The sequence below is a fragment of the Mesorhizobium sp. B2-3-2 genome (assembly GCF_006442295.1).
GTDB lineage: Bacteria > Pseudomonadota > Alphaproteobacteria > Rhizobiales > Rhizobiaceae > Mesorhizobium.
On the sequence record NZ_VFWA01000026.1, the window covers coordinates 1 to 41,658 of the forward strand.

The window sequence follows — 41,658 nt, forward strand, 5'->3', positions numbered from 1 at the left end:
AGTCCCTCCGGGCCCACCAGTCGCCTTGTTTTCCAAGGCTTCCAGCATAGGTTAGACAACCCGGTTAGACAATCGGTTAGACAAACCGTTTGAGCAGCTTCGACATCCCGTCCACAGCAAGTCGCTCCTGCTCCGCGTCCTTGCTGTACAATTCCACATGGTCCAAGTCGTCGTGACCTAGAATGCCGGCCGACTGCTTCGACGTGGCGCCTTCCTCCGCCAGGTATTTGCCGAGCGTCTTCCGTAGGCCATGCAGCGTGCAGCCGGGGCCCATCTCGGCCATGTTCGTCCAGTGCGCCATCATGCCCGTAAGCGATTTCTCCGAGAATGAATTGCCGTAGGCGTTCGAAATCACGGTGTCCGTTCGCCTTGGCAGATCGATGAGAGCGGCTTTGAGCATTGGCAGCATGAGCAGGCGCAACACCTTGCCAGTCTTCGCCTGGCGAACCGTGATGCGATCCTTCACGAAGTCAACATCCGACCATAACTGTGCCGCCACGTCGCCGCGCCGGTTCCCGGTCCAAAGCGCCAGCGCGTAGGTTGCCCTCGGCATTGTGCCGTTCGGCCATCGCGCCTCGAACTGCGCCCGCTCCTCTTCCGTCCATGCCCGCCAGCCGGTATATTCCGGCCTCCAGCCAATTTTCAGCGACGGATCGTATTCGATCCAGTCTTGATCCAAGGCCTCGGTGATCAGCCGGCGTACCGCTGTGAGGATGTGTTTGGCCTTGTGCGGCGTATCGCCATGCTCTTTCAGGATCAGCTTGACGTGGCGGCGACGAAGGTCGGAAACCGGGATCTTCGCCCAAGTCGTCGGGTCGCCCTCGGCAACTTTCGAGTTGAGAAATTCCTTGGTCAGGCGCTCGTTCTTGTATTTCGTCGCCTCGTCCAGCTTGCGCCACTCGATTCCCTTCTGGACAAGCCTCCAGGCGTCGGCGAAGCTTTTGGGGATGATCGCCTTCGGATGGACGACGATCTCCGCCTGACGGGGCTCTCTGCCCTCCAGGGCGGCTGAATAGGCTTCCTCGAACGCCGGGTGGCCAGGAACTTCCGGCAGATAGATGGATTTTCCCGCCCGCCGAAAGCGATATCGGGTTGTGCCGTGCCTGTCCTTGAACGGCGAGACATAGGGGTATCCATCCATCATCGCATCTAAGCCGCACGATTGCGCCCCGACAAGATGCGATCGATCTTGTTACCGTCATCCCCAGGCAGATCGGTAAAGAAGGCGTCGAGCTGGATCCTGTCCCAAAGGGTGCGGCTGTTCGCGCGCTTCGGTCTCGGCATCCTGCCATCGGCCACCATCTCATCGAAGAGCGTCGGCCCCACGCCGATATAGCGGGCCGCCTCCTCGCGGTTGAGCCCGCGTGGGGGGTATGCGATGTTGTCGGGCGCCCTGCTCATTCCATACCCTCGTGCTGGGGGCGGGGAGCGGCGCCCTGCTCCTCTGAAGGGGAGAGAGCGCGGGCGGCGCGGCGGAAGTCGCCAGCATGGCAATGGGCTACGAACACGTCTTCGTATTTGACGCCAAGCCATGTGCTGTCGGGCAGCGATGGGTCGATATCGTTGGGGCGCCCGAACGGCTCCAGCGCTTTCCTCAGCCTTTCGATCTCCTCTTGGGAAGAGGCGAGGGCGGATTCTGCCTTTTCGGCGCGGGCCGTAGCGTTGTCGAGTGCGGACACCCATTCTCTGTCGAACAACCCGTCTCGGGCATATTGTGGGTCAAGTTTGCCATTGTCTCGGGTGTAAGTTAGCCAGCCGGCTTCATAAGCTTTCCGCAAGGCATCGTTGCACATGCCAACAGCGTAGGACTTGCGGTTGTCGGCGTAGCGGACCGCCATCCAGTGGATGTCGCGGACGATGCTGCGCGCTTCGTCGCGCTCGGCCTTCAATTTTGCGCTCATTCTGGCTTGCTCCCAGAGGTGAGGGCGAGACGGCCGAGTTCGGTGAGACGAGCAAAGCCTAAAAGGCAGCCGCTATGTGGATTGGTGCGCGAGACAAGCCCCAACACTACTAGCGTGTCGGCAGTACGCGCTTGAACGCCGTCCCAGATCGGCGCGCCCTGACCGCTACCATCGCTGAACGTATAGTCGGCTGCACGCTTCAACATGGTCCTCTGCGCTTCTGTCAGCCTCATGGCAGCGATCCTTGCGGGGCGGACCGAGCTTTGGCGACGGCGCGATATGCATTGTGCCACTCCTTCGGCGTCTCGTTGCCGTAGCCGCGTTCGATAAGCCTGTCTGCCAGATCAAGAGCGGCGAAGGCTTCTTCCGCTCCTGGAGTCACAGGGGGAAGGGTAGTGCGGTCGAGGGCGGAGAGCCGGGCGTTGAACAGATCGGCAAGCAAGCATGCCATCCGACGCGTCCAAATCTTGTCGCCTCGATCTGACAAATCTGGCGGCTCTGTATCCAGAATGATCTTCTCGACCTCATTGACTGTCACCGCCTGTGTGGGGGAAGCGGGCTTTTCGTAGGGGGTCATGGGCCAACCATCCTTTGCTTGACGAAAGTTGGCGGCGACTTCGGAAAATGCTCCATCGTGGGCCAACACCCATTCATAGAGATCGTCGGTTTCGTCCTTGTCGCCGAGCTCGTACTTCACCCGCAACGACTTGATCTCGCGATGGCGCATTTGCAGCCACTGTTCGAAACTGGCAAGATCGCGGACGCTGGTATGCACCTCCCATCTGGCAAGCGGCGTATCGCCGGCCAGAAGCTTCGAAAGCGGGATCATGCCTGCCGCTTCCATGCGCTCATCAAGGCTCGCCTCCACCCCCTCTGTCGCCTCACCATCCCGTAGGGCGCGGCGGTTCCATGCGGCGATGGCGTCGTCCCATTCCTCGCGGGTGGATTTGATGCACCGATGCTCATCAATGCCCAGTCCGCCGCGCTGATCGAGGTTGAACAAAATGTTTGCCATCAGTTTTCCCGCGCGAATTAGCTTCTCGTCCGGCGTCTTCGCATCCTGGGTCATGTACGGGATCCTTGGGCTTTGGCGAGATGAGAAAGCGCCTCGGTCCAGTCGGGGAAGAATTCGCACTGAGGCAGGCAATGGAAGACGTTTTCGCGCCAGCCGATGACGATTGTCCGCTTGCCGAGTGCAAGGGCCATGCCGTGCTCGACATGCCGCCCGCCACGCGTTTTGGTCTCGCGTGGCACTTCGATGAAGGAAATGACCCAATCGGCTTCTAGGAGGTCGGCAAAGTCCTCCTGAGCATAACGAATCCGCTCTGCTTCATGAGCCTCGGTAGACCCTTCCTTGGTCAACTCGTGGCCGCCGTTGATCCAGCGTGACGTGACGACATAGCCAAGCGCTGCCAAGTCCTCCCGGACCTTCTGCATCTCCGGGAAACGGGAATAGCGTGAGGCGAGGTAAATCTTCTCGGGCTTCGGTGCTTCGGTCACTGTGCGCTCCTGACTGCTGAGCGGGCGGCAATTCGATCTGGCGAAACCTTTTCGGCGAGTTCGGACAGGGGATCGATGCGCTCATGCTCGGCTATCGTCATCTTCGGCACGGCGATGGTCAGGCCGTAGCGATCCTCCCATGTGTCGCGCCATGTCGTGTAGTTGTCCTGCGTAACATTTTCAGCCTCGGCGATTGCCGGCGCGAGTTCTGGATGTAGAGCGATGATCACTGGCTGCGCCTCGCGGCTGATGCGTGGGATCTGATGCGTGTACACGCTTTCACCGGTCATCCAGTTGAGAACCTGGTAGACGCCGCCAATCTCACCCATAAGCACCCCGGTGATGGTCGACAGAACGTCTCGTGTCGGGAATTCCTTCGTCGTCATGTCGTTGTCCTCGATGCGTAGATGAGCTTGGGAGCGAGCTGCTGCCTTGCCTCGCGGGGTGGCTTGCTGGATTTGGGGAAGGCCGGCCCGCGAAGCTTGCCGGCAGGGCGGATGGCGCCGCTGGCCTTGTCACGCTGTCTGTCGGCCTTGCGGGTGCGGCGCAGGTCGTCGGCCGACTTGGCGGCATGACAGACCCGGCAAAGCACCTGTGCGTTCGCCAGTACCGGTTCGCCGCCCAAGATATCGGACAGGATGTGGTCGATCTCGCCTTCGCCAGGCTTCAGCGCGGCGGTGCATTTCTCGCACTTGCCGGCTGATCGAGCGATTGCCGCGGCCTTGACCTTGCGGGGGAACTCGCGGCGGGCCATCAGCGCACCGCCGGTCTGGCATCATGTTCGATGCCGTCAAGCAGCCGGCCAGACCGGTGCTTGCCGACCTTGATCATCGCCTTGCCGTCGATGAATTTTTGCTGTTCCTGGATCTTCGGCGGAAGGTCATTCCAAGCCATGCCGATATGATCGAAGTCCGAGAACTCGCCGTTTTGCTTGTGGTGGTACGCCACGCCAGCAGCGGCGCATTGATCACGAAGGCTGCGATACCAGGCAGGATGAGTCGGCCGCGCATTGTGTCCTCCCTGGTCCGTCTCGCCGCCAGTGATCCACCAGCCGATGGCCGGAATCTTGGGCCAACCGTCCGCGCCTATCTTGATCCCGTTCTCCCATCGCTCGCCGTCGGCCGGATGCTGCGTGAGCGGATCGCCATTCATCCAGGGTGACAGATCGCCGAGATCGCCAAGCAATGGCTCGCAACTTGCGAACAAGAACAGCGGCCGAAGCCCAGCGGCGACGACGAGGTGAGGAAGGTTCTGTTTGACACGCTCGCGATCCTCGACCGTCGACCCGAAGGCGATGTTCGGTGGCATGAAGCCAACCGCCTTGACCATCTTCACGATGTTTTGCGGGCGCTTCGTCAGGAGCAGCCAGACGAGGTTCGGGGTGGCGCGGATCAAATCGAATAGGTCGGCTCGCCACTCGGCCGGAACCTGGTTGTCGAACACGTCGGCCAGTGAGGAGCAGAACACGAACGGGCGTGTCCCTGCCTCAGCAGCGCGCTTATTCCAGCGGATCGGTTGATGCCAGTTGCCGGCGGACGTCCGAACGCGCGTGCCGTTTCCTTTGCCTGGCGCGCCCCACTCAACGCGGCCGTAGCGCTTGTCCATCAGCGCCTCGGCATAGCAACCGTCGCACGCCGGCGAGACCTTGGTACATCCAATCCATGGATTGAAGGTGTGATCGCACCATGAAATTGCGGTGATCTCTCCCATCACATAATTCCTTCCAGGTACCGCCGCGCCGCGTCGGCCTGCAACTCACCCTTGACCACCTTGTCGGCGGTCTCGAAGCATGCCTTCACAAAGTCCAGCTTGGCGGGAAGCGCCTCTTTCCATGCGTTCTTGGCGAACTCGACATTGGCCCGGCGCTGCCTGGGGTCTGGCACGGTGGCGTCGGTCGCCAGCGCCATGAACTTGTCGAGGCATTCGGCCATCAAGCTCTTTGTGATGAGATCGGAGGCCGGCGCCGCGGTATCGGGATGATCCGCTTCTGGCTCGCCGGCCTCCTCCGCCGCACTCGCGGGTTCGTTGGCAGCGACGGAACTCTCAACCTCGCCGTCGCTGCCTTCACCGCCGACGCTGGAGTCGCCGGCTGGTTCTTCATTGGTGGTTTGCTGCTCGCCAGCCGCCGCGCCAGACATCGTTGCGGTCTCGCGGATGACATGGGCGCGGTCAAAGCCGCCGTCCTCTGGTGACGCTCCCTGTGCGTTGGCAAGGCGTTCTTCCAGAGACTTGTCGGAATGCTCAGCAAGCTCGGCCGCCATGAGGTCGCGAGCTGCGGCTACCGACTTGAAAGTGTCCTTCAGGGCTTCCATGGTTTTCTGCCGCGACGGCGGCAGGCCCTTCCACCAGTCGGCCAGCGCCTTCGTGCCGAGATTGGCGGCGTTCAGACCGGACAAGCGATCAGCCTTGAATACCGGGTCGATTGCCGTGCCCTTGTCCGACCACATGCGGACGGCGTTGCCACTGGCAATGGTGATCTGCTGCCCTTCCTGAAATCCGCCGCGCAAGTCGTCGGGGCACTTCTGCATGAAAGGAACGTGGGTTCCTTCCTCCAGCATCATGGAAACCGTCATCTCGTAGATGAACGATTTCTCCTGAACTACGACGAAACCCTGGTTGACGATCTCAGTCTTCCCATTTGCGCCCTTTACCTGCGCGACCTTTTCCTTGACCCGGCAGCAGAAGATGAGATGCGCCTTGGTCTGGAGAAGTTCGTTCATCAGTCGCTTGTGGGCGCCTTTCGGCTTCTTCCAGCAGTGCAGACCGGCGCGCTTGGTCGCCTCCTCGATCTCCTCGGCTTGCTCCAGGACACCACCCGTGCCTTCCCATTCGTGGGAAATGCTGTCGATGATGATCGCGGTGTAGCCGGCATCCTGAAAGGCGTTGATCGCTTCGATATACCGGGCCGAGGTGAAAGGTGGGTCCATGTCGATGACGTCGAAACCGCCGCCGACATCGGCATAGAAGCGTGACCGCTTGTTCTCTGTGTCGATGAAACCGATCTTGCCTTCGGGACCGACAAGACCGCGCGCATAGAGGATGGCGCTGTAGGTCTTGCCCGATCCGGACGGGCCGGCAATCGAGGTCAGAGTGAATGTCTTCTCACGAACGGCGCGCTCGATCTTCATGCTGCTTTTCCTTTGAGAGCGGGCAACGTGGGATCGTTTTCGTTCCGATCAGACCACCACTGCGGCGCGGACCATGTCCGCATGTTGTCGAGATAGGTCGGCCAGTCGTTGGCCTTCAGGCACTCGGCGAAGACGTTCAGCGCCCGCCGGTTCTGCCGCATGGCCGTGTGGATATCGCCGTTGTCGAGCGGCTTGATATTGAAGGCGTAGGGATAGCTGGTCTCGACGAACAGCAAGACCGCCTCATTGACCTGACGCTGGCCGACTTCCTCGAGGCAGGTGATCGCCAAAGCCATCTGCTGGAGATAGCCGTAGTTGATGATCGACCGTCCGATCGCGACCTGGGAAGCATCGTTGCACGTCTTGAGGTCCGCGATGATGGTGTCGCGCGGGATGCTGTCGGGCCGCGACTTCACCCAGACGCCGGTTTTAGCGTCCTTGGTAATGATGGAGCGCTCGATGCGGCCGCGCAGCAGGTCGACCGCGACCGGGTTCTTTGACAACCGCTCCGCCATGCCGTGGATGTCGGCGACCTGTGATTTCAGCAGGACGGTCTTGCCTTCGGCGCGGCGCGCGGCGAGCCATTCCTTGCAGGCATTGGCGTTGCCGGACCAAGGCTTCCACTTGCCGGCGTCATCCTCGTAGGTTTCGGGCCGGACCACATAGTCATCGCGAAAGCCGTCTTCGGACAGAAGCAGCGTGTGAACCGCTCGGCCGAAGTCCAGGGACGGCGTCGACGCTTCCTCTTCCGGCCGATCCGGGTTCAGGTAAGACGTCGCGAAATAGTGCAGCGGTGACCGGTTCTCGATCTCGCGCAACCCGCTGGAGGAAATGGATGGGCCGACGGTTAACTGATCATGGTAGGCGTCCATCGGGATCTTGCGATAGATCCCCGGCTCGCTAATCAGCTTGCCATCCCAGTCGCGATCGCCGCGGCGGCCCTGCACAATGTTCGCGGCGATGGCGCCCAGGCTCTCGAACTTGTCTTCCGTGATATCGATGCGGTGGTTCATCTCGGTTGCTCCATTGCTGCGACGACGAGATAGCTGGCGATGAGGATCATCCGTGCGGTTCTGGGGTGGTAGACAAGCCAGTCGACGGCATGGGTGAGGGCGGTTTGCATCAGGCGGCCGCCTTCTGTTCGGCTTCCACCCGGTCGAGCAGCACCATCGCGCTATCGGCATGCGCCTTGGCGAGGATCAGGCTGCTCTCGGTGGGGATGAGGTTGCAGAGGCGATCGGTCTGCCAGTGCTCGATCCAGCCTTTGAGGTCTGTCAGGTGGTCGCGGATCGCTTTGGTGTCGGGGTGGGGCATCACTCATCCTCCGCGTAGTTGTCGAGGAGGTCTTGTTTCGCCTCGGCTTCGGTCCTGCCGTAGCCATAGTGCCCGCGCTCTTCTTCGCCGTCGAAGTAGGCGCACCAGTCGAAATCCCGGATCGGTATTGGCGGGTAGACGTGCGAGGTGACGATCGGGCGTTCCATCACGCAGCCTCCCTGACCCAAAGCTGCCTGCCGAAGCGGCGGAAGTACCTCGCCAGCACCATAGTCTGCTTGGCGCGGCGGAGGTCGCCAGCGCGGTTCTGCTGGCGCCAGTTCGGCATGTTCCGGTAGAAGGCGAGGAAGCGCTTGGCGTCCTCGATAGCCTCGGCGGTGCAAAGGCTCGGCCGGATCGCGGCGAAGAACATTCCCGGCTCAGCCTTCATCTGGTCGACGATGCGCTTGCGCTCGAAGTGACCGGCTCGGGCCTGACGGATGCCGGACTGGCGGATGCGCTCGAACGCTTCGAGCATGGCCGGGCTGTCGCCGAGGTAGCCGGACTGGCGGGCGAGGGTCAGGGCGCTCATGCCGACACCCGTGCGAATGGCTGGTTGGAGCAATCCTCGTCGGACTGGTAGATGACCGCGCTCGGCTTGACCTGCGTGGTGAGGCTGTCAAAGCGCCACCCAGTCATACGGCTGACGACCATCTTGGCTTCGATCTCGCTCTCGGCGTCGATGCGCATGACGAAATCGCGAGTGGCCTCACGGCAGACGGTGAAAATGCGGGTGGCGGCTGCGGCGTTCATCTCGTCTCCTCAATCTCCGGAGGCCGGTGCCTCTTCGGTGTTGGGGAGAGTTGTAACGCGCAACGTGACAGGCAGTCAAGCACTTTGTCACGTCAAGCGTAACAATATTTTGACACGTCACGAATCCCGTGCCAAAAGATAGCCCCGGTCGGAGTGATCCGCCGGGGCGCAGGTCGATGAAATAAGTCACCGCTTATGTATCAAACCGGAAAGGTTGACGCAAGCGGAACATCACCTGCGAGCGGCGACGATGGTGCAATCCCATTGCCGGGTAAGCCGCAAGCGCGGGTGTCGAAAGCTCCTACCGTGCTACCGGAAAGTGAGGGCTGGCTATCCGAGAGGACGTCAATGGGGCTCTGCCTAGGCTCGTCCGAAGTGTGAGAACTCCAGAGCGACACCCAAGCCGTTCGGGCGCAGCCTGTACGGTTAGGGTGTCCTATGGAGATACCCAGGTCTAAACCGAGTGTGAAAACTGAAGAACAGGGCAAAGGAATGGATGAGAGAGAACAGAAGGTAGTACTATAGAAGTTCCTGACCTTTCACGGAATAGAGCTTCTTCCATGGGCGCGATTGCCGCTTTTTGGCCGGCGTTTCAGGCGGTTTTTCCCATCAATTTCCGACAAAGTGAACCCCGACCGCAAGCCATGGACATCCGGTCTGGTTGCCCGCCTGGCTGAGTATGTCGCCAGCCTCAATGCGTCAGACTTCGCGAAGGACGAAACAGCGCGAGCTGTCCATGTCGCCAAAAAATACCGCAAATTAAACCGTGTCCGATCCTTCCTTTTGGGTTGGGAGTGGAGGCAGGTTCGCTATGAGGTGCTTCGTGATCGGGGCGCCCGTTGCGAGCTATGTGGCGCTACCTCTGCCGATTGCAGGATCGAGGTTGACCACATAAAGCCGATCTCGAAACACTGGGATCTTCGCCTCGACAAAGCGAACCTCCAGATTCTGTGCCGTGACTGCAATATGGGCAAAGGCAACCGAAGCGCCGACGATTTCAGATCCTAACCGCCAGATCCCCTGTCAAGAATAGAAATGGCTTCGGTCAGCAATTTCGCAGCGGCCCGCCGGTCGTCGTCGCCTGGTCCAAACGATCGCTCAAGCCTGGCGGCGATTTCCGCATTCATGCTTTGCCCGTTTTCCGCAGCCGTGATCTTGAGCTGCTTGATGAGCGAAGGTGACAGGCGAATATGGATTGTCAGGCGATCTTGCGGCGGCATTCCGCCCTTATGAACGGAATCGAGGCGCCCCGAAATCAGTCCACCGGTGCTACAAATGTCCCATACATGCTATATGTTATCCCCGCTATCCACAGGGCGATTGTTACAGTTGGATACATCCTGTTAACGGCGCTCGAATGGTTCTATTCGTACGGTCCGTACCAAAATGGGACGGAAGCAAATATTAGCAATCTCGTAAACAACAAGAACAAAAGAGGTTAGGGATCAGGAGTGGAGACTGCGGTAAAGGCCAACGGGCCTAGCAGACGGATAGTGATTTCAGGATTATTTGCTACTGCGGCCGCTCCAGCAGCGGCAATGCCAAGCAATGATCTGCACGAGTCGGTACGGCGGGATGCCGAAGCTCTGGCGGCTTCGATGAAGGCGCTGCATGGTGGTCAATGGTCTGTCCGCGTCAATCACGAGATGCAATTGGTCTTGGTTATCTCGGAAGGGTGATCCTCACCCGGTCTGTGCCAGAGCTCGCAACACGCGGACCGCCTGGTCGCGGTTCTGGTCATTGATTAGCCGGAGAAGATCCACGACTTCGCCGTCCTTGGTCGGGTCGACCGTGAGCAGGTCCGTTACGGAGACTTCCAGCGCCTCGGCGATCGCTTCGAGGATATCCTGGCTGTAGGGCTGTTCGTATTTCTCGATCCGCTGGATATTGGCATGCGAGGTGAGCAGCACGCCAGGTTCGGTCTCCATACGCTCGGCAAGGCGCCGCAGCGAAAGGCCACGCTTCTTTCGCCACTCCCGAATGTAGTGCTTGCCGAGCTCTCTCTTTGCCATGGTAAGCATTATACCGCGCCTCTGTAACGTTGTGGTCACGCTAGACGTGACAGAATTATCTTGACGGTTGTCACGGTTGGCGTTACAAGTGCCGTCATGGCTATAGATCATCCCCTCGTCGAATTCTCGAAGCGCACCGGAAAATCCATCACGGCGATAGCCAAGGATGCCGGGTGCAGCCGCATGACGCTGTACCGGGTCATGAGCGGCGACAACACGACGCGCGACCAGCTCCAGCGCATCAGCGCGGCGACAGATGGCGAGGTGAAGGTCACCGACCTGCTTACTGAAGCGCGGGCGGTCCCCGCCCAGGAGAACGCAGTATGATCCGTACCGCATCCGTCGGCGATCATCCGCCAAGCGCTCTTGCAAAGTACGATGCGGCGGTCCGCGCTCTGTCCGAAGCCAAGTCGGTCGATGAGGTGAAAGACCTCCGCGACAAGGCCGAAGCCATGCGCGCCTACGCCCGCCAGGCAAAGAACAAGGATCTGGAGGCAGACGCCGCCGAGATACGCATCCGCGCCGAGCGCCGGCTTGGCGAGCTGATAGCAGCGCAGAAGGCGACGGTTGGCCTCAATCGCGGGATGGCTGGCTCGGTCAGTGGTGCCGCGAAGGAACCACTGAAGGATGTCAGGCCGACACTGGCCGAAGCTGGCATCGACAAGAAGCTTTCCGCCCGCGCCCAGAAAATGGCCGCAGTGCCTGCCGCCGAGTTCGAATCCATGGTCGGCGAGTGGCGCGAGCGCGTCGAGGCCGAGAATGAGCGCGTCACCACGAACCTGCTTGCCGCTGGCGAGAAGAAACTCAGCCGCGATGAAAAGGAAGCCGCGCTCGCTGACAAGATGAAGGCGGCTGCGGAATCGCTCGGGCAGGGGACGTTCGGCGTGATCCTGGCTGACCCGCCGTGGCGCTTCGAACCCTACAGCCGGCAGACCGGCATGGATCGCGCGGCCGATAATCACTATCCGACGATGGACGTCGACGCGATCGCCGCGCTGGAAGTTCCGGCCGCCGCCGACTGCGCGCTGTTCCTCTGGGCAACATCGCCGATGATCCGCGAAGCCCTGTTCGTCATGGCGGCGTGGGGCTTCGAATACAAGTCGCAACTGATCTGGCTGAAGGATCGGATCGGGACCGGCTACTGGGCTCGCAACAAGCACGAAATCCTGCTCATCGGGACGCGCGGCGATATCCCGGCGCCATCCCCCGGCACTCAGCCGGAAAGCGTGATCGCGGCCGCCGTCGGCGCGCACAGCGAAAAGCCTATCGCGTTCCATGAGATCATCGAACGCATTTATCCAAATCTCCCACGCCTCGAGATGTTCGCCCGCGCCACACGGCCAGGCTGGAACGGATGGGGTGCGGAGGCTGAGGCAGGCCGGTTCGACTCCGGCTCGTTGACCGAGATCGCGGTGAAATCGCAGGTTCAAGTCCTGCCCGACGTCGCCTCCGGGGACGTTAAGGGAGGCCCCACCGGTATGGGGCGGTCTGACAGCCGGGAAAGACCGGCACCTGATCCCAATTCGTCCGCCACCTCCTCCCGGCAGGCGAGTAAGCCCGAGACGGCATCTCCTCCCGCCGTCTCGGGCGCCCAATTCAAGCCGAAGCCGCTCCGTCCTCATTGCCTCAATCCAGACCTGTGCGCCGGCTCTGGCCGCGAACATTGCCACGCCTGCAAGAAGGCGATGGCGAGCGAGGCCGCATGAACACGGCAAATCAGCGCGCCGCAGCCCATCAGGACCGCGACCCGATCGCCCTGACCGAGAAATATTCCATTCGCCCATATGCGATGATCGTACCTAACCGGACAGCGCTCGGCACCAGCTTCATGACCGAGAAGGCGCAATACCATCTCGTCTCGCTGCCGATGTTGAGCATCCAGGAGCGAGGCGCATGACCTGGCTCGCCGCCTCACTCTATGCGCTTGGCGTAATCGGCGCGGCTGCGGCCGTAGGGCGGGATGTGCCCGCGGGCCTGCGTGAATGGGTCGTCATCGTTGGCTGGCCGCTGGCGGTTGCCTATGCGGTCGCGTCCGTTCCTGTTTCCAAGTTCCGGGCGAGGTCTCTTCGCCCATGAGAAAAGTTCAAGCTGCGCCTTCGTCCGTCCCTGCAAGTTCGATCGATTGCGCATCTCTCTTCGTCCCTTTTCTGCCGTTCAGCATCGTGCCGTTCGGCTCAGTCGCTCTCTCTGACGGACACAGAGTAGGCGAAAGGAAACCATCATGTCCGACATCAGAGGTGTCGAAAATGACACCAAGAGTGGCGAGTTAAACATGCGTGCGCTTGTTGATACCGAAGGGCTGTCTGTCCCTGAAAAGGCTGAGTTCTGGCTGCACGGCCTGGCTTGGGCAAAGCATCGCGGACGGCACGACACATGGACCGCCGCCCGGGATCGCGCGGCGAAAGAGGCGGGAATCGCCTCGACCATCGCCAAGCGAATTTGGCAGCGGTTCGAGGGAATGAACGACGTCAGTGGCAAGGCGCTGCTGAAATTGATGCTGGCATACGAGGACGCCTGCCAGCGGAACGAAGAAGCCGTCGCCGCCTACCGCGCCGAGCGGCTCAACCTGAAAGCACAACGACATGCGGTGGATAACCAGCGCGCTCGCGAGAGCGTGGGAGAGAGCCGCGCTCGCGATTGAGCGCCTGAGAAGGAGAAGGTGAGCATGACGAAATCCAAGGCGAAGGCAGCGGCGGCCGGCGAGGGCCACAACACGGACCTGGCGGAGAAGGACCGGAAAGTCCTGTTCTTCATCAACCGCAAGGACTGGCTGGAGGCGATGACCGCCAAGAAGGCGGCGGATGCCAAGGTCAAGCAGGTCGGCAAGGCGATCAAGGCGGATCTCGGCAAATACGGCCTCGACCAGATCAAGGCCTATGAGCAGGCGCAGACGCCGGAAGGCCTCGCCGAACTGAAGGCGCGGCGCGATGCCGATCTTCAGGCCATGCGGTTCGCCGGTGTGCCGGTCAACACCCAACTCGACATCTTCCTCGACAGGGCGCCGCTGACAGAGCGGGCTTATACCGAGGGCGAGGAAGCCGGCCTTCGCGGAGACACACTGGCGAATCCCTACAACGAGGCTTCGACCGAGGGGCAGGAGTTTGCCCGCGGCTGGCATGACGGGCAGGGCGCCTTGTTCGCCGGCATCAAGAAGAAGCAGGAGACGGCGGCCGACGAACTCATCAAGGCCGCTGACGGCGATGAAGATCCATTCGACTTCGAAGACGAAGACGGCGAGGAGCAGGCGGCATGAGCGCGATACCCAAAAACCTGGAAGCCCACTTGGCCGAGGCGATCGACGCCGAACTCGCGAAAGGCTTCAGCCCGGAAGATCAGGTAGAGCGGCTGGCAGCTTGCCATCGCGGCATGGTCGCCAAAGGCCAGCAGCGCATCGCCGACACGCGCAAGGCGCTGAAAGCCCGCCTTGCCGGCTATGAGGCCGACATGCGCGCCCTGAAGGCCGACATGCGCGCCCTGAAGGCCGCATATGACCGGGACACGGTGTATCTGGCCGAACTGATCGCCGAGGCCAAGGACAAGGCCGCGCGCGACACCGAAGCGGACAAGCGGATCGTGGCGGCCAGCAAGGCAGCGCTCTTTGCTTTGGCGGAGTAGGGGTTTTGGTCATCCTCGGGTTGGATATTGCCACTGTGACCGGCTTCGCCTGGTACGAGCCGGGCTCCTCGCTGGCCTCTATCAAGACCGGCCTCATCAAGGCGGCCGGCGACAATGCCGAGGAGAAAGCGGCTTCGCTCGCAACACAGATGGTCGCCATGTTCAAGCCGGGCCGGCCTGACTTCGTGGCGATCGAGCAGCCCATGCGCAATGTCGTCTCCTTCAAGAAGAAGCGGCAGGATTTCGGCGGCGAGGTCGAGGAGCAGACCATCAATCCGAATGCGCTCCAGCTTTCCAGCCTTGCCGGCGCGGCGATCGCCATCATCGCGGCCTATCGCATTCCTTGGGAGTGCGTGGCTTCGTCGACATGGCGGAAACACTTCCTCGGCATGGGGCGATCACCCGGCTTCGATCGCGCCATGTGGAAGCGCGCGGCAATCGAACGCTGTCGCCTATTGAAGATCGAGGTGAAGAACGCGGACGCCGCGGAAGCGGTCGGCATAGCGATGGCCGGCGAGGCCTGTCAGCGGTTCAAGATGGCGAGGGCAGCGTGAACCATGTGGCTGTTCGTTCCAAACATCTCGACATCCTCTCCATCTGCACCGGAGGAGGAGGCCTCGATCTCGGCATCGAGCTGGCAATTCCAAGCGCTCGCTCAGTCGTGCTCGTGGAGAGGGAAGCTTTCGCCGTCGCGCAACTGGTTTCAGCGATGGAAGCGGGACTCCTGCATCCGGCTCCTATTTGGAGTGATGCCAAGTCCTTCGACGGCCTCCGCTGGCGTGGATGCGTGGACGGCCTCATTGGCGGCATCCCGTGCCAAGGTCATAGTCTTGCCGGCAAAAAGCGGGGAAGCCTCGACGAGCGCGATCTCTGGTCTCCGGCCCGCCGCATCATCGTCCAGGCCCGCCCTTGGTTCGTCCTCATCGAAAACGTCGGCGGCATGCTCTCGCCGGGGGATGACGACATCGCTGGCGCGGAAAGAGTTCGTCGAGACCTTCTCAAGCTGGGTTTTGCGGTTGAGGGAGGATTGTTCACGGCGGCGGAAGTCGGCGCGAGCCATGAGCGCGAGCGCATCTTCATCCTCGGCGTGGCCGACGCCGGACTCGGGGAACTTCGGGGACGGGCACGACCCAGAAGCATTCTTCGCGAGACGCGAGGAAGTGAAGGCGAAGGGGATCAACGGCAATGGGATGGGGACGCCTCTAGCTGTCGCAGCAGCGGCATTCCAGGCGTCGGCCTGGCCGACGCCTACAGCGAACGACTGGAAGGGCAGCGGACCGACGCTGGAGCGTTCCGACGGGAAGATGCGCGGGGACAGGCTGGACTATGCGACGGAGCAGGTATGGCAGGCGTCGACCTGGTCGACGCCTCGCGCAACGGATGGGGAGAAGGGCGGGCCGAACCAAGCCTTTGGAGCGGGCGGTCAACCACTGCCAGCCCAAGCGTCACAATGGGCGACGCCGCGGTCGAACGAGAGCGGCCAGTGGCAGAACGCGAACCTTCAGCAGACCAAGCAGACCTTGACGCTGACGGGGCAAGCCATGGCTATCTATTCCCCCCTGGCCCGAGTGACAGTGAAAACTGGCAAGCCGCACTTGAAAGAGCGCCGGAGCTTGAACCCGCTTTTCGTCGAGTGGCTGATGGGCTGGCCTCCCGGCTGGACATTGCTCGCGTGGACCGACTTCGCATGCTCGGCAACGGCGTTGTCCCGCTTCAAGCAGCGTATGCGGTTCGCACTCTCGCAACTCGCCTCGCCGACCGCGGCTCCCCCGGCGCAGCTCGCCTTGTTCGGATGATGGAGACCGCATGAACGCGCATCCCCGAGACTTCAAGCAACCGCTGCCCGACGCGATCGAGGCCGAAGCCGCGTTGCTCGGTGCCATCCTGCACACCAATGACGCCTATTGGCGCGTGGCCGGGTTCCTGAAGCCCAACCACTTCAGCGAAAAGCTGCACGGCAGTCTTTACGAGGTCATGGGCACGATGATCGCCGAGGGCCGGCCGGTCAATCCGATCACCATCAAGCCCTACATCCCAGCCGAGGAAATGGTCGGGGAACTGACTATGTTCCAGTATGTGATCCGGCTGTTTTCCGAGGCGGTCACAACGTCAGGCGCCTATGACTACGCCCGCGGCATCATCGAAATGTGGGCAAGGCATCAGCTAATCGCCGCGGCCAACGATCTTGACGCGCTGGCCCGCAATATGCCGGTGGACATGACGCCGGAGAAGATCATCGGCGCCACCGCCGACGAGCTCACCCGCATCGCCAGGGAAGGGAATGAACGCGCCGCCTCGCTGCAGTATGGTGTGATCCTGCCGACCGCCATCACCAAGGCGGCCAAGTCGAGCGGCGACGCTTCATCCCGCATTCCCTGGTTCCTGCCAGAGATCACATCAGCGCTCGGCGATATCCGCCGCGGCAACCTCATTGGGCTGATGTCGGACAGTGGCGGCGGCAAGACTTCCTTCAGCCTCCAGCAATGCCGGTTCGCCGCCTCACAAGGCTTCAAGAGCGCGTTCTTCTCGATCGAGGTGACGGATGAGGAGGCAGCACTCCAAGCCGCAGCACAGCAGGCGCATATCTCGCTCGGTCGGATCGACGCCTACACGCTCAACTCCAAGGAGACCGGCGATCTCGAGAAGGAGATGATGACGTCGGCCGAACTGCCTTTCTACATCGTGGGCTTCGGCGAATGCACCCTCTCGGACATCCGCATCAAGGCCGAAGCCATGGTCAAGAGCCAGGGCCTCGACCTGATCATCATCGACCACGCGAAAATGATCACCTTGCCCAATCCCAAGGATATGTTCGCGGAGCGGGTGAATGCGCTCTATCGCGGGCTCAAGGCGCTGGCCAAGACCCTCAACGTGGCCGTCGTAATCCTCATCCAGAGGAATGATGATTGGAAGCGCCGCTGGCAATCGAGCGGATCGTTCACGGCGTTCCGGCCGGTCATGGGCGACGCCTATGGTGGCGGATCGATCAAGCAGGCTCTGGATGTGTGGTTCTCCCTCTATCGCCCGGAGCCGCTGTTCCGGGAGATGATCCCGACCATGCCGCCAGAGCGCGTCAAAGAGGGCGAACTGACCAAGAAGCAAATTATGGTCCAGAAGATGGATGAATCGCGCGGGAAGGCAGCCATCATCAACCATAAGCGCCGCCGCGGCGAACCAGGCCAATCGCCCCAGATCGGTTTCGAAGCCGAGTTCACGCTGTTCAAATCGCTGATGGAAGAGGCGCCGCCATCGTTCGAGGGATTCGACTGATGGAAATAGTTTGTAACTGCTGTCACCGCGTGACGATCTCTGGCCTGACCCGAACAGAGGAGGCCTTGGTCACGAAGATGTCGAAGGCCGGCAAGCCTATATCCGATGATGAGCTCGTGCGCGGCATCAATACCAGCATCGACTCTCTCCGGACTCGAATTGCCAGCCTTCGCCGCAAGCTGAGGCCGCACGGCGTCACGGTCACGATGAATCAGGGCGGCGCCAAGAAACGCGCGCGCTACGAATTGGAGGAAATCGCATGACGGCCTCGTTCCTCCCCGAGTTCAACGCCGTGCCTGTCCGCGGCGGCTATCGCGGCTCATACCGCTTGTTTGACAGCCAACCGTTCCGGTTCATCCCTGGCTGCGAACCCTTCACAACGGCAGGGCAGGCACTTCAGGCCGCCAAGGACTACGTACGCGAACGCTTGAACCCGCCGATCCGCGGCGAGGTCACGGAAGCCCGCGACGTCCTCGGCATCGCCCAATGGCACGAGCAGCGCGCCGCCAGGCAGGCCGAGCAGCAGGAGCAGGCGCTCGGCGCCATCATCGTTAAGGGCAAGCAGGTCAAGGTCGAGCGGACGAAGGTGAGGGCATGAGCAAGGCAAACCGAAACCCATCCGCCCACACGGACGTCCGCCGCGCTCGTGTCGAAAACCCGTATTTCCAGAAGGACCACAGAGAAGGCGCAACCAACCCGCGCCATATCAATGCGGACCTGAATGTGAAGGAGAGCGCGGTCGAGACGCTGTTCGCCAGACGGTTCCTCGGCTTTTCGCAGAAGCGCGCGGCCGACAAGTTTCGTGAGCTCTGGGAAACAGCCGGAGGCAAAGCCTCGAGCATTGATTACACGCTCGATCGCGTTGATGGCGGCAAGAGCGATGTCGTGGCCACGAGGCTGATCGCCGCCCAGGAAATGAAGCGGTGCAGGGAACTGCTCGGCGTGCGCGGGTTTGAGACCATCCAGAAGGTCTGCGCCGAAGGCCGATCGCTTACAGAGATCACCCCGCACAAGAGAGAGCGACTGACCATGGCGGACAACCTCAGAGCCGATCTCGACGATCTCGCAGCTATGTGGGGAATGCAGACGAAGAAGCGTTGAGCCGCAAGGATCGTATCGGGGCCGTAACATTTTCCTTGACAGCGGGTCACCGGACATGGCAGACAAGCGCCATTCCCGAAAATTGTCAGCAGCAGCACGCCTAATTATATACTTGACGTACCAATGGCAGATTCGATAAAGCAGCCGGGACAGGCCGGCACTGAAAATGAAATCGAAATCACGCCAGAGATGGTTGATGGTGGAGAATTGGCATTGCTGGAATTGATTGATCCACCGCTGCCACCGCGCCTCGCGAGAGAGGTGGCTGTTAGGGTTTATGTCGCAATGAGGCTTCGATCTCCTCGCGGCGCTTGATCATTTTTTCCATCATCTCTCTTTGGTGGCGGCCAGAGGGACCGTCTGGGATCTCGTAATCCAGCGCTCAGTCTTGATATACGGGCGGCCCTTGCGCTGCGGCGACGGCTTGCGCGGTATCTCGCGCTTGCCAATGTATGTTTCGTCGACTTCAACGGTCTTACCTTCGCCACCAAGCGGGCCAGCCGACTTCACGTCTTCCTTCATGGCTTCGCGCAAACGGTGCGCCATGAACCAAGCGGTCTTGTAGGTGACACCAAGCATACGGTGCAGTTGATGCGCGGACATGCCTTTCTTGGACGAGGCATAGAGATGCGAAGCCAGCACCCACTTGTGCAGGCCGATCTTGGAACGCTCAAAGACTGTGCCGACAGTGACAGAGAACGGCAGGCGGCATTCGTTGCACTTGTAGACGCCGGGGCGAGTAGACTTGCCCGCCAGCTTCGTAATGCGCTCAGGATTGGCATTGCCACAATGAGGGCAGAACGGACCATGAGGCCAATGGATAGCTTCCAAATGCTCGCGGGCCTTGTCAGCGTCGTGGTAGATTGCGGCGGTCAGATCGAACATTGCGGTAACTCCTTGGATTCGTTATCGCAAATCGCAGATGGTACGTCAAGTATATAATTAGGGCAGCACGCCCCGCGCGGGCGCTTTGCGTTTCAACGAGGCTCGCATGCCTGTCCTCGATAACCAGCGGCATGAGGCCTTCGCTCAAGCCCTCGCCAAGGGCAAAAGCGCTGATGAGGCGTATGCTGAGGCAGGGTATAAGCCGGATCGTGGCAATGCCTCTCGCCTGACAGCAAATGACAACATCGCGGCGAGGGTGGCCGAACTGCAAGGGATGGCAGCGGATCGTGTGGTCCTGACCCGCGAGTGGATCATCGCCAAATTGGTGGAGAACGCCACGAACACCCAGGAAAGCAACCCGAGCGCAAGCAACAAGGCGCTTGAATTGCTGGGCAAAGAGATCGGCATGTTCATCGACCGCTCCGAGAACGTGAACCACAACTACGAGATATCGGACGAGCCGCTGACCGACGACGAATGGTCGGAGGCGTATGCTGCAACGCATTAAGGTCTGGGCGCCGCAGGTAGGGCCGCAAAAGGCGCTTATCGACTGCCCGGTTGCTGAGGTGTTCTTTGGCGGCGCGCGCGGTGGCGGCAAGACCGACGGCGTTCTCGGCAAGTGGGCAATCAAGGAAAAGCGCTACGGCAAGGCGTTCAACGCCATCATGTTCCGGCGCACGACGGTTTCGTCCGAAGATGCGATCGAGCGCTCCAAGCAGATATTCGGCTCGCTCGGCGGGAAGTACAACGAGAGCAAGCTGATCTGGCGTATGCCCAATGGCGGCAAGGTCAGCTTCGCCTATCTCGATTCCACCTCGGATGCCGAGCAGTACCAGGGCCGCAACGTTACCGATGCCTGGGTGGAGGAAGCCGGGCAATATCCTGACCCGGCGCCGATCGAGCGTCTGTTCGGGGTGCTGCGCTCTGCCCAGGGCGTCCCGGTCCAGTTGATCCTGACCGCCAATCCGGGCGGCTCGGGACAGCAATGGATCAGGGAGCGCTACAACCTGGTGCCGTTCCCCCGCGGGCCGCAGGTCGTCACGCGAACGCTGGAAGACGGATCTGTCCATCACATGGCGGTCATCCCGTCACGCATCACCGACAACCGAATTTTGCTGGAAGGCGATCCCAAGTATCTCTCCCGCCTGCAAATGGTCGGCGGCAAGGCGCTCGTCAAAGCGTGGCTGGATGGCGACTGGTCAGCCATCGAGGGTGCGTTCTTCGATGAGTGGTCCGAAGCGCGGCATGTTATCCCGCCATTCGAGATTCCGGAGCAATGGTTGCGCTTCCGGTCCGGCGACTGGGGCAGCGCCAAGCCGTTCTCTATTGGATGGTGGGCAATAGCCAGCGACGACACGAAGCACCCAACGTCCGGCGTCATCATCCCGCGCGGCGCTATGGTGCGGTATCGCGAATGGTATGGGTGCCAGCCCGGGCGCCCAAACACGGGGCTGAAGTTGACGGCTGAAGAGGTGGGAGAGGGCATCAAGAGCCGAGAGGTCAAGGAAACTGTCCAGTATGGCGTGCTTGATCCCGCAGCGTTCAGCCAAGACGGCGGACCATCAATAGCAAGCCGGATGGCCGGCGTCCTCTTTCGTCCCGCCGACAACAAACGCGTTTCACAGCGTGGGGCAATGGGCGGCTGGGACATGATGAGACAGCGCCTCAAGGGTGATGCCGATGGCAGGGCGATGGCTTTCTGCTTCTCGACTTGTCGGGACAGCATCAGGACCATCCCCATCCTCCAGCACGACGAGAAGCGGCCGGAAGACCTCGACACCGACATGGAAGACCACGCTGCTGACGAGTGGCGCTACGCCATGATGTCGCGACCATGGGTCGCGCCCGCAGCCACTGCCGACAAGACCAGGCCGACCGACTATCGCGCTGCGGCCTCGATACAAGCGGCTGGCGACTGGCAAACTTACTGAGGCATAGATGACCCAGACCGGATATGTTCCAGGCAGCGGGCCGACGCAAGGCGTCACCGCGACCGATCCGGCGCAGCAGCCGGCTTTGACGCATGGCGAGCTGAAAAAGCAGTACCTGACCTATCTCAACCTCAAGAGCGATGAGATCAAGGAACAGCAGGACGCGCGCCGCTACTACCACGGCGTCCAGTGGACCGATAAGCAGATCAAGGCATTCAATCAGCGCAAGCAGCCGGTGGTGACCTACAATCGCATTGGCCGCAAGATCAACGCCGTTGTCGGCTTGCTGGAGAAGCAGCGCACCGATCCGAAAGGCTTCCCGCGCACGCCAAAGCATGAGGATGGTGCCGAGATCGCCACTGCGGTTTTGCGCTATGTCTGCGATGAGCAGGAATGGGCGGCCAAGTCCCCGATCGCCGGGCTCAATGGTGCTGTCGATGGCATTGGCGGCATCGAGATCATCATCGAGGAAGGCGACAGGGGCGACAGGGAGGTCGGCTTCGAGGATGTCGACCCGTCGTCGTTCTTCTACGATCCACGCTCGCTGAAGATGGACTTTTCCGACGCCCGCTACATGGGCGTGTCCAAATGGGCAGACGTCGACCAGGTCATCGAGCTTGCACCTCACAAGGAAGACGAGATCCGCTCCGCCATTGAGGCAGGCAGCGAACTCACCAGCAACCCGGACTATGAGAACAAGTGGTTCTCTTCGTCGGAGGATGGCCGCAAGGTCCGCCTGGTGGACCATTGGTACATGAAAGGCTCCAAGTGGTATTGGTGCCTCTACACCGGCGCCACGATCCTGCTCACCGGCGAAAGCTATCTGCTGGACGAGAAGGAGCGCACCGAGTGCAAATACATCATGTACTCGGCCAATGTGGACCAGGACGGCGACCGTTACGGCTTCGTGCGCAACATGAAGTCGAGCCAGGACGAGATCAATCAGCGCCGCTCCAAGGGTCTGCATCTGCTCAACTCGCGCCGGATTATCATTGCGGACGGCACATATCCAGATGTCGAGAAGCTTCGTGTTGAGGCTGCGCGCCCGGACGGTGTCATCGTCTACCCGCCGAATACGGAGCCGCCCGCCTTCGACGACAGCGCCAAAAACAACGAACTCACCGGGCAACTGAACTTCCTCGCCGACGCCAAGCAGGAAATCGAGAATTACGGCTTCAACCCGGCGTTGATCGGCTCTGGTGTGCAGGACATGTCAGGCCGCGCCATCCAGTTGCAGCAGCAGGCCGGCATTGCCGAGCTTGGCCCCTATCTCCTGGCTTTCAAAGGCTGGAAGCTGCGCGTCTACCGGGCCATCTGGAATGCGGTGCAGCGTCACTGGACGGCGGAGCGCTGGATTCGCGTGACCGATGATCAGCAGGTGGCACAGTTCTTCGCAGTCAACCAGTTGGCGATCGATCCGAGCACGGGCCAGCCCACCATCGTGAACTCTCTCGGCTCCCTTGATGTCGACATCATTATCGATGAAGGCCCCGACACCATCAACATGCAGGCCGACGCCTACGACACGCTGTCCGTGATGGGCCAGAAGGGCCAGCAGGTGCCGCCAGAGGTCATCATCGAGCTTTCGCCGCTCCAGGGTTCGGTGAAGAAGAAGGTGCTCGGCATGATCGAGCAGGCCAAGCAGCAGGCCATGCAGGCCCAACAGCCCGCGATGCAGCTTCAGGCCGCCGATGCCAAGGCCAAGATCGACAACACGCAGGCGGATACCCGTCTGAAGATGGCGAATGCCGCCAAGGCCGGCGCCGATGCCATGCAGGGCCAGCCCGACACCTCCGGCAAGGACAATCTGGACTGGCAGAAAGCGCTTCTGTCCTCGCTCACCTCCATCGAAGTCGCGCGCATCGGCGCCAAGACCGACATGGACAGCCAGCAGATCGCCGCGGGTCTCGAAACCTCGCTGCACCTCTCCGACCAGGCGCATGAGCGCGACATAGCCCAGATCAATGGTGAGCAGCGAGCGCTGCAAGCCGAACAAATCGCCAAACAGCGGGCACAGCAGCCCGCCTAGGCGACAGGTGCCGCCGACCTCAACGGGCGCACGTGTGACGCAACGTCAAAGCGTCAGGAGCCGCCATCCATGAAGGGCGACCGCCGCCGCCGGGCTGACCCGGGCGAACGTGACCTCCCAACGAATTGGAGACTGAAATGACCGGTACGGAACTGGACGACATCCTTGCGGACAATGGCCCGCAGGAGGAGCAAGCGACGACAACCCAGACGACAGACGGCCAGCAGCGCGACGAGCAGGGACGATTCGCTCCCAAGGTGGAAGCCGAAGCCGCTCCAGCAGTGCAGGCCGATCAGCAGCAGGTCGAAGCGGAGGCCGGAAAGGTTCCGCAGCAGGCTCTGCATGCATCGAGGGAAAAGGAACGCGAAGCCCGGCAGGAAGCGGAGACCCTCCGCAACCAGATCGCCGAGATGCGCGGCCAGATCCAGTTGCTTTCGCAGCGGGGTCAGGCACCGGCACCCAAGACGGCCGAGCCGGAAAAGCCTGTCGATTTCTGGGAAAGCCCCGACGGCTACATCGCCAACGCTCTTACGCCTGTCCAGCAGCAGCTACAGCAGCAGAACGAGCGCTTCTCGAAGATGATCGCGGTTCAGACCCACGGCAAGGAAACCGTGGACAACGCCTTCAAGGCCTTCGTGGAAGCGGCGCAAGCCAACCCCGGCGCCTATGCCGGTGAATACCAGGCCATGATGAAGAGTGAGCATCCCTATGACTCGCTCGTCAACTGGCACAAGCGGCAACAGACCCTGTCGACGGTCGGAAACGACCCGAACGCATGGCTTGAGGCCGAACTGGAGAAGCGTCTCTCCGATCCGGCCTATCAGGCCAAGGTCATGGAGCGCATTCGCGGCGCCGCTGCTGGCAACACCAACCGGTCGAACCCCGTCACAAACCTGCCCCCATCGCTCAACCGGCTTCCTGCCGGCGGCAACGCTCCAGGCGAAGCTGACCTGAGTGACGCGGGGTTGTTCGCCAACGCCCTGCGGTAGCGCCTGACCGGCCACCGCCCACCGAAAAGGTAAAAGACAATGGCCCTCACCAACGTGCAGGACAACAACAAGCTTGTCCGCTACACGCAGGAGATCAATCGCGAATTCGTTCGCGAGAACCTGTTCTCCCCTTACATGTCGCAAGACCTCAATGCGATCATCCGCATCCGGCAGGAACTGAAGGCCGGCGGCGAACAAATGAATATCCCGATCGTCACCAAGCTTCGCGGCAAGGGCAAAGGATCGGGTACCCTCGTCGGCAATGAGGAGAAGATCGACAACTACGGTATGCGGCTCTGGATCGACTGGGCACGCCATGCTGTTGCCACCAAGAAGAACGATCAGCAGAAGGATTCCGCCGATATCTTCGGCGAGGCCAAGCCGCTGCTCTCTGACTGGGGCAAGGAGCGCCAGCGGGACGACCTGATCGCCGCGCTGATGTCGTTGCCTTCCGAGGCGGCGCCGTCTGGCCTTGGTTCCGATGACGGGATGACCGTCAATGGCCTTCTGTACGAGGCCGCGACAGCCGCCCAGCGCAACACATGGAACGCCGACAATTCGGATCGCGTGCTCTATGGCGTGGCCGTCGCCAATTACAACGCCACCCATGCGACCGCTCTTGGCAACATCGATTCGACGGCGGACAAGCTCTCCAAGAGTATCGTTTCGCTTTCGAAGCGCATCGCCATGAACGCGAGCCCGGCCATCCGCCCCTACAAGACCAGGGACGGGTATGAATACTACGTCATGTTCGCGGGGACGAACTCCTTCCGCGATCTGAAGGCCGACCTCAACATCGAGAACCGCGACGCCCGCGCCCGTGAAGGCAACGGCATGGACAAGAATCCGCTCTTCCAGGACGGCGACTTGCTCTATGATGGCGTGATCATCCGGCAGGTGCCGGAAATCTCCGCCTTCGTCACCAATGTCTGGACCTCGCTGACCACGGCGGGCAATGGCTCTTCGCGTGTCGAGCCGGCGTTCCTGTGCGGCCAGCAGGCAGCGGTGCTGGGTTGGGGCCAGATGGCCAAGCCGACTTTCCGCAAGGAGGATGACTATGGCTTCATCACCGGCACCGGCACGGAAATGGCCTACGGCACCGCCAAGATGTTCAAGAAGCACCCGATGGACGGCACGGCCCTGAAGCAGTGGGGCTTGGTCACCACCTTCGTTTCGGCTCCGCTGGACGCCTGATCATCATAGGGCGGCTTCCGGGCCGCCCCATTCCCCTCTTTTCAAAGGAACAAGACCATGGGTCTCAACAACCAGGTGCCGGCGCGCGATGCTGGCTATCAGAACATCCAGTACCTCTACAAGAAAATCACCTATGCCGATGACGGCAAGACCGTCGATGTCGGCACGCTTCCTGAAGGTGCGCTGATCCTCAAGCCACTGTCGGGCGTCCATGTTCAGGTCGCCTTCAACGGTGGCACGACGAACACGCTGGACATCGGCCCCTCGACCGACTCCGGCACCGACCTCTGGGCAACGGTTCTGGCGCTCGGCACGATCGGCTTCGTCCCGCTCGATGAAGTGGTGAGCAATATCGTTGGCTCGGGGCAGGGCAAGGTGCAGGCGAAGGTGGTTTCCACCGCTAGCGCATCCGCCGGCATTGGCCACATCGTTATTGCCTTCCTCAATCCGGTGAACTGAGGAGGGCGACATGGCGAAAGTCACCTATACGCCCGCGGCTGACATGCCGGCCGAAACCAGTCAGTACGGCTACGACTTTGCCGATGGCAAGGCAGTGGACGTTTCGGACGCCAAGCATCTTCGCAAATTCGCCGGCCATCCATTTTTCAAGGTGGATGACGCCGACGATGAGCTTGCCAAGGCGGCGAAAGTCGAAGGGCTAGCCAAGGCTCGCGCAGCCAAGGCGGCCAAAAAGCAGCAGAACCTGTGATCCAAGGTCGCTCAGCATGAAATCCCGCGAACAGCTCGTCACCCGCGCCCTTCAGAAGCTGAAGGTGCTTGCCGCAGGGCAATCGCCGTCGGCCGAAGACTATCAGGTCGTGAATGACGATGTCGAGCCGGTGCTGAGCGACCTTTCCACCCGCAATGTCTATCCCTTTGGAGACCCTGACCAGATCGAGGACAACGCTTTCGTGCAGTTGGCCATTTGCCTCGCCATCGCCAGCGCGAACGACTTCGGCAGCCCCCAGATCGATTCCGGATTGAGCAATGAACAATTGCGCCTCTCGACGGAAAGCAGGTTGCGCGAACTGACGGCTCAGACGCTCTCCGGCCAGCCGCTTCAGGTCGATTATTTCTGATGCAGATCATCTTCCCGACCTCGACCGCGCCCTCCGTCAACCCGACAGAGAACGGCGGACGGCTGATCAACTGCTATGCCGAGAAGACCCCGCAGGGCGGCCGCAGTCAGGTGCTCTACCGGCGGGCGCCCGGTTGCGACTATGCGTTCACGGCAGGCGTGGCCGGCTGGCGGGGCGCACTGCTGGATGGGACGGTGCTGTACATCGCCAATGGCGACAAGGTCTACACGGTCACGAAGTCCGGGAGCGACTATACCGTGACCGCGCTCGGCGGCACGCTCGGCGGTTCCGGCCGGGTGTTCATGGAGCACAACATGCGCTCCCCGACGCACCAGATCCTGATCTGGACATCGGGCGGTCTGTATCAGGTTTCGGGCAGCTCGATCGTCAGCTTTTCCGACCCGGACTTGCCCTCCACCAATTCGCTGTCGTTTCAGGACGGCTATTTCTTCCACACGACCGCCTCCGGGCAGAGCTACGCCTCGGATCTGAACGACACGGACATCAATTCCGACAGTTTCGTCACGGCGGAATCGCAGGTCGATGGCCTGGTGCGCGGCATCCCGATCCGCCGCGACCAAGCGCTTATGGGCGACACCTCAACCGAGTTCTGGTCGAACGCCGGCAATGCGACCGGCTATCCCTTCACGCGCGGCCCGGTCATCCCGTACGGCCTTTGGGGGCCATATGCGGTGGCAGGCTATGAACCCGGCTTCCCCGGCCCGGTGATCTTCGTTGCCAATGATGGCGTGGTCTACCGGCTCGACGGCTACTCGCCGTCGCGCATTTCCACCCCTGAACTGGACCGGCTCATTGCCGGCATCACGGATCGCACCACGCTTCGCGCCAGCGTCCACATCTGCGCCGGGCATTCCTTCTGGGTGCTGAAGTCCGATGCTTGGACATGGGTCTATGACCTCTCGACAGCGGAATGGCACGAGCGCCAGACCTTGGGCAGCACCACATGGCGCATGGAAGGCGGCGTCAACGCTTTTTCCGAATGGCTGGTGTTCGACGGCGCCAACGGAAACGCATATCGGATCAACGAGCGGGCCACGCGGGAGGCTTCGGGGCCGCTGTCGTTCGATCCTCTGGTGTGGGAGCTCTGGTCAACCCAGATGCACAATTTCCCCGCTCGCACGGCGGTTGACAAGGCGGCATTCGACTTTGTTCGCGGTGTCGGCATCGATCGAGGTATTTCGCCGATCCAGACCACGCCGAAGGTTTCTATCTCATGGTCGAACGATGGTGGCGTGACCTTCGGCAATGCCCTTTTGCGGGATCTCGGCACACAGGGCCAGCAGAATATCCGCTGCGAGGTGAACAGGACAGGGCTGACTGGCGATATCGGCCGGCAATGGAAACTGAAGATTGCCGATCCGGTTGAGGCTACCTTGCTCGGCGGGTCAATGTTCGGCGAGGCGCGCGCGGCATGACGATCGACAGCCCGCCACCCCTGCTCGATGTCAACGCGAAGTGGTTCCTGGCCGATGGGCGGCCGACACCGGAATTCTACCAGTACATGCGCGCGCTCGACCTCGTGGCGCGCGCAACCGTCAGAGTGGTCAACATCCCTGAAACGCCATTGCCCGATGAGGTCTGGAACGAATATCTCGTCGGAGCTGCCTCGGACGAGGTGGTCGCGCTCACCGCGGGAACCGCCAAGCTCACCTTTCGAATCCCCTACACGGCGACAGGCACGCTGGTGCGCGCTTCCCTTGCCACAGCGCAGACTTCCGGCGCGATCTTCACCGTCGATATCAACAAGAACGGATCGTCGATCCTTTCAACCAAGCTGACCATCGACAATGCGGAGAAGACCTCAAAGACGGCGGCGACGGCGGCAGTCATCTCCAATACGACATGGACCGATGATGACGAATTCACCGTCGACATCGACCAGGTAGGAGACGGGACGGCAAAGGGCCTGAAGATCGCCCTATTCGGGCAGCGGCCGGCGCCATGATGATCATCGATCCCTACCGGTTCGGTGGCTCCGCCCCTGCATCAATTTCATATCTGGCGGATTATACGCCCACCATCGCCGGATTGGTTGCCACGTCTACCGGTGTCGGCTTCGGCGCGGTGGCCGCACGCCGGCTCATCATTGTTGCCGTGCATTGGACATCCACGGTATCAACCAGCGTGCTCGCCTCGGCGACGATTGGCGGCGTTGTAGTCCCGACGATCATCTCCGGGTCGCGGATTGGGTCGAGTGCCGCCGGGAACTCTGACTATGTCGCATTCATCGCGGCGATCGTCCCCACAGGAACAAGCGGGGCGGTCGTGGCGACCTTTGGCGGTGGCGGATCGATAGGGGCATTCTTCTTTGTTCATCGCGCGGTGAATATCATCAGCGACACACCGTTCGACACCGCATCCGCGATATCTGCTTCTACCCCAATTGCGGCGCTTTGCGATCTACAAGCGGACGGCGTCGTCGTGGCGGCGGCCAGTTGCGCAGGGACGCCTTCGCCAACGTCCTTTACGGGCGCCACCAAGGTTTACGAAGCGGCCCCGATAGGCACAGTCACCGGAGCGAACGACAACACTCTTGCGGCTGTTTCGAACGCCTCCATCCAGATGCTGGATCCTGGCAGCACATCCGGCGCGCCATCCCGCACTCTGCTTGTCGCATCCTTCCGATAAGGAAACTCTGCCATGTTTGGTGATCTACTCGGCGGCCTTCTGGGCGGCATCGGAAGCCTATTCGGTGGTAGCGCCACGAAGAAGGCGGCCGCGGCGAATAACAAGGCGCTGGACGGCTACCTCAAGTCCGGCACCGCTGCGATCGACACCGGTCAGCAGCAGGCGCAAGACTATCTCGGCGGTGTCGGCAATCTATGGTCGAACCTCGCCAAAGAGAGCGGCGGCCTGTCGGGCTTGAACCTGCTTGGCGATGCGCTTGGCGTCAACGGCGCGGCAGGCAACGCCAATGCGACCTCCGCATTCCAGACCAGCCCCGGCTACGAGTTCCAGCAGCAGCAGGGCATAGACGCCCTGAACCGCAGCGCGGCCGCTCGCGGCCAGTTGAACAGCGGCCAGACCGGGCTCGACACGCTGACTTTCTCCCAAGGCCTCGCCAACAACGAATATCAGAACTGGCTCAACAGTCTGAGCGGCTTCAGCGGGCAGCAGGGCAACATCTATACGGGGGCAACCACCGGCCAGGCGGGCGCTCTGAGCGACCTCGCCAACCTCGCCACCGGCACGGCGGGTCAGAAGGTTTCGCTGCTTGGCGACGTCACCAATGGCCGGCTCGGCGCGAACAACCAGACGGCGGCCGGCACTCAGCAGCAGTTGGGCGGCTTGAGCGGGTTCGGCCAGGGCCTTGGCGCTCTCTTCGGAGGCTATCTCTGATGGCTATCAGCTACCCGTCGATCCCGAATTTCTTCGATCCCGAAGCGGTGATGCAGGCGACTGCGCGCGGCTATCAGTCGGGCAAGGACTTTCGCGACGAGAAGAACGCGCAAGCGGCCTTCGGCAAGTATCTCGACAGCCTTCAGGGCCAGCAGCAGAGCGCCCCGCAGACGCTTTCTTCGCTTGCGCCGCAGTTCGGGCCATCCGCACCCGTCGGCGCTGTCCAGCGGGCTCCCTTGGGCACGCCTGACCCGGCAACGGCCCGTGTCGACCAGGCATTCGCCGCACAGGGCCAGACCAGCGCCAACACGCTCAACGGCAACCAGATCGCGGGCCGGTTCCTGAAGACGGTCAAGGATGGCGGCCTGACCAATCCGTTTGCGCTGGCGGCGGTGGCCGCAACGGGCAAGAACGAAAGCGGCTTTGCACCAAATCGCGCATTCGGAACATGGTCCGATCCCAGTCAGTCAGGGCAGGCCGGCACATCGGGCGGCATCATGTCGTGGCGCGGCGATCGATTGGCCAAGCTTCAGGCTTTCGCCCAGCAAAATGGCGACAATCCGCAGGCGCCGAGCCCGGAGACACAGGGCAAGTTCCTGCTGGCCGAAGACCCCAGCCTCATCCAAAAGCTCAACGCAGCCCAGTCGCCGGCCGAAGCGCAGCAGATCATGAACCAGGCCTGGCGGTTCGCCGGCTATGACCAGCCCGGCGGCGAGGCCGGCCAACGCATCGCTGATGCACAGGCATTCGCCCCGCAGTTCGGCGGCTCTGCACCGTCCCAGCAGGCGCTTGAGGGCCTTGCAGTGGGCCAGTCTGCCCCTATGGGCTCCGGGCAGGCTCCAGCAGCCCCGCAGGCCGGTTTCCAGCCCCCGCAGGCGGCATCCATCCTCCCCCCGCGCGAAGTGATGGCAGACCTGTTCAAGTCGCCTGGAACGCGCCCGCTTGCCATTCAGCTCGTGCAGGCAGCGCAGGGCTTGCAGCTCGACGCCAACGACCCGGTGAAGCAGCTCCAGTACCGCAAGGCACTCATCGACCTTCAGAACGCCGGGCAAAAGAACATCCCTGATGGTTATCGGGCGACCGCGACAGGCCTTGAGGCGATTCCGGGCGGTCCAGCAGACCCGAACAATCCGCTAAACCTGAGGAAGACCCAGCCTTCAAACGGCATCACCATCAACCCGGATGGAACGGTGCAGATCGGCGGGGGCGGCCAGAAGCTCACCGAGGGCCAGTCGAAGGATCTGGTGTTCTACACGCGCGGCATCGATGCGGAGTCCCTGCTGAGTGGCATGGACGACCAGCTCGCAAAATTCGGCCAACAGAATGCCGGTCTGCTGCCACTGGGTCTTGGCAACTATGTCAGGACACCAGAATTCAAGCAGGCAAAGCAAGCAGCGGACAGCTTTCTCACGGCCATACTGCGGAAAGACACCGGCGCGGCGATCACCGACAAGGAATTCGATCAGTACGGCCCCATGTTTCTGCCGATCCCCGGCGACGACCAGGGAACAATTGACCAGAAACGACGTGCTCGACAGGTCGCGCTCCTCGCTATCCGGTCCGGCTTGGGAACTGCGGAGGCAGTAGCGCAGGCCAACGAAATGTCTCTTGGACTTCAGCGGCCGAACCCCGGCAAGAGCGGCCGCGTGGCGCCGAAGAAGACGTCAACCGGGGTCGAATGGAGCGTGGAGACGCCATGACCACCCTCAACATCGGCGGAAAACGCGTCACCGTCTCCGACGACTTCATGAGCATGTCGCCAGAGCAGCAGCAAGCCACGGTCGAGGAAATCGCCGGCCAGATACAGCCGGAGCAATCTTCCGGGCTCGGGGATGTCACGAAGTCCGCGATTTCCGGCGTTCGGCAGGGCGTTGAGAGCATTGTCGGTATGGCCGGCGATGTCGGTAAGTATCAGGGGCAGCTTGCGGGATGGCTGGCCGGGAAACTGGGGGCTTCACCGGAGACGCAAGATACCGTTCGCGCTGTTGCCTCCAAGATCACGCCCTTCCCGACTTCCCCGACGACAGAGCGGGTGCAGGAGGAGACCCGGAACCTCGCCGGTGACCCATACCAGCCGCAAACCACCGCTGGCGAATATGCCCGAACCATTGGGCAGTTCGCACCCGGTGTGGTGGCCGGTCCCGGTGGGGCAATCTCAAAGACCGCCATGGCCGTCATCCCGGCTGTTGCGTCCGAGACGGCGGGGCAGATCACCAAGGGTACGCCCTATGAGAAATACGCCCGCGCCGCGGCCGCGCTCGTTGCCGGCGCTCCGGTGGCGTTCTTTGGCCAAGCCGGTGGAAACGCCGCCACGATCGCCAAAGCGGTCGAAGGATCGACACCGCAGCAGATCAACGAAGCCGAGCGGCTTTTCATGGACGCCCAGGCGGCCGGAACGCCGATCACCCGCTTCGAAGCCATCCAGCAGGTCACAGGCAGCGGAACACGGGCCGGTGATGTGCAGCGCGTGGTTGAAGGGCAGGGCGGCCTTCGAGATTTCATGGCCGGCCGTCCCCAGCAGATCGAACAGACCGCACGCGGTCAGATGGATGCTGTTGCGCCTGTCAATGCCGCACCGTCGACCGTTGGCCCAGCCGTCGGCCAGACAGCCGAAGGCGTTGTCAGCGACGTCCGCCAGGGCATCAACCGCGTTACAGAACCTCTGTATACTCAGGCGGCACCTCAGCGCATCGATCCGCAGACCTTCCAGCGCGTGCAGGCGGCTCCGGGCTGGGCAGAGGCCCGCGCGGCGGTGCGCGGCGATCCGCAGCTTCAGCGCTATGTGCAGGGCCTGCCGGATGATTCCGTTGGCTTCCTGAACGAGGTGCAGAAATATCTTCGCCAACAGGCAGACAATGCCGGCGCCCCGGTCAATGCGCAGCAGAATATGCAACGCTCGGCCGGCTATGGTGCCGACGCCGCCGCCGTCCGCTCGGCCGCGGAAGCTCAGTCTCCAGAGTTTGCGCAGGCCATCCAGCAGCAGGCACAACTTCGCCAGCAGTATCTAGACCCGCTGCTGCAAGGCCCGCTCGGTAAGATCGCTTCACGCGACACGACCACGCAGCAAGCCATCGAGGCGCTGTTTCCGCGCAACCCACTGCCGAATTCGACACAGGAGATCGGGCGCGCCGTCGGCGTTCTGGCGCGCCGCAATCCTGATGCCGCCCGCCAGTTGGTGCGCGCCCACATCGAAAGCACGTTCAACCAGGCCACGAAGGAATTGCAGTCAGGGGCCAATCAATTTGGAGGTGCTGGGTTTGTAGCGGCGTTGCGGGGCAATCCGCAGCAGTCCCAGAACCTCGAGGCGGCAGTGCGGGCGCTTCCCGGCGGCGACGATGTTTGGACCGGTTTCAACCGCTATCTCGACATCTTGCAGGCACAGGGGACGCGTCAGCGGATCGGTTCGCAGACGGCGTTTAATCAAGAACTCCTGAAAGACCTGAAGCAGGGCTCTCCGCTCGGCACGGCTTCGGCGGTGGCGATTGGAGGCGGCCTATCATGGCCCAAGAAGGCGCTGGACACCGTTGAGGGCTGGAGGCTTGGGCGTAATGTCGATCAGATCGCGCGGCTCATCACCGACCCAGCGGCCGGCCGCGCCTTCAGGCAACTTGCCCGAGCCGGCGGACACCGGGCCAGAGATATTGCCGTATCGCTCTCGATGATGGGCGCGAGTGGCCGCGCGAGCTCGCCGAACTCTCAGCCGGCCCAGTAGCCAGTCTATCCCGTAGGTTGCCGCGAAAGCAGCCCCGTAGGCGTAGATCCCGATCAGGTGGCCGTTTTCGACGTTGCAGTAGATGCAAACCCACGACACGGCGACCGCGAACGAGACCTGCAAAACCATGATGCCGAACTGAGCCATAGGCCACGGCATATAGCACCTCCCACATAGGAATTGAAGATGGCCATTCTCTGGGAAAAGAGCCTGGTGCCGTGGCTTGATGCCAGCGGCGATCCCTATTCGGGGGCCAAGGCGTATTTCTATGACAGCGGCACGTTGACGCCGATCGTCACCTACACCGACCACGCACTGTCGATCCCGAACGATTTCCCGGTCGTGGCCAACTCAGGGGGCGCGTTCGGGCCGATCTTTCTCCCCGAGCAGATCACTTATCATCTACGAATCGAGGATGCAGACGGGTCGACCGTCTGGGATGTCGATGGCATCTCTGCCCCTACCACGGTTGTCCCCGATCCCCCGAGCGGCGGCACCGCGACTGAATTCCTGTTCCAGACCGGCGACATCAAGACGGCCTGGCGGGCGAGCGTACCGTCCGGCTTTGTCCGCCTCAACGGGCGTACCATTGGCCAAGCGTCGTCGGGAGCCACGGAACGGGCCAATGCGGACTGCCAGGCGCTGTTCCTGTTCCTGTGGACCGAAGATAGCGCCTTGGCCGTCTCCGGTGGGCGCGGCGCCACCGCAGCGGGCGATTGGGCGGCGGCCAAGACCATTGCGCTGCCTGACTGGCGCGGTCGCACTCCTATCGGCATGGATTCGATGGGCAACGCGGCCTCGGGCCGGGTGACCGACGCCCAGCTCGGCAGCGATTCCGACACACTCGGCAGTGCTGGCGGCGAAGCGGCCCATACGCTCACCACAGCGGAACTCGCCTCGCACAGCCATACTTTTACCGGCGATGCGCTGCCGGCACATGCTCACACCTACCCAAGAGACGCTGGCTCTGGCAGCGGCCCGTCGTGGCAGGGCGGGTTCCGCAATGAGGCATTGGTAAACACCTCTTCGGTCAGCGCCGGCACACCAACCGGCACGATCAGCAATACCGGATCCGGGACGGCGCACAACAATTTGCAGCCGTCGGTCGTCGTTCCCTTCTTCATCAAGCTCTGAGGCGAAGATGTACGATATCAAATTCGCCACCGTGTCTGGTTCTGACTGGACTGAAATCGTGGAGGCAATCAACGATGACACCAATCTACCGCTTGCCGACATCGATACGGCGCTGATCGAAATACAGGTCAATGATCGGCAGAACTGCATGGTGCTCAGCGCCTCAACGGCCGACGACACCATCACGCGGCCCGCAACCGGCAAATTCCAGTGGCAGTTCACCAAAGAGCAAATGTCCGGCCTATGTGTGGGCGTCACCTATCGCGTCGGGTGCCGGATGACCAATGGCGCCGGCACCACGGCTCTGTTCACGGGCGAGCTTGCCTATATCGATGGTGAATTCGAATGGCACTAGTCGGCCCTATCCGCATCCGCGTTCAGAGCAAGCCGCGCATCCGTTGCCGGGTGTTGCCGCGCCTTATCCCGCTCAATGCGTCGATCGAGGTCGGCACCGTCACCACAGGGGCTCCGGGGAGTCCTGTAACGGTTGTCAACTCAGGCACTAGCCTTGACGCGGTTCTCGACTTCAGCATCCCGCAAGGCGCGCAGGGTGATCCCGGTGTGGTTCAGTCGGTGGTGGCTGGCGACAATGTATCTGTGGACAGTTCAGACCCTACACGTCCCGTTGTCTCGGCCATAAGCGATATAACGCCAGTGGCCGACCGGGCAGCGCTAAAGGCGCTCTCCACGTCAACGAAGAAGATTGCCATCATTTATGCTGAGGGCGGTCGCAACGGCGCATTTGTCTGGACCGTTGGGGACTATTCGACGCAAGTGGCCGCCGATACAGCAGAAGGCATTTACATCAAGGCTACGGCCATTGCCGCGACGGCTGGCGCGTGGGTGCGCCTCTATTCTGGAAATGCCAACGCAAGTTGGTTCGGGACGGGCCAGTCCGCGATCGAGGCCGCACACTCCGTTGTCGATGACATCGAGATCGACCGGCCGTTTGCGATCGCCGCAACAGCGACATGGCCGAACGGCAAGAGGTATAAATTCACAGGCTTAGGCAAATTGGCCGTCGCTACTGCCGTCACTCTGACCATTCGCGGTGCGGTGCGCGCACCTACATGGGCAAATCTGCCATCTTCCGGTCCGAACAAGATTTTCGACTGTACAGGAACGGGAAAGGTTCTCGGCGTACGTAGGGTGCATCCAGAGTGGTGGGGAGCTGTAAAAAACGGTTCAATACCGGATCACGCGGCCTTCCAGGCGGCACAGAACTGCATCGAGGCATCCGCCACAAGCGATGGCGACGAAACCGCTCTAATCCTTGGTGGCGGCAGCTACGCGCTCGGCGCTCAGGTAGTCGTGACGCCTCGCGGCGATATGACGGTCAAATGGCTCGGCCAGGGAGGTTCAGGGGGCACATACCTTGTCGCGCTCGCAAGCTGGACAGGCAATAGTGGCGTCGTCAAATTCGCCGCAGCGGCAGGTATTAACGACAGCCGCTCGAATTGGCTTTTCAGTGGGTTTCGCATCCTCCCCCAAACCGCTGGAACAGGATCGACCGTAGGCATTCTCATTGGTGCCGGGGCGACCACCTTGCAGGGCGGCGTCCAGGAGAGCGCCCTGTTTGAAGACGTGAATGTCTATGAGTTCGCCACCTGCTGGTACGTGCAGAACGCGCGGCTTATGCAGTGGCGTCGTTGTGGCGGCTGGATTGAGACCCTCGCCAACGGGAATGCTTTTAGGGCGGTCGCGGCAGCCGGAGACACTACCGGCGACTTCGACACCTATAGCTGCCAATTTGTGGGCAAGGGAACTAATACCAGAAGCGTGTTCTTTTCCGGCTCAGGCGCGGGCGCTACTGTGGTAGGCATACGGATGCACTCCGCGATTATGTACGCAGGAAGCATCACCGTTTCCGCAGACACGGCGGCCCGCGTCGGCGATATCTGGTTCGATACGGGATCGCAACTCGACGTGTTTACTACGGCTGGCGTAATCCTGATTTGCGATGGATCGGGAAGCCGTCTCTACAATGTCAAATTCAGGGATGGCTATTTTGCGAGCGGCATCGTTGGCACCGTGAAAGCCATCAGTATTGGCGTCAGCAATAGCGGCGCGATCCGTGGCATTGAGGTGAGTGGCAATTTCTTCATCAACTGCGTCGGTGATGTGGTTTACGCGAACGGCGATGTGCAGGGCTATATCGTCACCAACAACCACTTTGTCGATTGCAACGGCGGAAACATGGTGACAATCGGGACGGGTGTCAAAAATTCCAGTGTGACCGGGAACACCGTTGAGCGCATGAATACCTCTCAGTCAGTGGCCGCGATAGTCGCCACGGTCGCCGGGGCGAACTACTATGCGATCCGCAACAATATGGGCAATGGCGTGGCTACGGCTGCCGTCAGCGACATTGCGGCAGGTGCGCAGAAAATCGTCGACGGGAATTTCTAGTGTACGCAGCCGCGAGGTTTGCGCTTCGAGTTAAGCGCTTCATGGCTTCATTCGCCTAGAGCGGAAGCCGCCCACCGCTCGAAGCATTCCCTGGCTTCTTTCTCATTGGGGATAGGAGCCACGGCAACGCCGTTGACCGTTGGGTAGCTCTGGGGCTGCGTGTTGTCGGCCGCATTGTCTTCCGAAAACGACCCGAAATAGTTAGTACCATCGGGATTCTTGAGACCCATCTATCTCTCCTAAAGAACGATCGTTTCAAGAAGCTGGTTTCGCACAGTGCGCAGCCGACCTCAAGTGCCAACACGAAACCAGCTCGTCCTACCGCTCTCGAACTGAGTGACCCGTATCCATTCTCCGGATGCGGGCTCCCGGCCACGCGGAATATTCACCGGACCCCAGACCTCCGCAGCCTCGACATCGCTGCCGGCCGATAGATCGACGCGCTTCAGGGCCGCGCCGTCGCGCAACATTTCGACTGTGAATTTCATCGGTCGACCATAGCCATTCATCATCCGAAAGGGAAACCCCATGGACCGCACGTTCAAGGGCGCCGCGGTGCGCCTTGACGATATCGCCTTGCCGAAGCTCGGCGCCAAGATCGGAGTAGGAGAGGACGAAATCCATGCTTTTCTCGACGTTGAAACGCGCGGCCATGGCTTCGATAGTCAGGGCCGCCCCGTCATGCTCTTCGAGCCACATGTTTTTTATCGCAATCTGGCGGGCGCTGCGCGATCCCATGCGGTAGAGCAGGGGTTGGCTTATCCGAAGTGGGGAGAGAAGCCCTATCCGGCGGACAGCTATCCGCGCCTGAAGGCGGCATGTGCGATCGACGAGGCCGCGGCGCTGAAATCTGCATCGTGGGGTCTGGGTCAGGTTCTGGGCGAGAACTTCAAGGCGGCCGGCTACCCAACCCCACAGACCCTGGTTTCGGCCATGATGCAGAGCGAAGAGCTTCAGCTCGAGGCGGCGATCAGTTTCATCAAGGCGAACCATCTGGACGCCGCATTGCGCTCCCACGACTGGGCGACCTTTGCCAAGGGCTACAACGGCGCCGCCTACAAGAAGAACGGGTACGACACAAAGCTAGCCGACGCATTCCGGAAGTGGTCGCGCATCAAGGACACGCCTTGGCCTCCAGCAACCCCGCCAGCGCCCGTTCAGACGGTTCAGGTCAATATACCGGCTCCGGCGCCCGCCGCTCCTGAAACCGCCCCCACGGTCATCCTGCCGCCCGCCGGCGCCGATCCTGTGGTTATCCCCAGCGCACCGGTCCCGCCGGCGGCGCAACCAACCATTCCGCGGAAAAAAACCGGGATCGCGGCAATCCTGGCTATCGTCATCTCGATCATCGCCGGCTTCCTCAAAGCACATTTCGGAGGTTGAACATGGACACGGTAATCCAGCCGTCGGCAAACCCCACCGTAAAGCTCACCGCTGCCACCATCGCAGCGGCGCTGGTTTCTGTCTCGGGCCTGATCGTCAAGAACTTCTGGCCGCAGTGGTATTCGGATGACGTGTGGACCTCGCTGACGCCTATCGTCATCTTTGCCTGCGGCTATTTCGTGAAGGACAGCCCGAACGTGGTCGTGGTGCAGCAATGACCGCGCTCGCTCTCTCTCTGCTGTGGCAGTTCTGGCCGTACCTCCTCGCTGCCGGCGCTGCCATTGCCGGGCTCTGGACGGCCTATGCCAAGGGCAAAGCCAGCCAGAAGGCCAAACAGGCGGCCGCAGACGCCGCGGCGCGCACCGAAGCCCAGAAGATCGACGATGCCGTGGCTGGCCGCGCGCCGGCCGACAATCGAGAGAGGCTGGGCAAATGGTCAAAATCCTGATCCTGGCGCTCTTGCTCGCCGGCTGCACCACCTCTGGCGGCTCCTTCTGCGCAGTCGAGCATCCGATCCGCCCGACGAAGTCCGAAGTCGCCGCACTCTCGGACGCCTCTGTCTCGGCAATCCTCGCTCACAACGAGAAGGGCCAGAAACTTTGCGGCTGGAAACCGTAGGCGAGGAGGGGCGGGGACATGCCGACATCTGGAACGAAAAGCTTGGAAATGATGATCGGCGGACTGCTGCAAGCCACGCAGGACATGCAGCGGGACATCACCGAGATCAGGCGCGACATCAAGGACAGCGATGCGCGAGCGGCGCTGAGTTATGAGCAGTCAGAACAGCGCGCAGCTGCAAGTCGGTCGAAAATGTACGCCAAGACCGACGAACTGGTCGAGCGGGTCACTGCCACCGAGACCGCCGTCAGCAAGCTCAAAGCCGACATGACCAGCGTGGAGCAAGTCACGGCCGAGGTGACTCGCTGGAAGCTGATGGGCCTTGGCGCCTTGGGCGTCACCGGCATGGCGGCTGCTGCGGTGGCTTCGGTGGTCACCGCCTACTGGTCAGACATCTGGCGCGTGCTGCGCGGCGGGTGAAACGATCCCAGACCACCATGTTACTGCATAACAAAATCGCCCCGCTGGCTCCGGCCGGCGGGGCTTTTTGCGTTTCGCGTCTAAGGCAAGGATCCTTTCGTTAGCTTTTCTCTAACAAAAGGATAAGTGCCTAGGCTGCGGCTGAACTCCAAAGGGTACTCCTAAGACTATGGACCTCGCCCCGCCAGCCGAAGCCAGCGGCGCTTTTCGCGTTTCGGCCCTATGCCGGCCGCCATCTAGATCGAGATGTAGACCTTGCCCGTCCCCTTGCAGTCGGGGCATGGGAGCCCGTTGGGAAATCGCCACGGCTCGGGGTGGAATTTCCTCCAGTCGCCATCGCCTCCGCATTCGAAGCAAGGTACCTGGCCGGCTCCGCAGCCGTGATCGACGGGCCGGCACTCGACTTCGGTTTCGCGCTTGGAACCGAGATAGGCGACCATCCTAGTCCGGCGCATCGACCAACGGCTTTCGTCTTGCTGGCTGTTCATAGCTCTCCACCAGCCGCACCTTGTCGATTGGCACGGTGACGCCCAGACTCCGCCCTCCAATGGTCACGCTGTCCTCATCGACCCGCTGGACGTCGCCTTGAAGCTCTATCTGCTGGCCTCGCTTTACCTTGGTGGATTTGTCCACGATGGAATGCGGGAAGCTATAGCCGGGGAGGGAGACGCTTACCCTGTCCTCGGTGACGCGCCGCCGCACGGTCGCGGTGATGGCGACCTGATCGCCTACCTTGATGCCCTTGCCCATGGGGAGAGTCTGGGGCGGGGATCGTGCCAGTCAAGGGCCGCGCTCACTTCTCCAGGCTCAAAATCTCCACCCTTCTAGACTGATGATCGTATCGGCCGGTCTTGACCGTTTCCATGACCCTGGCGCCATTCTTCAACACAAGTGTGGAGTTGGTGAAGCACTGAGGCGCGGCATCAAATGCAGCCCGCGCCATAGCGAAATGGTCTGTTTCCAACTCCAGTTCGCCATTTACCAGGATCTGGTAGGATTTGTCGTGAACGGCGCGGCTTCGTGGTCCCATTTAGAAATCCACCCACCCAAGCGCCTTCAGCACCTTATACCCTATCTCTCCAAGCACAATGACCGGCACGAAGATAGCAGCGAGCCATAGGATCAGCTTGGTATCGCCGGGGAAGCGCGCGGCCATTCTTTCTCTCCTGCTGGTGCTGCGAACATAGTGGGGAAGTCAGCGGTTCATGCCCGCCTTGCTATTCTGGAGACCATTCGTCAGTGGAAACACCGTGACGAATGAGTGTCCCTTGAACACGAACACCCATCCGCGCCATACTCGGTAGTCGCCGAAATGACCATGCCGGTGGAACAGGGCATCCAACGTGCGGCGCATGCGGCCAGAGTAATCCGTTCGCGGCGTGCCGTCACTGTGGGCGCGCTCGATCTCTCGCTCTGCCGCCTTCTTCGGCAAACCCCGACGCTGCCTCATTCGCTTGAGTCCGTGGTCTGAAGTTTCGATGCCGGTCACCAGTTCCACGGCTAGCGCTTCAACGTCGTCCATCTACGTCCTCTCAGGGGCTGGAGTGGCAAGGGGAACCGAAATCACTTCGTGGCGCGCGGTAATGGTCTCGATCGTCTTGATGACCTCGTAGTCTGTGAATGGCACCAGAAACCGGCCCTTATAACCCGTAGGCTGGCCGCGCCCAAGCAGCGCCTTGACCTTTGCGACATCGGCCCATCTATCGGTGCCGTTGTTCGACCTGTAGTACTCGGCATAAAGACCCTCATTTGCCGGGAAGCGGATGCGATAGTACACTCTCTCGATTGTCTCGCACATTTCATATCCTCTCGGGTGGGGTTGGGCTGGCGGGATGATGCGGAACGATATGGGAACATTACTGTCTAACCTTGGCGAAGAGAACCGCAGAATTGCTCGGTTCTATCAGTCCCTCCGGGCCCACCA

General features: G+C 61.5%; 60 protein-coding genes and 1 pseudogene. 36 read left to right on the forward strand and 25 right to left on the reverse strand.

What is annotated here, in order from left to right; genetic code table 11:
* Positions 1-76: 76 nt before the first annotated feature.
* The 17 genes from FJ964_RS30210 to FJ964_RS30290 form a co-directional block, all read right to left on the reverse strand.
* Complete coding sequence (locus FJ964_RS30210) at positions 77-1,144, reverse strand: site-specific integrase (RefSeq protein ID WP_140554340.1); 1,068 nt, start codon at positions 1,142-1,144, stop codon at positions 77-79.
* A 5-nt stretch (positions 1,145-1,149) separates the two neighbouring features.
* Positions 1,150-1,401: a hypothetical protein gene (locus FJ964_RS30215; RefSeq protein WP_140554342.1), complete on the reverse strand. Its 252-nt coding sequence runs from the start codon at positions 1,399-1,401 to the stop codon at positions 1,150-1,152.
* Complete coding sequence (locus tag FJ964_RS30220; RefSeq protein WP_140554343.1) at positions 1,398-1,901, reverse strand: hypothetical protein; 504 nt, start codon at positions 1,899-1,901, stop codon at positions 1,398-1,400. The genes FJ964_RS30215 and FJ964_RS30220 overlap by 4 nt, the downstream gene beginning before the upstream one ends.
* Positions 1,898-2,134 (reverse strand): hypothetical protein, encoded by a 237-nt coding sequence (locus FJ964_RS30225; RefSeq protein ID WP_140554345.1) that lies wholly within the window; start codon positions 2,132-2,134, stop codon positions 1,898-1,900. The genes FJ964_RS30220 and FJ964_RS30225 overlap by 4 nt, the downstream gene beginning before the upstream one ends.
* Positions 2,131-2,970 (reverse strand): hypothetical protein, encoded by an 840-nt coding sequence (locus FJ964_RS30230; RefSeq protein WP_140554346.1) that lies wholly within the window; start codon positions 2,968-2,970, stop codon positions 2,131-2,133. The genes FJ964_RS30225 and FJ964_RS30230 overlap by 4 nt, the downstream gene beginning before the upstream one ends.
* Positions 2,967-3,401: a hypothetical protein gene (locus FJ964_RS30235; RefSeq protein ID WP_140554348.1), complete on the reverse strand. Its 435-nt coding sequence runs from the start codon at positions 3,399-3,401 to the stop codon at positions 2,967-2,969. Before FJ964_RS30235 ends, FJ964_RS30230 begins: the two co-directional genes overlap by 4 nt.
* A complete protein-coding gene (locus FJ964_RS30240) occupies positions 3,398-3,787 on the reverse strand; it encodes a hypothetical protein (protein WP_140554349.1) in 390 nt (129 codons plus the stop codon). The genes FJ964_RS30235 and FJ964_RS30240 overlap by 4 nt, the downstream gene beginning before the upstream one ends.
* Entirely contained in the window at positions 3,784-4,155 is a 372-nt protein-coding gene (locus FJ964_RS30245; protein WP_140554351.1) for an HNH endonuclease signature motif containing protein, read from the reverse strand. The genes FJ964_RS30240 and FJ964_RS30245 overlap by 4 nt, the downstream gene beginning before the upstream one ends.
* On the reverse strand, positions 4,155-5,111 hold the full coding sequence (locus FJ964_RS30250) for a DUF5131 family protein (RefSeq protein ID WP_140554352.1): 957 nt from the start codon (positions 5,109-5,111) through the stop codon (positions 4,155-4,157). The genes FJ964_RS30245 and FJ964_RS30250 overlap by 1 nt, the downstream gene beginning before the upstream one ends.
* A complete protein-coding gene (locus tag FJ964_RS30255; RefSeq protein ID WP_140554354.1) occupies positions 5,111-6,529 on the reverse strand; it encodes an AAA family ATPase in 1,419 nt (472 codons plus the stop codon). The genes FJ964_RS30250 and FJ964_RS30255 overlap by 1 nt, the downstream gene beginning before the upstream one ends.
* Positions 6,526-7,542 carry a PD-(D/E)XK nuclease-like domain-containing protein gene (locus FJ964_RS30260; RefSeq protein ID WP_140554355.1) on the reverse strand — a complete coding sequence of 339 codons (1,017 nt, stop codon included), beginning with the start codon at positions 7,540-7,542 and terminating at the stop codon, positions 6,526-6,528. Before FJ964_RS30260 ends, FJ964_RS30255 begins: the two co-directional genes overlap by 4 nt.
* Before the next feature lie 109 nt (positions 7,543-7,651).
* Positions 7,652-7,843, reverse strand: a complete 192-nt coding sequence (locus tag FJ964_RS30265) for a hypothetical protein (protein ID WP_140554357.1) — start codon at positions 7,841-7,843, stop codon at positions 7,652-7,654.
* Positions 7,843-8,013 (reverse strand): hypothetical protein, encoded by a 171-nt coding sequence (locus FJ964_RS31165; RefSeq protein WP_181172665.1) that lies wholly within the window; start codon positions 8,011-8,013, stop codon positions 7,843-7,845. The genes FJ964_RS30265 and FJ964_RS31165 overlap by 1 nt, the downstream gene beginning before the upstream one ends.
* Entirely contained in the window at positions 8,010-8,372 is a 363-nt protein-coding gene (locus FJ964_RS30270) for a hypothetical protein (protein WP_140554359.1), read from the reverse strand. Before FJ964_RS30270 ends, FJ964_RS31165 begins: the two co-directional genes overlap by 4 nt.
* Entirely contained in the window at positions 8,369-8,593 is a 225-nt protein-coding gene (locus FJ964_RS30275; RefSeq protein WP_140554360.1) for a hypothetical protein, read from the reverse strand. The genes FJ964_RS30270 and FJ964_RS30275 overlap by 4 nt, the downstream gene beginning before the upstream one ends.
* 1,004 nt (positions 8,594-9,597) lie before the next feature.
* A complete protein-coding gene (locus FJ964_RS30285) occupies positions 9,598-9,813 on the reverse strand; it encodes an Arc family DNA-binding protein (RefSeq protein WP_140554362.1) in 216 nt (71 codons plus the stop codon).
* A 462-nt stretch (positions 9,814-10,275) separates the two neighbouring features.
* Entirely contained in the window at positions 10,276-10,605 is a 330-nt protein-coding gene (locus tag FJ964_RS30290) for a helix-turn-helix transcriptional regulator (protein ID WP_181172667.1), read from the reverse strand.
* Positions 10,606-10,701: 96 nt separating this feature from the next.
* On the opposite strand from FJ964_RS30290, the gene FJ964_RS30295 reads away from it, so the two are divergent.
* From FJ964_RS30295 to FJ964_RS31170, 8 genes are all read left to right on the forward strand, one after another.
* Entirely contained in the window at positions 10,702-10,932 is a 231-nt protein-coding gene (locus FJ964_RS30295; protein WP_140554365.1) for a helix-turn-helix domain-containing protein, read from the forward strand.
* Complete coding sequence (locus FJ964_RS31620; RefSeq protein WP_246676233.1) at positions 10,929-12,311, forward strand: MT-A70 family methyltransferase; 1,383 nt, start codon at positions 10,929-10,931, stop codon at positions 12,309-12,311. Before FJ964_RS30295 ends, FJ964_RS31620 begins: the two co-directional genes overlap by 4 nt.
* Positions 12,308-12,502 carry a hypothetical protein gene (locus FJ964_RS30305; RefSeq protein ID WP_140554366.1) on the forward strand — a complete coding sequence of 65 codons (195 nt, stop codon included), beginning with the start codon at positions 12,308-12,310 and terminating at the stop codon, positions 12,500-12,502. The genes FJ964_RS31620 and FJ964_RS30305 overlap by 4 nt, the downstream gene beginning before the upstream one ends.
* On the forward strand, positions 12,499-12,681 hold the full coding sequence (locus FJ964_RS30310) for a hypothetical protein (protein ID WP_140554368.1): 183 nt from the start codon (positions 12,499-12,501) through the stop codon (positions 12,679-12,681). The genes FJ964_RS30305 and FJ964_RS30310 overlap by 4 nt, the downstream gene beginning before the upstream one ends.
* Positions 12,682-12,826: 145 nt before the next feature.
* A complete protein-coding gene (locus FJ964_RS30315) occupies positions 12,827-13,246 on the forward strand; it encodes a hypothetical protein (protein WP_140554369.1) in 420 nt (139 codons plus the stop codon).
* Positions 13,247-13,270: 24 nt separating this feature from the next.
* A complete protein-coding gene (locus tag FJ964_RS30320; RefSeq protein ID WP_140554371.1) occupies positions 13,271-13,858 on the forward strand; it encodes a hypothetical protein in 588 nt (195 codons plus the stop codon).
* Positions 13,859-13,887: 29 nt separating this feature from the next.
* The gene (locus FJ964_RS30325) at positions 13,888-14,220 is read left to right on the forward strand and encodes a hypothetical protein (RefSeq protein ID WP_140554372.1); all 333 of its coding nucleotides are present in this window, start codon (positions 13,888-13,890) and stop codon (positions 14,218-14,220) included.
* Between the two features lie 35 nt (positions 14,221-14,255).
* Positions 14,256-14,774, forward strand: coding sequence for a hypothetical protein (locus FJ964_RS31170; RefSeq protein ID WP_181172668.1), 519 nt, complete (start codon positions 14,256-14,258; stop codon positions 14,772-14,774).
* 149 nt (positions 14,775-14,923) lie between these two features.
* Here FJ964_RS31170 and FJ964_RS31625 read toward each other — a convergent pair whose 3' ends face one another.
* Positions 14,924-15,280, reverse strand: a complete 357-nt coding sequence (locus FJ964_RS31625) for a hypothetical protein (protein ID WP_246676234.1) — start codon at positions 15,278-15,280, stop codon at positions 14,924-14,926.
* Here FJ964_RS31625 and FJ964_RS31630 point away from each other — a divergent pair.
* The 6 genes from FJ964_RS31630 to FJ964_RS30355 all read left to right on the forward strand — a co-directional run bounded on the left by FJ964_RS31630 (position 15,279) and on the right by FJ964_RS30355 (position 18,906).
* Positions 15,279-16,016: a hypothetical protein gene (locus tag FJ964_RS31630; RefSeq protein ID WP_246676235.1), complete on the forward strand. Its 738-nt coding sequence runs from the start codon at positions 15,279-15,281 to the stop codon at positions 16,014-16,016. The two genes, FJ964_RS31625 and FJ964_RS31630, sit on opposite strands and share 2 nt — an antisense overlap.
* Positions 16,017-16,026: 10 nt before the next feature.
* The gene (locus tag FJ964_RS30335) at positions 16,027-17,490 is read left to right on the forward strand and encodes a DnaB-like helicase C-terminal domain-containing protein (protein WP_140554375.1); all 1,464 of its coding nucleotides are present in this window, start codon (positions 16,027-16,029) and stop codon (positions 17,488-17,490) included.
* 65 nt (positions 17,491-17,555) lie between these two features.
* Positions 17,556-17,753, forward strand: a complete 198-nt coding sequence (locus FJ964_RS30340; protein WP_140554377.1) for a hypothetical protein — start codon at positions 17,556-17,558, stop codon at positions 17,751-17,753.
* Complete coding sequence (locus tag FJ964_RS30345; RefSeq protein ID WP_140554379.1) at positions 17,750-18,088, forward strand: hypothetical protein; 339 nt, start codon at positions 17,750-17,752, stop codon at positions 18,086-18,088. The genes FJ964_RS30340 and FJ964_RS30345 overlap by 4 nt, the downstream gene beginning before the upstream one ends.
* On the forward strand, positions 18,085-18,591 hold the full coding sequence (locus FJ964_RS30350; protein WP_140554380.1) for a hypothetical protein: 507 nt from the start codon (positions 18,085-18,087) through the stop codon (positions 18,589-18,591). Before FJ964_RS30345 ends, FJ964_RS30350 begins: the two co-directional genes overlap by 4 nt.
* Positions 18,592-18,714: 123 nt before the next feature.
* Positions 18,715-18,906 carry a hypothetical protein gene (locus FJ964_RS30355; RefSeq protein ID WP_140554382.1) on the forward strand — a complete coding sequence of 64 codons (192 nt, stop codon included), beginning with the start codon at positions 18,715-18,717 and terminating at the stop codon, positions 18,904-18,906.
* 75 nt (positions 18,907-18,981) lie between these two features.
* Here FJ964_RS30355 and FJ964_RS30360 read toward each other — a convergent pair.
* Positions 18,982-19,476 (reverse strand): annotated as a pseudogene (locus FJ964_RS30360) (IS1595 family transposase); the annotation flags it as partial.
* A gap of 106 nt (positions 19,477-19,582) precedes the next feature.
* Between FJ964_RS30360 and FJ964_RS30365 the strand changes: the two are divergent.
* The 17 genes from FJ964_RS30365 to FJ964_RS30445 all read left to right on the forward strand — a co-directional run bounded on the left by FJ964_RS30365 (position 19,583) and on the right by FJ964_RS30445 (position 37,313).
* A complete protein-coding gene (locus FJ964_RS30365; RefSeq protein WP_140554383.1) occupies positions 19,583-19,984 on the forward strand; it encodes a hypothetical protein in 402 nt (133 codons plus the stop codon).
* Positions 19,968-21,407: a phage terminase large subunit gene (locus tag FJ964_RS30370; RefSeq protein ID WP_140554385.1), complete on the forward strand. Its 1,440-nt coding sequence runs from the start codon at positions 19,968-19,970 to the stop codon at positions 21,405-21,407. The genes FJ964_RS30365 and FJ964_RS30370 overlap by 17 nt, the downstream gene beginning before the upstream one ends.
* Before the next feature lie 7 nt (positions 21,408-21,414).
* On the forward strand, positions 21,415-23,436 hold the full coding sequence (locus tag FJ964_RS30375) for a hypothetical protein (protein WP_140554386.1): 2,022 nt from the start codon (positions 21,415-21,417) through the stop codon (positions 23,434-23,436).
* Between the two features lie 137 nt (positions 23,437-23,573).
* Positions 23,574-24,425 (forward strand): hypothetical protein, encoded by an 852-nt coding sequence (locus FJ964_RS30380; RefSeq protein WP_140554388.1) that lies wholly within the window; start codon positions 23,574-23,576, stop codon positions 24,423-24,425.
* A 39-nt stretch (positions 24,426-24,464) separates the two neighbouring features.
* Positions 24,465-25,619 (forward strand): DUF4043 family protein, encoded by a 1,155-nt coding sequence (locus FJ964_RS30385; RefSeq protein ID WP_140554389.1) that lies wholly within the window; start codon positions 24,465-24,467, stop codon positions 25,617-25,619.
* 57 nt (positions 25,620-25,676) lie between these two features.
* Positions 25,677-26,078, forward strand: coding sequence for a hypothetical protein (locus tag FJ964_RS30390; RefSeq protein ID WP_140554391.1), 402 nt, complete (start codon positions 25,677-25,679; stop codon positions 26,076-26,078).
* Between the two features lie 10 nt (positions 26,079-26,088).
* Positions 26,089-26,328: a hypothetical protein gene (locus FJ964_RS30395; protein WP_140554392.1), complete on the forward strand. Its 240-nt coding sequence runs from the start codon at positions 26,089-26,091 to the stop codon at positions 26,326-26,328.
* A gap of 16 nt (positions 26,329-26,344) precedes the next feature.
* On the forward strand, positions 26,345-26,698 hold the full coding sequence (locus FJ964_RS30400) for a hypothetical protein (RefSeq protein ID WP_140554394.1): 354 nt from the start codon (positions 26,345-26,347) through the stop codon (positions 26,696-26,698).
* Positions 26,698-28,134 carry a hypothetical protein gene (locus FJ964_RS30405; protein ID WP_140554395.1) on the forward strand — a complete coding sequence of 479 codons (1,437 nt, stop codon included), beginning with the start codon at positions 26,698-26,700 and terminating at the stop codon, positions 28,132-28,134. Before FJ964_RS30400 ends, FJ964_RS30405 begins: the two co-directional genes overlap by 1 nt.
* Positions 28,131-28,664 carry a hypothetical protein gene (locus FJ964_RS30410; protein WP_140554397.1) on the forward strand — a complete coding sequence of 178 codons (534 nt, stop codon included), beginning with the start codon at positions 28,131-28,133 and terminating at the stop codon, positions 28,662-28,664. The genes FJ964_RS30405 and FJ964_RS30410 overlap by 4 nt, the downstream gene beginning before the upstream one ends.
* Positions 28,661-29,347, forward strand: a complete 687-nt coding sequence (locus FJ964_RS30415) for a hypothetical protein (RefSeq protein WP_140554399.1) — start codon at positions 28,661-28,663, stop codon at positions 29,345-29,347. The genes FJ964_RS30410 and FJ964_RS30415 overlap by 4 nt, the downstream gene beginning before the upstream one ends.
* Before the next feature lie 12 nt (positions 29,348-29,359).
* Positions 29,360-30,058: a hypothetical protein gene (locus tag FJ964_RS30420; protein ID WP_140554400.1), complete on the forward strand. Its 699-nt coding sequence runs from the start codon at positions 29,360-29,362 to the stop codon at positions 30,056-30,058.
* A 50-nt stretch (positions 30,059-30,108) separates the two neighbouring features.
* Positions 30,109-31,758, forward strand: a complete 1,650-nt coding sequence (locus FJ964_RS30425) for a phage tail tip lysozyme (protein WP_140554402.1) — start codon at positions 30,109-30,111, stop codon at positions 31,756-31,758.
* Positions 31,755-33,770, forward strand: a complete 2,016-nt coding sequence (locus tag FJ964_RS30430) for a hypothetical protein (RefSeq protein ID WP_140554403.1) — start codon at positions 31,755-31,757, stop codon at positions 33,768-33,770. The genes FJ964_RS30425 and FJ964_RS30430 overlap by 4 nt, the downstream gene beginning before the upstream one ends.
* 186 nt (positions 33,771-33,956) lie before the next feature.
* Positions 33,957-34,904, forward strand: coding sequence for a hypothetical protein (locus FJ964_RS30435; protein ID WP_140554405.1), 948 nt, complete (start codon positions 33,957-33,959; stop codon positions 34,902-34,904).
* A 7-nt stretch (positions 34,905-34,911) separates the two neighbouring features.
* Positions 34,912-35,259 carry a hypothetical protein gene (locus FJ964_RS30440; RefSeq protein WP_140554407.1) on the forward strand — a complete coding sequence of 116 codons (348 nt, stop codon included), beginning with the start codon at positions 34,912-34,914 and terminating at the stop codon, positions 35,257-35,259.
* Positions 35,250-37,313: a hypothetical protein gene (locus FJ964_RS30445; RefSeq protein ID WP_140554408.1), complete on the forward strand. Its 2,064-nt coding sequence runs from the start codon at positions 35,250-35,252 to the stop codon at positions 37,311-37,313. Before FJ964_RS30440 ends, FJ964_RS30445 begins: the two co-directional genes overlap by 10 nt.
* A 47-nt stretch (positions 37,314-37,360) precedes the next feature.
* Here the strand turns inward: FJ964_RS30445 and FJ964_RS30450 are convergent, their stop codons facing one another.
* On the reverse strand, positions 37,361-37,543 hold the full coding sequence (locus FJ964_RS30450) for a hypothetical protein (RefSeq protein ID WP_140554410.1): 183 nt from the start codon (positions 37,541-37,543) through the stop codon (positions 37,361-37,363).
* 298 nt (positions 37,544-37,841) lie between these two features.
* On the opposite strand from FJ964_RS30450, the gene FJ964_RS30460 reads away from it, so the two are divergent.
* From FJ964_RS30460 to FJ964_RS30480, 5 genes are read left to right on the forward strand one after another with little or no spacing between them, the layout of a single operon-like run.
* Positions 37,842-38,696, forward strand: coding sequence for an N-acetylmuramidase family protein (locus tag FJ964_RS30460; RefSeq protein ID WP_140554411.1), 855 nt, complete (start codon positions 37,842-37,844; stop codon positions 38,694-38,696).
* A gap of 2 nt (positions 38,697-38,698) precedes the next feature.
* Positions 38,699-38,914, forward strand: coding sequence for a hypothetical protein (locus FJ964_RS30465; RefSeq protein WP_140554413.1), 216 nt, complete (start codon positions 38,699-38,701; stop codon positions 38,912-38,914).
* Positions 38,911-39,144, forward strand: coding sequence for a hypothetical protein (locus FJ964_RS30470; protein WP_140554414.1), 234 nt, complete (start codon positions 38,911-38,913; stop codon positions 39,142-39,144). Before FJ964_RS30465 ends, FJ964_RS30470 begins: the two co-directional genes overlap by 4 nt.
* Positions 39,129-39,314 carry a hypothetical protein gene (locus tag FJ964_RS30475; RefSeq protein WP_140554416.1) on the forward strand — a complete coding sequence of 62 codons (186 nt, stop codon included), beginning with the start codon at positions 39,129-39,131 and terminating at the stop codon, positions 39,312-39,314. The genes FJ964_RS30470 and FJ964_RS30475 overlap by 16 nt, the downstream gene beginning before the upstream one ends.
* Before the next feature lie 48 nt (positions 39,315-39,362).
* Positions 39,363-39,734: a DUF1515 family protein gene (locus FJ964_RS30480; protein WP_246676236.1), complete on the forward strand. Its 372-nt coding sequence runs from the start codon at positions 39,363-39,365 to the stop codon at positions 39,732-39,734.
* Positions 39,735-40,175: 441 nt separating this feature from the next.
* Here the strand turns inward: FJ964_RS30480 and FJ964_RS30485 are convergent, their stop codons facing one another.
* From FJ964_RS30485 to FJ964_RS30500, 5 genes are read right to left on the reverse strand one after another with little or no spacing between them, the layout of a single operon-like run.
* Positions 40,176-40,484: a hypothetical protein gene (locus tag FJ964_RS30485; RefSeq protein WP_140554419.1), complete on the reverse strand. Its 309-nt coding sequence runs from the start codon at positions 40,482-40,484 to the stop codon at positions 40,176-40,178.
* Between the two features lie 43 nt (positions 40,485-40,527).
* Positions 40,528-40,764, reverse strand: a complete 237-nt coding sequence (locus FJ964_RS30490) for a hypothetical protein (RefSeq protein ID WP_140554421.1) — start codon at positions 40,762-40,764, stop codon at positions 40,528-40,530.
* Positions 40,765-40,890: a hypothetical protein gene (locus FJ964_RS31740; protein ID WP_281408312.1), complete on the reverse strand. Its 126-nt coding sequence runs from the start codon at positions 40,888-40,890 to the stop codon at positions 40,765-40,767.
* Between the two features lie 39 nt (positions 40,891-40,929).
* Complete coding sequence (locus FJ964_RS30495; RefSeq protein ID WP_140554422.1) at positions 40,930-41,256, reverse strand: hypothetical protein; 327 nt, start codon at positions 41,254-41,256, stop codon at positions 40,930-40,932.
* On the reverse strand, positions 41,257-41,532 hold the full coding sequence (locus tag FJ964_RS30500) for a hypothetical protein (RefSeq protein WP_140554424.1): 276 nt from the start codon (positions 41,530-41,532) through the stop codon (positions 41,257-41,259). It abuts the gene before it with no gap.
* Between the last annotated feature and the right edge of the window lie 126 nt (positions 41,533-41,658).

Excerpts from the sequence above, each read along its gene's own strand:
- FJ964_RS30335 (WP_140554375.1), top strand. The coding sequence starts at position 16,027 with ATGAACGCGCATCCCCGAGACTTCAAGCAACCGCTGCCCGACGCGATC.
- FJ964_RS30400 (WP_140554394.1), top strand. The coding sequence starts at position 26,345 with ATGAAATCCCGCGAACAGCTCGTCACCCGCGCCCTTCAGAAGCTGAAG.
- FJ964_RS30255 (WP_140554354.1), bottom strand. The coding sequence starts at position 6,529 with ATGAAGATCGAGCGCGCCGTTCGTGAGAAGACATTCACTCTGACCTCG.
- FJ964_RS30485 (WP_140554419.1), bottom strand. The coding sequence starts at position 40,484 with ATGGGCAAGGGCATCAAGGTAGGCGATCAGGTCGCCATCACCGCGACC.
- FJ964_RS30350 (WP_140554380.1), top strand. The coding sequence starts at position 18,085 with ATGAGCAAGGCAAACCGAAACCCATCCGCCCACACGGACGTCCGCCGC.
- FJ964_RS30355 (WP_140554382.1), top strand. The coding sequence starts at position 18,715 with ATGGCAGATTCGATAAAGCAGCCGGGACAGGCCGGCACTGAAAATGAA.
- FJ964_RS30305 (WP_140554366.1), top strand. The coding sequence starts at position 12,308 with ATGAACACGGCAAATCAGCGCGCCGCAGCCCATCAGGACCGCGACCCG.
- FJ964_RS30265 (WP_140554357.1), bottom strand. The coding sequence starts at position 7,843 with ATGCCCCACCCCGACACCAAAGCGATCCGCGACCACCTGACAGACCTC.
- FJ964_RS30420 (WP_140554400.1), top strand. The coding sequence starts at position 29,360 with ATGTTTGGTGATCTACTCGGCGGCCTTCTGGGCGGCATCGGAAGCCTA.
- FJ964_RS30415 (WP_140554399.1), top strand. The coding sequence starts at position 28,661 with ATGATGATCATCGATCCCTACCGGTTCGGTGGCTCCGCCCCTGCATCA.
- FJ964_RS30465 (WP_140554413.1), top strand. The coding sequence starts at position 38,699 with ATGGACACGGTAATCCAGCCGTCGGCAAACCCCACCGTAAAGCTCACC.
- FJ964_RS30285 (WP_140554362.1), bottom strand. The coding sequence starts at position 9,813 with ATGCCGCCGCAAGATCGCCTGACAATCCATATTCGCCTGTCACCTTCG.
- FJ964_RS30345 (WP_140554379.1), top strand. The coding sequence starts at position 17,750 with ATGACGGCCTCGTTCCTCCCCGAGTTCAACGCCGTGCCTGTCCGCGGC.
- FJ964_RS30310 (WP_140554368.1), top strand. The coding sequence starts at position 12,499 with ATGACCTGGCTCGCCGCCTCACTCTATGCGCTTGGCGTAATCGGCGCG.
- FJ964_RS30245 (WP_140554351.1), bottom strand. The coding sequence starts at position 4,155 with ATGGCCCGCCGCGAGTTCCCCCGCAAGGTCAAGGCCGCGGCAATCGCT.
- FJ964_RS30440 (WP_140554407.1), top strand. The coding sequence starts at position 34,912 with ATGTACGATATCAAATTCGCCACCGTGTCTGGTTCTGACTGGACTGAA.
- FJ964_RS30240 (WP_140554349.1), bottom strand. The coding sequence starts at position 3,787 with ATGACGACGAAGGAATTCCCGACACGAGACGTTCTGTCGACCATCACC.
- FJ964_RS30480 (WP_246676236.1), top strand. The coding sequence starts at position 39,363 with ATGATGATCGGCGGACTGCTGCAAGCCACGCAGGACATGCAGCGGGAC.
- FJ964_RS30295 (WP_140554365.1), top strand. The coding sequence starts at position 10,702 with ATGGCTATAGATCATCCCCTCGTCGAATTCTCGAAGCGCACCGGAAAA.
- FJ964_RS30425 (WP_140554402.1), top strand. The coding sequence starts at position 30,109 with ATGCAGGCGACTGCGCGCGGCTATCAGTCGGGCAAGGACTTTCGCGAC.
- FJ964_RS31630 (WP_246676235.1), top strand. The coding sequence starts at position 15,279 with ATGAGCGCGAGCGCATCTTCATCCTCGGCGTGGCCGACGCCGGACTCG.
- FJ964_RS30275 (WP_140554360.1), bottom strand. The coding sequence starts at position 8,593 with ATGAACGCCGCAGCCGCCACCCGCATTTTCACCGTCTGCCGTGAGGCC.
- FJ964_RS30500 (WP_140554424.1), bottom strand. The coding sequence starts at position 41,532 with ATGTGCGAGACAATCGAGAGAGTGTACTATCGCATCCGCTTCCCGGCA.
- FJ964_RS30405 (WP_140554395.1), top strand. The coding sequence starts at position 26,698 with ATGCAGATCATCTTCCCGACCTCGACCGCGCCCTCCGTCAACCCGACA.
- FJ964_RS31740 (WP_281408312.1), bottom strand. The coding sequence starts at position 40,890 with ATGGCCGCGCGCTTCCCCGGCGATACCAAGCTGATCCTATGGCTCGCT.
- FJ964_RS30380 (WP_140554388.1), top strand. The coding sequence starts at position 23,574 with ATGACCGGTACGGAACTGGACGACATCCTTGCGGACAATGGCCCGCAG.
- FJ964_RS30430 (WP_140554403.1), top strand. The coding sequence starts at position 31,755 with ATGACCACCCTCAACATCGGCGGAAAACGCGTCACCGTCTCCGACGAC.
- FJ964_RS30450 (WP_140554410.1), bottom strand. The coding sequence starts at position 37,543 with ATGGGTCTCAAGAATCCCGATGGTACTAACTATTTCGGGTCGTTTTCG.
- FJ964_RS30210 (WP_140554340.1), bottom strand. The coding sequence starts at position 1,144 with ATGATGGATGGATACCCCTATGTCTCGCCGTTCAAGGACAGGCACGGC.
- FJ964_RS31625 (WP_246676234.1), bottom strand. The coding sequence starts at position 15,280 with ATGGCTCGCGCCGACTTCCGCCGCCGTGAACAATCCTCCCTCAACCGC.
- FJ964_RS30385 (WP_140554389.1), top strand. The coding sequence starts at position 24,465 with ATGGCCCTCACCAACGTGCAGGACAACAACAAGCTTGTCCGCTACACG.
- FJ964_RS30250 (WP_140554352.1), bottom strand. The coding sequence starts at position 5,111 with ATGGGAGAGATCACCGCAATTTCATGGTGCGATCACACCTTCAATCCA.
- FJ964_RS30495 (WP_140554422.1), bottom strand. The coding sequence starts at position 41,256 with ATGGACGACGTTGAAGCGCTAGCCGTGGAACTGGTGACCGGCATCGAA.
- FJ964_RS30370 (WP_140554385.1), top strand. The coding sequence starts at position 19,968 with ATGCTGCAACGCATTAAGGTCTGGGCGCCGCAGGTAGGGCCGCAAAAG.
- FJ964_RS30410 (WP_140554397.1), top strand. The coding sequence starts at position 28,131 with ATGACGATCGACAGCCCGCCACCCCTGCTCGATGTCAACGCGAAGTGG.
- FJ964_RS30365 (WP_140554383.1), top strand. The coding sequence starts at position 19,583 with ATGCCTGTCCTCGATAACCAGCGGCATGAGGCCTTCGCTCAAGCCCTC.
- FJ964_RS30215 (WP_140554342.1), bottom strand. The coding sequence starts at position 1,401 with ATGAGCAGGGCGCCCGACAACATCGCATACCCCCCACGCGGGCTCAAC.
- FJ964_RS31620 (WP_246676233.1), top strand. The coding sequence starts at position 10,929 with ATGATCCGTACCGCATCCGTCGGCGATCATCCGCCAAGCGCTCTTGCA.
- FJ964_RS30460 (WP_140554411.1), top strand. The coding sequence starts at position 37,842 with ATGGACCGCACGTTCAAGGGCGCCGCGGTGCGCCTTGACGATATCGCC.
- FJ964_RS30270 (WP_140554359.1), bottom strand. The coding sequence starts at position 8,372 with ATGAGCGCCCTGACCCTCGCCCGCCAGTCCGGCTACCTCGGCGACAGC.
- FJ964_RS30320 (WP_140554371.1), top strand. The coding sequence starts at position 13,271 with ATGACGAAATCCAAGGCGAAGGCAGCGGCGGCCGGCGAGGGCCACAAC.
- FJ964_RS30230 (WP_140554346.1), bottom strand. The coding sequence starts at position 2,970 with ATGACCCAGGATGCGAAGACGCCGGACGAGAAGCTAATTCGCGCGGGA.
- FJ964_RS30315 (WP_140554369.1), top strand. The coding sequence starts at position 12,827 with ATGTCCGACATCAGAGGTGTCGAAAATGACACCAAGAGTGGCGAGTTA.
- FJ964_RS30390 (WP_140554391.1), top strand. The coding sequence starts at position 25,677 with ATGGGTCTCAACAACCAGGTGCCGGCGCGCGATGCTGGCTATCAGAAC.
- FJ964_RS30395 (WP_140554392.1), top strand. The coding sequence starts at position 26,089 with ATGGCGAAAGTCACCTATACGCCCGCGGCTGACATGCCGGCCGAAACC.
- FJ964_RS30290 (WP_181172667.1), bottom strand. The coding sequence starts at position 10,605 with ATGGCAAAGAGAGAGCTCGGCAAGCACTACATTCGGGAGTGGCGAAAG.
- FJ964_RS30435 (WP_140554405.1), top strand. The coding sequence starts at position 33,957 with ATGGCCATTCTCTGGGAAAAGAGCCTGGTGCCGTGGCTTGATGCCAGC.
- FJ964_RS30225 (WP_140554345.1), bottom strand. The coding sequence starts at position 2,134 with ATGAGGCTGACAGAAGCGCAGAGGACCATGTTGAAGCGTGCAGCCGAC.
- FJ964_RS30260 (WP_140554355.1), bottom strand. The coding sequence starts at position 7,542 with ATGAACCACCGCATCGATATCACGGAAGACAAGTTCGAGAGCCTGGGC.
- FJ964_RS30375 (WP_140554386.1), top strand. The coding sequence starts at position 21,415 with ATGACCCAGACCGGATATGTTCCAGGCAGCGGGCCGACGCAAGGCGTC.
- FJ964_RS30490 (WP_140554421.1), bottom strand. The coding sequence starts at position 40,764 with ATGGGACCACGAAGCCGCGCCGTTCACGACAAATCCTACCAGATCCTG.
- FJ964_RS30475 (WP_140554416.1), top strand. The coding sequence starts at position 39,129 with ATGGTCAAAATCCTGATCCTGGCGCTCTTGCTCGCCGGCTGCACCACC.
- FJ964_RS30470 (WP_140554414.1), top strand. The coding sequence starts at position 38,911 with ATGACCGCGCTCGCTCTCTCTCTGCTGTGGCAGTTCTGGCCGTACCTC.
- FJ964_RS30220 (WP_140554343.1), bottom strand. The coding sequence starts at position 1,901 with ATGAGCGCAAAATTGAAGGCCGAGCGCGACGAAGCGCGCAGCATCGTC.
- FJ964_RS30445 (WP_140554408.1), top strand. The coding sequence starts at position 35,250 with ATGGCACTAGTCGGCCCTATCCGCATCCGCGTTCAGAGCAAGCCGCGC.